This window comes from Pseudoalteromonas arabiensis (genome assembly GCF_001550155.1).
Taxonomy (GTDB): Bacteria; Pseudomonadota; Gammaproteobacteria; order Enterobacterales; family Alteromonadaceae; genus Pseudoalteromonas; species Pseudoalteromonas arabiensis.
Genome location: NZ_LRUF01000019.1, coordinates 345,366 through 397,259 on the forward strand (window position 1 = coordinate 345,366; position 51,894 = coordinate 397,259).

The 51,894-nt window shown below is 41.9% G+C and carries 45 protein-coding genes (1 of these 45 cut by a window edge); 28 read left to right on the top strand and 17 right to left on the bottom strand.

Going from position 1 to position 51,894, the window contains the following annotated elements; all coding sequences use genetic code 11:
- From PAARA_RS09395 to putA, 3 genes are all read right to left on the bottom strand, one after another.
- Positions 1 to 1,247, bottom strand: partial view of a TonB-dependent receptor gene (locus PAARA_RS09395; protein ID WP_062568771.1) — the 5' end (the start) only. Its footprint begins 1,282 nt before the window's first position; the window shows 1,247 of its 2,529 coding nt (coding positions 1-1,247); its start codon is at positions 1,245 to 1,247; the stop codon falls past the left edge of the window.
- Positions 1,248 to 1,336: 89 nt separating this feature from the next.
- Positions 1,337 to 2,548, bottom strand: a complete 1,212-nt coding sequence (locus PAARA_RS09400) for a cyclic di-GMP phosphodiesterase (RefSeq protein WP_062568772.1) — start codon at positions 2,546 to 2,548, stop codon at positions 1,337 to 1,339.
- Positions 2,549 to 2,758: 210 nt separating this feature from the next.
- Positions 2,759 to 6,562 carry a bifunctional proline dehydrogenase/L-glutamate gamma-semialdehyde dehydrogenase PutA gene (putA, locus tag PAARA_RS09405; protein ID WP_062568773.1) on the bottom strand — a complete coding sequence of 1,268 codons (3,804 nt, stop codon included), beginning with the start codon at positions 6,560 to 6,562 and terminating at the stop codon, positions 2,759 to 2,761.
- Positions 6,563 to 6,728: 166 nt separating this feature from the next.
- On the opposite strand from putA, the gene PAARA_RS09410 reads away from it, so the two are divergent.
- A complete protein-coding gene (locus tag PAARA_RS09410; RefSeq protein ID WP_062568774.1) occupies positions 6,729 to 7,211 on the top strand; it encodes a winged helix-turn-helix transcriptional regulator in 483 nt (160 codons plus the stop codon).
- A 104-nt stretch (positions 7,212 to 7,315) separates the two neighbouring features.
- Here PAARA_RS09410 and PAARA_RS09415 read toward each other — a convergent pair whose 3' ends face one another.
- The gene (locus PAARA_RS09415; RefSeq protein ID WP_062568775.1) at positions 7,316 to 7,843 is read right to left on the bottom strand and encodes a TetR/AcrR family transcriptional regulator; all 528 of its coding nucleotides are present in this window, start codon (positions 7,841 to 7,843) and stop codon (positions 7,316 to 7,318) included.
- Positions 7,844 to 7,963: 120 nt separating this feature from the next.
- Between PAARA_RS09415 and PAARA_RS09420 the strand changes: the two genes are divergently transcribed.
- On the top strand, positions 7,964 to 8,164 hold the full coding sequence (locus tag PAARA_RS09420) for a hypothetical protein (protein ID WP_062568776.1): 201 nt from the start codon (positions 7,964 to 7,966) through the stop codon (positions 8,162 to 8,164).
- 89 nt (positions 8,165 to 8,253) lie between these two features.
- Here PAARA_RS09420 and PAARA_RS09425 read toward each other — a convergent pair whose 3' ends face one another.
- On the bottom strand, positions 8,254 to 8,853 hold the full coding sequence (locus PAARA_RS09425) for a TIGR04211 family SH3 domain-containing protein (RefSeq protein WP_062568777.1): 600 nt from the start codon (positions 8,851 to 8,853) through the stop codon (positions 8,254 to 8,256).
- A 213-nt stretch (positions 8,854 to 9,066) separates the two neighbouring features.
- Between PAARA_RS09425 and PAARA_RS09430 the strand changes: the two genes are divergently transcribed.
- The 3 genes from PAARA_RS09430 to PAARA_RS09440 are packed head-to-tail and all read left to right on the top strand — an operon-like array spanning position 9,067 to position 11,701.
- Positions 9,067 to 10,587: a CYTH and CHAD domain-containing protein gene (locus PAARA_RS09430; RefSeq protein ID WP_062568778.1), complete on the top strand. Its 1,521-nt coding sequence runs from the start codon at positions 9,067 to 9,069 to the stop codon at positions 10,585 to 10,587.
- Positions 10,588 to 10,621: 34 nt separating this feature from the next.
- A complete protein-coding gene (locus PAARA_RS09435) occupies positions 10,622 to 11,239 on the top strand; it encodes an START domain-containing protein (protein WP_062568779.1) in 618 nt (205 codons plus the stop codon).
- A gap of 57 nt (positions 11,240 to 11,296) precedes the next feature.
- Complete coding sequence (locus PAARA_RS09440; RefSeq protein ID WP_062568780.1) at positions 11,297 to 11,701, top strand: diacylglycerol kinase; 405 nt, start codon at positions 11,297 to 11,299, stop codon at positions 11,699 to 11,701.
- A gap of 46 nt (positions 11,702 to 11,747) precedes the next feature.
- On the opposite strand, the gene metK is transcribed toward PAARA_RS09440, so the two are convergent.
- Positions 11,748 to 12,899 (bottom strand): methionine adenosyltransferase, encoded by a 1,152-nt coding sequence (gene metK / locus PAARA_RS09445; RefSeq protein WP_062568781.1) that lies wholly within the window; start codon positions 12,897 to 12,899, stop codon positions 11,748 to 11,750.
- Between the two features lie 266 nt (positions 12,900 to 13,165).
- On the opposite strand from metK, the gene tkt reads away from it, so the two are divergent.
- A complete protein-coding gene (gene tkt / locus PAARA_RS09450) occupies positions 13,166 to 15,157 on the top strand; it encodes a transketolase (RefSeq protein ID WP_062568782.1) in 1,992 nt (663 codons plus the stop codon).
- 243 nt (positions 15,158 to 15,400) lie between these two features.
- On the opposite strand, the gene PAARA_RS09455 is transcribed toward tkt, so the two are convergent.
- Both PAARA_RS09455 and PAARA_RS09460 read right to left on the bottom strand, forming a co-directional pair.
- A complete protein-coding gene (locus tag PAARA_RS09455; RefSeq protein WP_062568783.1) occupies positions 15,401 to 15,700 on the bottom strand; it encodes a type II toxin-antitoxin system RelE/ParE family toxin in 300 nt (99 codons plus the stop codon).
- A complete protein-coding gene (locus tag PAARA_RS09460) occupies positions 15,697 to 15,939 on the bottom strand; it encodes a type II toxin-antitoxin system ParD family antitoxin (RefSeq protein WP_062568784.1) in 243 nt (80 codons plus the stop codon). The genes PAARA_RS09455 and PAARA_RS09460 overlap by 4 nt, the downstream gene beginning before the upstream one ends.
- Positions 15,940 to 16,209: 270 nt before the next feature.
- Between PAARA_RS09460 and ppnP the strand changes: the two genes are divergently transcribed.
- From ppnP to PAARA_RS09475, 3 genes are all read left to right on the top strand, one after another.
- Complete coding sequence (ppnP, locus tag PAARA_RS09465; protein WP_062568785.1) at positions 16,210 to 16,521, top strand: pyrimidine/purine nucleoside phosphorylase; 312 nt, start codon at positions 16,210 to 16,212, stop codon at positions 16,519 to 16,521.
- Positions 16,522 to 16,702: 181 nt separating this feature from the next.
- On the top strand, positions 16,703 to 17,059 hold the full coding sequence (gene hpf, locus PAARA_RS09470) for a ribosome hibernation-promoting factor, HPF/YfiA family (protein WP_062568786.1): 357 nt from the start codon (positions 16,703 to 16,705) through the stop codon (positions 17,057 to 17,059).
- A 224-nt stretch (positions 17,060 to 17,283) separates the two neighbouring features.
- Positions 17,284 to 18,471: an NRAMP family divalent metal transporter gene (locus PAARA_RS09475; RefSeq protein WP_420806953.1), complete on the top strand. Its 1,188-nt coding sequence runs from the start codon at positions 17,284 to 17,286 to the stop codon at positions 18,469 to 18,471.
- A 19-nt stretch (positions 18,472 to 18,490) separates the two neighbouring features.
- On the opposite strand, the gene PAARA_RS09480 is transcribed toward PAARA_RS09475, so the two are convergent.
- From PAARA_RS09480 to PAARA_RS09495, 4 genes are all read right to left on the bottom strand, one after another.
- Positions 18,491 to 19,357: a hypothetical protein gene (locus PAARA_RS09480; RefSeq protein ID WP_062568788.1), complete on the bottom strand. Its 867-nt coding sequence runs from the start codon at positions 19,355 to 19,357 to the stop codon at positions 18,491 to 18,493.
- Positions 19,358 to 19,434: 77 nt separating this feature from the next.
- A complete protein-coding gene (locus PAARA_RS09485; protein ID WP_062568789.1) occupies positions 19,435 to 20,622 on the bottom strand; it encodes a vWA domain-containing protein in 1,188 nt (395 codons plus the stop codon).
- A gap of 1 nt (position 20,623) precedes the next feature.
- Positions 20,624 to 21,472, bottom strand: coding sequence for an AAA family ATPase (locus PAARA_RS09490; protein ID WP_062568790.1), 849 nt, complete (start codon positions 21,470 to 21,472; stop codon positions 20,624 to 20,626).
- A 52-nt stretch (positions 21,473 to 21,524) separates the two neighbouring features.
- A complete protein-coding gene (locus PAARA_RS09495; protein ID WP_062568791.1) occupies positions 21,525 to 21,764 on the bottom strand; it encodes a DUF1653 domain-containing protein in 240 nt (79 codons plus the stop codon).
- Between the two features lie 62 nt (positions 21,765 to 21,826).
- Between PAARA_RS09495 and PAARA_RS09500 the strand changes: the two genes are divergently transcribed.
- Genes PAARA_RS09500 through rpoS form a run of 11 tightly spaced genes read left to right on the top strand, consistent with a single transcriptional unit; the run spans position 21,827 to position 29,399 of the window.
- A complete protein-coding gene (locus PAARA_RS09500) occupies positions 21,827 to 22,309 on the top strand; it encodes a DUF2947 domain-containing protein (protein ID WP_062568792.1) in 483 nt (160 codons plus the stop codon).
- Between the two features lie 59 nt (positions 22,310 to 22,368).
- Positions 22,369 to 23,001 (top strand): hypothetical protein, encoded by a 633-nt coding sequence (locus PAARA_RS09505; protein WP_062568793.1) that lies wholly within the window; start codon positions 22,369 to 22,371, stop codon positions 22,999 to 23,001.
- A 22-nt stretch (positions 23,002 to 23,023) separates the two neighbouring features.
- Entirely contained in the window at positions 23,024 to 23,314 is a 291-nt protein-coding gene (ftsB, locus tag PAARA_RS09510; RefSeq protein WP_062568794.1) for a cell division protein FtsB, read from the top strand.
- Positions 23,304 to 24,005 carry a 2-C-methyl-D-erythritol 4-phosphate cytidylyltransferase gene (ispD, locus tag PAARA_RS09515; RefSeq protein WP_062568795.1) on the top strand — a complete coding sequence of 234 codons (702 nt, stop codon included), beginning with the start codon at positions 23,304 to 23,306 and terminating at the stop codon, positions 24,003 to 24,005. The genes ftsB and ispD overlap by 11 nt, the downstream gene beginning before the upstream one ends.
- Positions 24,002 to 24,484 (top strand): 2-C-methyl-D-erythritol 2,4-cyclodiphosphate synthase, encoded by a 483-nt coding sequence (gene ispF, locus PAARA_RS09520; RefSeq protein ID WP_062568796.1) that lies wholly within the window; start codon positions 24,002 to 24,004, stop codon positions 24,482 to 24,484. The genes ispD and ispF overlap by 4 nt, the downstream gene beginning before the upstream one ends.
- On the top strand, positions 24,481 to 25,509 hold the full coding sequence (gene truD, locus PAARA_RS09525; RefSeq protein WP_062568797.1) for a tRNA pseudouridine(13) synthase TruD: 1,029 nt from the start codon (positions 24,481 to 24,483) through the stop codon (positions 25,507 to 25,509). The genes ispF and truD overlap by 4 nt, the downstream gene beginning before the upstream one ends.
- Positions 25,510 to 26,274: a 5'/3'-nucleotidase SurE gene (surE, locus tag PAARA_RS09530; protein ID WP_062568798.1), complete on the top strand. Its 765-nt coding sequence runs from the start codon at positions 25,510 to 25,512 to the stop codon at positions 26,272 to 26,274.
- Positions 26,264 to 26,902 (top strand): protein-L-isoaspartate(D-aspartate) O-methyltransferase, encoded by a 639-nt coding sequence (locus tag PAARA_RS09535; protein ID WP_062568831.1) that lies wholly within the window; start codon positions 26,264 to 26,266, stop codon positions 26,900 to 26,902. The genes surE and PAARA_RS09535 overlap by 11 nt, the downstream gene beginning before the upstream one ends.
- Positions 26,903 to 26,913: 11 nt before the next feature.
- Entirely contained in the window at positions 26,914 to 27,492 is a 579-nt protein-coding gene (locus PAARA_RS09540) for a YqaA family protein (RefSeq protein WP_062568799.1), read from the top strand.
- Between the two features lie 41 nt (positions 27,493 to 27,533).
- On the top strand, positions 27,534 to 28,358 hold the full coding sequence (locus tag PAARA_RS09545) for a peptidoglycan DD-metalloendopeptidase family protein (RefSeq protein WP_062568800.1): 825 nt from the start codon (positions 27,534 to 27,536) through the stop codon (positions 28,356 to 28,358).
- A gap of 57 nt (positions 28,359 to 28,415) precedes the next feature.
- Positions 28,416 to 29,399 carry an RNA polymerase sigma factor RpoS gene (gene rpoS, locus PAARA_RS09550; protein WP_062568801.1) on the top strand — a complete coding sequence of 328 codons (984 nt, stop codon included), beginning with the start codon at positions 28,416 to 28,418 and terminating at the stop codon, positions 29,397 to 29,399.
- A gap of 95 nt (positions 29,400 to 29,494) precedes the next feature.
- Here the strand turns inward: rpoS and mutS are convergent, their stop codons facing one another.
- The gene (mutS, locus tag PAARA_RS09555) at positions 29,495 to 32,065 is read right to left on the bottom strand and encodes a DNA mismatch repair protein MutS (RefSeq protein WP_062568802.1); all 2,571 of its coding nucleotides are present in this window, start codon (positions 32,063 to 32,065) and stop codon (positions 29,495 to 29,497) included.
- A 21-nt stretch (positions 32,066 to 32,086) separates the two neighbouring features.
- Between mutS and PAARA_RS09560 the strand changes: the two genes are divergently transcribed.
- Positions 32,087 to 32,584 carry a CinA family protein gene (locus PAARA_RS09560; protein WP_062568803.1) on the top strand — a complete coding sequence of 166 codons (498 nt, stop codon included), beginning with the start codon at positions 32,087 to 32,089 and terminating at the stop codon, positions 32,582 to 32,584.
- A 58-nt stretch (positions 32,585 to 32,642) separates the two neighbouring features.
- Positions 32,643 to 33,689, top strand: coding sequence for a recombinase RecA (gene recA / locus PAARA_RS09565; protein WP_062568804.1), 1,047 nt, complete (start codon positions 32,643 to 32,645; stop codon positions 33,687 to 33,689).
- Positions 33,690 to 34,296: 607 nt separating this feature from the next.
- On the opposite strand, the gene PAARA_RS09570 is transcribed toward recA, so the two are convergent.
- Together PAARA_RS09570 and PAARA_RS09575 are read right to left on the bottom strand one after the other, a co-directional pair.
- Positions 34,297 to 36,405 carry a TonB-dependent siderophore receptor gene (locus tag PAARA_RS09570; protein ID WP_062568805.1) on the bottom strand — a complete coding sequence of 703 codons (2,109 nt, stop codon included), beginning with the start codon at positions 36,403 to 36,405 and terminating at the stop codon, positions 34,297 to 34,299.
- A gap of 149 nt (positions 36,406 to 36,554) precedes the next feature.
- Positions 36,555 to 37,724: a DcaP family trimeric outer membrane transporter gene (locus tag PAARA_RS09575; RefSeq protein WP_062568806.1), complete on the bottom strand. Its 1,170-nt coding sequence runs from the start codon at positions 37,722 to 37,724 to the stop codon at positions 36,555 to 36,557.
- 304 nt (positions 37,725 to 38,028) lie between these two features.
- Between PAARA_RS09575 and acs the strand changes: the two genes are divergently transcribed.
- Both acs and PAARA_RS09585 read left to right on the top strand, forming a co-directional pair.
- Positions 38,029 to 39,969, top strand: coding sequence for an acetate--CoA ligase (gene acs / locus PAARA_RS09580; protein ID WP_062568807.1), 1,941 nt, complete (start codon positions 38,029 to 38,031; stop codon positions 39,967 to 39,969).
- A gap of 96 nt (positions 39,970 to 40,065) precedes the next feature.
- Positions 40,066 to 40,719, top strand: coding sequence for a response regulator transcription factor (locus tag PAARA_RS09585; RefSeq protein ID WP_062568808.1), 654 nt, complete (start codon positions 40,066 to 40,068; stop codon positions 40,717 to 40,719).
- A gap of 50 nt (positions 40,720 to 40,769) precedes the next feature.
- Here PAARA_RS09585 and purU read toward each other — a convergent pair whose 3' ends face one another.
- Positions 40,770 to 41,600: a formyltetrahydrofolate deformylase gene (gene purU / locus PAARA_RS09590; RefSeq protein WP_062568809.1), complete on the bottom strand. Its 831-nt coding sequence runs from the start codon at positions 41,598 to 41,600 to the stop codon at positions 40,770 to 40,772.
- Positions 41,601 to 41,957: 357 nt separating this feature from the next.
- Here purU and PAARA_RS09595 point away from each other — a divergent pair, with 357 nt between their 5' ends.
- Entirely contained in the window at positions 41,958 to 44,573 is a 2,616-nt protein-coding gene (locus PAARA_RS09595) for a DUF2339 domain-containing protein (protein WP_062568810.1), read from the top strand.
- 12 nt (positions 44,574 to 44,585) lie between these two features.
- Here PAARA_RS09595 and PAARA_RS09600 read toward each other — a convergent pair whose 3' ends face one another.
- Complete coding sequence (locus PAARA_RS09600) at positions 44,586 to 48,026, bottom strand: PAS domain-containing hybrid sensor histidine kinase/response regulator (protein WP_062568811.1); 3,441 nt, start codon at positions 48,024 to 48,026, stop codon at positions 44,586 to 44,588.
- A gap of 384 nt (positions 48,027 to 48,410) precedes the next feature.
- Here PAARA_RS09600 and PAARA_RS09605 point away from each other — a divergent pair, with 384 nt between their 5' ends.
- The 3 genes from PAARA_RS09605 (at position 48,411) to PAARA_RS09615 (ending at position 51,885) form a co-directional block, all read left to right on the top strand.
- On the top strand, positions 48,411 to 48,674 hold the full coding sequence (locus PAARA_RS09605) for a DUF4212 domain-containing protein (RefSeq protein WP_004586074.1): 264 nt from the start codon (positions 48,411 to 48,413) through the stop codon (positions 48,672 to 48,674).
- 10 nt (positions 48,675 to 48,684) lie between these two features.
- On the top strand, positions 48,685 to 50,409 hold the full coding sequence (locus PAARA_RS09610) for a sodium:solute symporter family protein (RefSeq protein ID WP_062568812.1): 1,725 nt from the start codon (positions 48,685 to 48,687) through the stop codon (positions 50,407 to 50,409).
- A gap of 147 nt (positions 50,410 to 50,556) precedes the next feature.
- Positions 50,557 to 51,885: an IS4 family transposase gene (locus PAARA_RS09615; RefSeq protein WP_062567086.1), complete on the top strand. Its 1,329-nt coding sequence runs from the start codon at positions 50,557 to 50,559 to the stop codon at positions 51,883 to 51,885.
- The last annotated feature ends 9 nt before the right edge of the window (positions 51,886 to 51,894 follow it).

Consider the following 51,894-nt stretch of genomic DNA (forward strand, 5'->3'; position numbering starts at 1 on the left):
AGCGGATAGCTTGTTGTCACTAAACCATTGCCGTTTAAGTTTGTTACATCGTTGAGTATTTCGCCTGTATCAACATATTGATATTTAGCTGCAACAGCGCCGTCAGCTGCAAATTGGTCAAGCATGGAGAGTACATCTTGTTGACCAAGTCTATCGTTGGCATTTACTAAAGTGGAGTTATCGAAATTAAGTAGAATGTACATGTCGTTTTCAAAGCTTGAATAACGGCCTGCTGTATTTAACAGCCAACGATCATTTAGTTCCCAATCAAGGTTATAGCCTAAAGTGGTAAACTTAGTATGCTGCCCATCTTTAAGATCGCGTGTTTTGTAGCTACCATCTTCTTGTAGGTAATTTAAAAGACGTTGACCATTTCCGATTAAGGTTCCGTGCTGTGGATCCACACCAGCGATCCCTTCTGGATTTTTTTGATCTTGTAGAGGGATAGGTACAAAGAATGTGGTGTGGTCGTTTAAGTGCTTGGCAGAGAGTGTAAGTTGACCTTTATTAAACTCACGGACAAGGTTTAATCTCAGTTGTCCGCCGTGATCAGCCGTAAATTCTGTATCCCTTACGCCATCAGAGCGACGATAAAAACCACCGACCGACATTTTCCAGTTTTCACTAATAGGTGTGCCATAGAAAAACTCACTGCGGTATAGGCCATAATCCGCCGTAGTCAGACGAATGGTTGCTTCTTCGACACTATCAGGTTTTCGTGTAATAAAGTTAACCAAGGCCGCAGGCCCATTGGTTGTTAATAGGCCTGATGTACCACCACGCACAGCTTCCATGTGTTCAATCGTGATGTCTTGGCGTTGATAAAAGTCGACCCACACACCGTCATAAACAACCGGTAAGCCGTCTTCTTCAACACCTATATAACGAAAGCCTTCACCGCCACGTAAGCCCCTTGGAGCCACATTGTTGTTGGTTTCACCGCCAGAATCTTCGACCCAAAACCCAGGCACAGTTTCAAGTAAATCGGCGGTGCCTAGCGGGGCCTCTCTAGCAAGTTGCTCGGCATCTAGCGTAGTAATTGATACGGATGATTCAAGCTTGGTTTGGCCGCGGCCACCACTACCTGTTACGACAATTCGCTCAAGATCGAGAAGTTTTTTCTTTTCTGATGCAGGCTTAGTTTCTTGTTCAGTATTTTGAGCTGCTTGTAGGTTTAAGCTCAAGCAGGCACTTCCGATTGCCAATGCTAGTAAGTGCTTTCTATAGCGAGGTGTGTGTGTTTTCATTTTATTCCCTTCATTGTTGTTTTTTATAAAGCAACGAATGGCTGCTTTAAATCTATTAACGAATGAAGGGATATTTTTGGGAATAACTTCTAAGGTAAAATTGAGTGTTTAAAAAACTTAATTAAATCAATGTTAAAATCAGTTGGTTTTATGGCCGCTTCAAGATTTTCATGGCAGCGACTGTTAGCAAGGTCTATGTCATGTATTTCTGTATAGTGAGAATGTTTTGCATTGTAGAACACTTTAACTTGCGGCTTTAAAGGACTTGTTGGGTTGCTACGTGTCACCACTGCTAATTTTTGGCTTTCTAATTTAACTAAAGTACCGACAGGGTGAATACCAATACATTGAATAAATTTAGTGACCAAATCACCATCAAAACTATCAGGGCAGCCATCTTTGAGTATTTTGAATGCTTTAATCGGCTCCATACCTGCTTTGTAGACGCGTTCGGCGGTGAGGGCATCATATACATCGACAATTGAAGCCATGCGTACATATTGGCTTAATTCATCGGCATGCTTGCCAAAAGGGTAGCCGCTGCCGTCTAAACGTTCATGATGAAAAGCTGCAATTTCAACCGCTATTCCGCTTAGCCCAGACTCCTCGAGAATCTCTTTACTAAAACGGGCATGATTTTGGATCACTTGATATTCTTCATCTGTCAATTTCCCAGGCTTATTGAGAATGTGATCTGGAATATTTATCTTACCAATATCATGCAGCAGGGCACCTGTTGCTATCTCTTGAATGATGTCTCTATCAATACCTAGGTGTTTAGCAAAAATACTAATTAAAATAGACACATTGATTGAATGCTCTAGGAGGTAGGCGTCTTTTTCACGCATACGCGTAATACAGGCAAGGGCATCTTGATTACGAAACACTGAGTCTATAAAGCCACTTGCTAGCTCTTGAAATGGTGCAACATCAATTTTATTGCCGGCTCGAATATCATCGAAGGCTTTGCTCTGCAATGACTTGGCTTCAGTGTATAAGCTGTTGGCTTTTGTCATTTCTGCACTAACGCTGTGTGTTGTGTGCCATGGGTTATGTTGCTCAACTTTTTCAGCCGCAGCAGGAGGGGGGGCTTTTTTCTGCACCACTTTGTTTTCTTTGTTTAAAGTGAGTGTTTTGTCGGGATCAATTTCAACTTCTAGAATACCAGCTTTAATTAGTTTATCTATACTTCCTTGCGTTTTTACCCAACCTTGGTTTTTGATGCGGATCTTACCTGTTTGTTTTGTTACGCTTTGCACAAACATGCCGAGTTTAAGTTGATTAATAGGAAGTGTTTTCAAGGACATTACTTCAAGTTGAATACATTACTATAAAACTAGCAGATATTTCGTATCTGAGTAAATAATAATAAAGGTGAGTTTTTAGGTAATAAGTATGTTTTTTGAATTGAAAACAGAAAAGTTTCAATTGTTTAACCTGATTATACGAAAAAAGCCTCTACAAAAATTGCAGAGGCTTATAAAACTTAACTAAGAAGATATTCTTAAAGCTTACTCGTCATCTTCAACAAGCGTCATAAGTGATGTATTACCACCAGATGCTGTTGTATCGATACTGATAGTTTTCTCAGTGAGTAAACGTTTGATCAGCGTGTCATAATATTCAGAGCTAATTACCGGCAGTATTGCACCTTTACGTTGTGCTAGCTGCTGGCTGAAGTAGCCTAAACGTGATGAACGAGCAGCTACAACCGCACCAGCAAGGTGAGGGTGCGCTAAGATAGCTTGCAACTGGTTAGGCTTGGCAACTTGGAAAACACCTTCAGCAATACCTGTTGAGATAAACTTATCTCTAAACGCAACAGCTTCCTCATAGAACAACTCAGAGGCAACAGTAATTACTGTATTACCCGCGGCAAGTGCTGTGATAATAGAGATTGCCCAGAAGTTAAATGATGTGCTCTTATCAGCATAACAAACCACACAACCACGCGGTTCAAGGTGAAGCGTATTAGATTCACCTGTAGGTCCAGGTAATACAGTGTGTTTACGCATGTGCTTTTCAAGGCGGTTAAGCTGCGCACGTGCGTCTGCAAGTGTTAATGCTAAGTCATCAGCAAGCTCGTCGATAATTTCAACTGTTGCAACTTTGGCTAATAACTGACGAACAGCAGAAACACGGTCATTTAATGGTGTAGCACGCCAGATTTTTTCATCGCGTAGTGAGTTCTCCATTAACTTAGCAACTTGCTCAGCCGCACCTGAATAGTGGTGAGTGTCTAGCTCATCAGGTGATAGGTTCGTCATTTGTACGTTGTCTGGTGACGCTTTCTCTTTCACTAAACGCTGTAAATAGTTAGGACCACCTGCTTTAGGGCCAGTACCTGAAAGGCCACGACCACCGAAAGGTTGCACACCTACGATTGCACCGATCATGTTACGGTTGATGTATACGTTACCTGCACGAGACATCTTTGCTAAGTACTCACAACGCTCTTCAATGCGTGAGTGAACACCCATTGTCAGGCCGTAGCCTGTACCATTGATTTGATCGATAACGCTATCAAGCTCAGTGCCTTTGAAGCGAATGATGTGAACACATGGACCAAATACTTCACGTTTAAGTACAGATAAGTCTTTGATTTCGTATAAACGAGGAGCAAAGAAATAAGCGCCATTCTCGTTGTTATCAGGAATAGCACACTCGTAATGAAGTGTTGCGTTACCTTTCAAGTACTCAACGTGCTCATTTAAGTTTTTCAGTGCTTTTTCATCGATAACAGGACCGATATCGGTTGAAAGTAGCGAAGGGTCACCAACATGAAGCTCTTTTAACGCACCTTTTAGCATTTCAATAATACCGTCAGCAACGTCTTCTTGAATAAACAATACACGTAGCGCAGAACAACGTTGGCCAGCACTTTGGAAACCTGAACTGATCACATCATCAACCACTTGCTCAGGAAGTGCTGTTGAGTCAACGATCATACAGTTTTGACCACCTGTTTCTGCAATTAACGGTACTTGGATATCGTTACGTGCAGCCAGTGTTTGTGAGATTAATGTGCCTGTTTCAGTTGAACCGGTAAACATAACCGCTTGAATACGCTCGTCAGGTACAATTGTTTTACCTACTTCGCTACCACGGGCAATAACAGGTTGCACTACATGCTCAGGTAAGCCGACAGAAAGCATCAGTTCAATCGTACGAAGAGCGATTAAACTTGTTTGCTCAGCTGGTTTTGCAATAACCGTGTTACCAGTCACGATAGCAGCCGCAACTTGACCTAAGAAGATAGCCAGTGGAAAGTTCCATGGGCTGATACATAAGATTACACCACGGGCTTCAAAGCGCTCGTCTTGTGATAATTCTTCTGCACGTGCAGCGTAGTAACGACAGAAGTCAACGGCTTCGCGTACTTCATCAATACCATCTTGTGCGACTTTACCCGCTTCTTTAATACAAATAGCAACTAGCTCATCGTGGTGACGCTCTAAAATGTCAGCAACACGACGAAGTAGGTTTGCACGTTCTTTTACAGGGGTTTGTGACCACGACTCAAATGCTTTTTCGGCATTTTCTAGAAGTGATGTCATGTCTTCTGATGTTTGAAGCTTAACATGACCAATGACTTCTTTGTGGTTTGCCGGATTTTTCACTGGCAATGAACCTTCAGGTACATCGCTTAATTCAATGCGGTGTTCTTCAAACCATGCATCTAAGTTCTCTTTGAATGGAGTAATAACATTAATATCCGTTAAATCCATCCCTTTTGAGTTTGCACGCTCGTCACCGTACAAATCAATTGGCATATTAATTTGTGTATTGAACTTGTTGCGTAAACCTTGCAAAGTTTCAACTGGATCTGGCAGTAGTGACTCAACCGGCTTAGAGGTATCAACAATGGCGTTAACGAATGATGAGTTAGCACCGTTTTCTAATAAACGACGCACTAAGTAAGCAAGTAAGTCTTCGTGTTGGCCTACCGGTGCGTAAACACGACACTGAATTTTTTCTTGTTCAACAATTTGGTCAAACAACGATTCGCCCATGCCATGCAGACGCTGGAATTCAAATCCATCGTGGTCGCCTTTAGCAACTTCTAAAATCGTTGCTGCAGTGTAAGCATTGTGTGTTGCAAATTGCGGGTAAAGTACATCGCGAGCTTCTAGTAGTTTGATAGCACAGGCTTTGTAAGATACGTCTGTTGTTGCTTTACGTGTGAACACAGGGAAGTGGTCTAAACCATCTTGTTGAGTGGTTTTGATTTCGGTATCCCAATAAGCACCTTTTACGAGGCGAACCATTAGCTTACGGCCTACGCGACGCGCAAGGTCAGCAACCCATTCAACTACAAAAATAGCGCGCTTTTGGTATGCTTGCACAGCTAAGCCAAAGCCATTCCAGTTACCTAGTTCATCATCGCTGAATACGGCTTCGATAATATCTAATGAAATATCTAAACGGTCGGCTTCTTCAGCATCAACAGTGAAGCCGATGTCGTAGCTTTTCGCAGCAAGTGCAAGTTCCTTTAGCTTAGGTACGATTTCTGCCATCACACGCTCACGATGAGTGAACTCATAACGTGGGTGTATGGCAGAAATTTTCACAGAGATACCTGGACTTTTGATAGGACCACGGCCGTTTGCTGCTTTACCAATTGCGTGGATAGCAGTCATGTAGCTTTGGAAATAACGCTCAGCATCTTTCATCGTGCGAGCGCCTTCACCTAGCATATCGTACGAATATACGTAGCCTTTTTGTTCTTTATCAGCAGCTCGTTCAATCGCTTCGTCAATGGTACGACCCATTACGAACTGCTTACCCATGATTTTCATCGCGAAGTTCACAGATTTACGAATAACGGGTTCACCTAGGCGGCCAATGGTTTTCTTAAGTACACCAAATTGCTGTTCTTTCGATTTGTCGCTGTAGTTAACCATTTTACCGGTGACTAGTAGGCCCCAAGATGATGCGTTCACAAATAAAGAATCGCTGCTACCTAAATGCGAGCTCCAATCACCTTTTGCCAGTTTGTCACGAATAAGTGAGTCTTGAGTTGCTTTGTCTGGTACACGTAAAAGTGCCTCAGCTAAACACATTAGAACCACACCTTCTTCTGTCGAAAGTGAGAATTCGTTTAACAGTGCGTCAACACCGCTTTGACCATCTTGATCGCGACGGATATTTAAAACCATTTGACGGGCACGTTCCCATGCACGGCTTCGTGCTTTTACGCCTACTTCAGCCAGCGGTAAGATGTGATCAATAACCGCATTTTCGTCAATACGGTAGAAATCACGGATTTTTTGTCTTATTGGACACTCAGTTGTCAAATCGCCATTAAATAGCATATGTAACCCTCTGGTATGTGGAGTCTAGAAACGCCAAAAAAGCATTTCTTACCATTGATATAATTCGTGCATTCTAATTAAATTCCAGCAGAATATGCTGGTTAAATTTTTCAATTTACGATAATTTACAGGGCATACCTTGAACTTAGCCGCATAAAATTCTGTTATGACCAGCCCGAATAGATTACGCATGTTAGATCGCATTGATTTAGCAATTTTAGACGCTCTGCAAAAAAATGGCAGAATCTCAAACGTAAACCTCGCAAAACAGGTTAATTTGAGCCCCAGCCCGTGCCTTGACCGTGTTAAACGGTTAGAGCAAGAAGGCTATATTGAAGGCTATTACGCTAAGCTTAACGAAGCTAAGCTTAATCAGAGCTTATTAGCGCATGTGCAGGTGTCTTTGGTTACTTCTAACACCTCTGTTTTTAAAGTTTTCAGAGAGTATATTTTAAATATTCCTCAGGTCGTTGAATGTGACATGGTTGCAGGAGGCTATGACTATCTATTGAAAGTGCGTGTTTCTGATATGGACGAATATCGCCAAGTCTTAGGGGATTTAGTCGATATACCAGGGGTTGGCACACACCATACTTATATGGTGATTGAAAAAATCAAACAGGACACAGGGCTTCGATTCGATATTTAATATAAGGAAACCTACGTGGTTTCCTTTTTTGTATTTTAAAAAGTGACTTCAGTGTAAAAATAAACAGCGAATGCTGGAGTCTCATAAGTCTTTCCATTACCAGCCTAATTGATATTAATTTTAGCGAGTTTTATTTTCAAAGTCGCAAGCATTGAATCGACAGAACTATCAGCGTGATTGAGTCCATCCATCAGCGTCATAAAGTAAAGGTCAATAATGATATCTGCATCTGTAGGGGTTGCGTCATTATCATTTATCAAGCGTTTCTTAAAAGCATTTAGTTGTGGTTCAAGTTCATTTTGTTGCCACATAATTTCTTTGAATAACTCTCGGCTAAACTCTTTTTTTGCCAAGTAAAAAGCATAGAGAAAGCGAGCATAATGGTACATTCTATCTGTGGCTGTTGTACTGGTATCTAAGCTCTCTGCGGTGCTTAGAATGTCTGTCAGTTCATTTTCAAAGCTGTACTTGAGTATCGCAACCTTAGTCGCAAAGTGACTAAATATGGTGCCATTGGCAACATTGGCTGCCTTTGCAATATCTCGCGTACTCGTTTGATGATAACCCCGCTCTGAAAACAACTGCCATGAGGCTGTTAGTATCTGCTGTTTTGTTTGCTCTTTCTTAGTCACTGCACACTCCAATTTTTATGCTATTTAACCAGAAATTTAAAAAATCTCAATCAAGACTATTGTAAATAGAGCGCGCTCAAGTTTAAAATGAGCGTGCTCAATTAATAAAAGGTTAGCACCATGGACATATTAAAACGCTTTATTGGCTATGTATTATTTTTACCCGGTATTTTCTTTTATAGCTTTATTTTAGGCCCCTTACTTATTGCCGTACTAGTACCAGGGGGGCTGATGTTATTGCTACTGATTTTAGGTTATAAAGGGGGCTTTTTAGTGCTTAAACGAGAAGTGCTTAATACACTTAAGCAAAAATCCCCTTAAAGCAATGTTGGTAGTAAAAGTGGTTAAGTCTAAAAAAGGAAACCCTGCTAAGCAGGGTTTCTTGTTAATCTAAAATGGGAAGTTTAGAACTAAGCCCAGCCGTCATAGCGTTTACGGCGAGACAACATAATCGTTAAAATAATACCCAACAATAAGCCGATAAATGCAATTGCGCCGCCATATGTAAGTAATTGGCGCTTTTCTTTAGCACTGGCTGCTTGTTTAGCATTGCGTTCAGACTCGATAGTATTTTTAAGTTTATCGATTTGTGCTGTCAGGGCTTGGTTTTGTTCGTTAAGAGAGCGGTTTTGCTCTTGTAGCTGTGGCAATTCTATTTCTGCTTGACGTAACTGCTCTTGCATTAATGTCATGTCGTTATTCAGCGCTTGAAACTGTTGATGAATACCAGCGTTTTCAGTGATGAACTTTGCTTCTACCCAACCTTCGCGCTCTTTATCATCACGAATTTTAAAGTAGCCATTATCTTCACCTGATAATAATTCTACTTGTGTACCTGCATCCACAGAGCCCAAAATACGGTAGTTTTTGCTCGGACCTGAATGCATAAAAGTGTACAGGTTATCGACTATGTAGGCGGTGTTTTCGTTGTTGCTGCTTGGCGCTTCTTCTGCGTAGCTAATAAAAGAGGTGGCCGCAAGGAGCAACCCAAAAATACACTGTTTTAACATCAATCTACCTTGTTAATGTGATCTTGCCGAGAAGTGGCTAAATTTATAATTTCTTTATGTATAGAGATAGTAGGGATTTCAACTATTAATAGCAAGGCTGATATTGTAATCCGTGCATGGGCTTAATCGTAAAAATCAGGAAAAAATTTGCATTAAGTAGCTGCTTTGTTTATTTTGACCACTTATTTATTTTAAATGTACTCCGCAAAGCGAATGGATACTGAGATAGAACTGAAGTTTTTGGTGTCAGATGCCGTTGTTCCACTGATCCCCGCATTAATTACCCAATTTGCAAAAACCGTTACCAACAAACCGTCACGCAGCTTACAAAATGCCTATTACGACACGCCGAGTCGTGAGTTACGTGCACTGGATATAGGCTTGCGTACACGCTGCAGCGATACAGACTGTGAGCAAACTATTAAGTTAGCCGGTGAAGTAGTAGGGGGGTTGCATCAACGCCCTGAATATAATTTGCCTCTTGAAGGGAATCGTCCTGATTTATTGGCCTTTGATGCGTCAATCTGGCCTCACGCAATGCAAGTTAATGCGATAGCCGATAACCTTTACCCTATTTTCAGCACTAACTTTATTCGTCGCACGTGGTTAATTGAAACCGATAGCGGCGCTAAAATCGAAGTGGTGTTAGATAAAGGGGAAATAGCGGCCTCTGGTCAGGTTGAGCTTATTTCTGAGTTGGAAATTGAGTTATTAGAAGGTAGCCGCCAAGAGTTATTTGCTTTAGCAGATAAACTGGTCAGTGAAAGTCATGTGCGCTTAGGACTTTATTCAAAGGCTGCGCGTGGTTACCGCCTTGCCGATAACACGCCTTTGAAAGCGAGCAAATCGATTGGTTTTGTACCGCTTAACAGTGGTGCGACACAAGAGCAGGCATTAGTGGCAAGCATTAACTATGCTATTCGTTTTGTACAAAAACATGAAGCGTGTTATTTCATTAAGCCAAGCTTAAAAACCTTAAAGCGAGTTACGGATGGAATTCGACTTATCCGTCATGCATTTTGGTTATTTGATGATATCGTCAGTAAAGATGATACGGATTCATTGCGAGTTGAACTAAAATGGCTTTTAAGTGAGCTTGCTTGGGTTGAAAATGCTATACAGCTAAAAACCTATACCTCGAAGCGACATGCCTATTACAAAAAGATTAATAGCGCCCCTGAGCTGACTCAAGTCATCAACGATTTAAAAGAATTACAGCCAAGTATTGAAGATGTACAAGAGCTGTTTCACAGCAAGCGATACAACCGTTTGTTGTTGCAACTTACAACATGGTTAATTGAAAAACAGTGGCGTAAATCATGGGGCCAAGCGGAGTTTCAAGCCGCAGAAAAACCGGTTGCTGAAATCGCTAAGCGTTTATTTGCCAAAGATTGGCACGATATGCACGAGCTTATTCCTGAGCAGCAAGTGTTTACGGACAAAGACTATTTATCACTTAGAACCCGTCTTGAAAATTCACTATTAAGTGGTAACTGCTTGGGTGCGCTATTTAATACTGATGACAGAAATGAGTTTCGAATTCCATGGTTAGATATCTCTCATGGTATTTATGAGCTTAGTACACTTGAGTATTTAAAACAGCTATGTGCAGGTCAAGATGATGAAGAGCTTGCTAAAATTCAGGCTTGGTTAGATCAGAAATCTGATTTTTTGGTCAGTGCAATGGAGCAAAGCCGTCACGCGTCTTTCAATACTGATCCATATTGGTTGTAAGCCTGTGCCTGTTTGCCTATGGATAGGGTTAGCGGTGTTGAGTATATCGGCATTTGCTAACTCAAGCGAATGGCAAACTTACAAACAGCAAGATGGCATAAACGTCACTTACAAAACGCATCAAAACGGTATTATAGAAATAAACGCCTCGGTGCTGGTAAAAAATGCGAAAGCCGATGACTTTATGGCGCTATTGAGCGATACCGACAATGCACCTAATTGGCTCGAAAATGTGAAAAGTGTCACCTTAATGGAGCGTTTAAGCCCTTCTGAAACGCTTGTACACACACACTTTAATTCCCCTTGGCCTGTTTCAGATCGCGATTTAGTTAGCTACTCGTGTTACCACCGCCTGAGTGAGCACAAAACAGAGCTTAAAATTATTAGTCAGCCCTATGCAAAACCGGCAGTAAATGGCGTCGTGCGTATTAAAGATTTAACCGCTTTTTGGCGCTTAACACACCAGCAAAATGACTTACTGGTTAGCCATCAAGCTTATGCAGACCCCGCGGGTTCTATTCCACATTGGTTGAGTAACAAGGTATCATTAAAAAGTGTGTTTAAGACCTTACAGTCACTACGTAAGGAACTCCACTATAATCGGTTTACGCGCCTAAACACATCAAGCGTGCCTGGGAAGTGTGCTTCTTAAAGGCAGATTATTAATACATAAATACCTTTTATTAGTCTATTTAGTCGTAGGAAGAAAATGAAAGAGCCAAAAATTCCCTTGGTAAACAAACCAAATGGTATTGGGGTAGGGCGTGTTTTAAAAGCCACCAAATGCTCAATCAAAGGCTTTAAAGCTGCTTTTAAAGAAGAATCTGCATTTCGCACTGAAACCTATTTAGGTCTGATATTATTTCCGTTATCAGTGTTGCTTGCCCAATCATTAAGCCATTGGCTGATGTTATTTATTCCTTATTTATTATTGTTGATAGTTGAGCTACTCAACTCAGCAATAGAGGCGCTGACTGATAGAGTCGGTATTGAGTACCATGTATTGTCGGGACGAGCTAAAGATATGGCCTCAGCGGCAGTGACGTTGGCATTAATTATTTTGCTACTGGTTTGGGCAGTGGCAATTTATGAAAAGATAATGATGCAGTTTTAAACAAAAAAGCGCCAAATGAAGGCGCTTTTTCATCTTATATAACCTATTACAGGCCAGCAGCTGCGCGAAGTGCGTCTGCTTTGTCTGTGCGCTCCCAAGGGAACTCTTCACGACCGAAGTGACCGTAAGCCGCTGTCGGTTGATAAATAGGACGCTCAAGGTCAAGCATTTGGATTAAGCCATATGGGCGAAGGTCAAAGTGCTCACGTACTAATTCGATTAGACGCGCTTCTTCTAATTTACCTGTACCAAATGTCTCGATGCTGATAGATGTTGGCTCTGCAACACCGATAGCGTAAGAAACTTGTAGCTCACACTTGTCAGCAAGGCCAGCAGCAACCACGTTTTTAGCAACGTAACGTGCAGCGTATGCAGCTGAACGGTCAACTTTTGATGGATCTTTACCAGAGAAAGCACCACCACCGTGACGAGCCATACCACCATAAGTATCAACGATGATTTTACGACCTGTCAGACCACAGTCACCCATTGGGCCACCGATTACGAAACGGCCAGTTGGGTTGATGAAAAACTTAGTCGCGCTTGAGATAAGCTCAGCTGGAAGAACTGGCTTAATAATCGTTTCCATTACCGCTTCAACTAAGTCGTTTTGTGAGATTGAATCACAGTGTTGAGTTGAAAGAACAACGGCATCAATACCAACAGGCTTGCCATTTTCGTATGCAAACGTCACTTGAGATTTTGCATCTGGGCGTAACCAGTTAAGTTCACCGCTTTTACGAACCTCAGCTTGACGCTGAACTAAACGGTGTGAATACGTGATAGGTGCAGGCATTAACACGTCAGTTTCGTTACATGCATAACCAAACATTAAACCTTGGTCACCAGCGCCTTGCTCTTCAGGGCGAGCACGGTCAACACCTTGGTTGATATCTGGAGATTGTTTACCGATTGTGTTTAGGATTGCACACGAGTCAGCATCGAATCCCATGTCTGAGTGTGTGTAACCGATTTCACGTACTGTTTTACGTGTGATTTCTTCGATATCAACCCAAGCGCTAGTCGTGATTTCACCACCCACCATCACCATACCGGTTTTAACGTAAGTCTCACATGCAACACGGGCATGAGAATCTTGCTCTAAAATAGCATCTAGAACCGCGTCAGAGATTTGGTCCGCGATTTTATCCGGATGACCTTCAGAAACTGATTCAGAAGTAAATAAATGTTTTGCCATTGTATTTCTGCTCACAAATATTGCGCTTCACATACGTCGGTAATAGCGCTAAAAAATTAAGGGGCGTATTTTATCTAAAACAAATATGTTTGCATAGTAATTTTACGCCTAGACGTCTATTTAAAATTACTAATAACATTTCGTTCTTAATAAACAGTAATAATAGGTGCATTTAATACGGATTTTTAATTGCACTGTACCCTTACATTAAGTAAGAATGGTGCCTTACACACAACCAGCGCAAATACATAAAGGTAGGAGAATTCATGCCATCACGCAAAGAACTTGCAAATGCTATTCGCGTCTTATCAATGGACGCAGTACAACAGGCCAAATCTGGTCACCCTGGCGCCCCTATGGGCATGGCAGATATCGCAGAAGTACTATGGCGCGATTATCTAAAGCACAACCCAACGAATCCAGAGTGGGCAGACCGCGATCGATTTATTCTTTCAAATGGTCACGGTTCAATGCTGATCTATTCTCTTCTACATTTAAGTGGTTATGATCTGCCGTTAGAAGAAATTAAAAATTTCCGTCAAATGCACTCAAAAACACCAGGCCACCCAGAATATGGGTATGCACCAGGTATTGAGACCACTACGGGCCCATTAGGTCAAGGGATCACAAATGCGGTTGGTATGGCGATTGCCGAAAAAGCACTTGCTGCACAGTTTAACCGTGAAGGTCACGATATTGTTGACCACTTCACCTATGCGTTCATGGGCGACGGCTGTTTAATGGAAGGTATTTCACACGAAGCCTGTTCATTAGCGGGTACATTAGGTCTAGGTAAACTAGTTGCGTTTTGGGATGACAACGGCATCTCAATTGATGGTGAAGTGGAAGGTTGGTTCAGCGATGACACGCCAGCGCGCTTCAAAGCATACGGTTGGCACGTAGTAAGCGATGTAGATGGGCACGATCCTGATGCAATTCGCGCCGCTATCGAAGAAGCACGTAGCATCACCGATAAACCATCACTTATTTGTTGTAAAACAGTGATTGGCTACGGTTCACCGAATAAATCAGGTAGCCATGACTGTCACGGTGCGCCACTCGGTGAAGATGAAATCACAGCATCTCGTGAGTTCCTAGGTTGGACTGGCGAAGCATTTGAAATCCCAGCTGATATTTACAGCGAATGGGATGGCAAAGAAAAAGGTAAGCAACTAGAAGCAAGCTGGGACGAAAAATTTGCTGCTTACGCAAGTGCACACCCTGAACTTGCTGCTGAGTTTAAACGCCGTACAAAAGGTGAATTACCAGCTGATTGGGCTGAAAAGTCACAAGCTTACATCGAAGAGCTGCAAGCAAACCCAGCAAATCCAGCAACACGTAAAGCATCACAAAATGCATTAAACGCATTTGGTCCGTTATTACCAGAATTCATGGGTGGCTCTGCTGATCTTGCGGGTTCTAACTTAACACTTTGGGATGGCTCAAAAGGCTTAGAAGCAAACGATGCAAGTGGTAACTACATTTTCTACGGTGTACGTGAATTTGGTATGTCGGCAATTATGAACGGTATTGCACTGCATAAAGGCTTTATTCCTTATGGTGCTACATTCTTAATGTTTATGGAATACGCTCGTAACGCAGTACGTATGGCGGCATTGATGAAGCAGCCAAGCATCTTCGTTTATACGCACGATTCAATCGGTCTAGGTGAAGATGGTCCGACGCACCAACCGGTAGAGCAAATTGCTAGCATGCGTTTAACGCCAAACCTTGTTAACTGGCGTCCATGTGACCAAGTTGAGTCTGCGATTGCATGGCAACAAGCGATTGAGCGTAAAGACGGCCCAACATCACTGATTTTCACTCGTCAAGGCCTTGAGCAACAAACGCGTACTGCACAGCAACTAAGCGACGTGAAAAAAGGGGGTTACGTACTGAGCTGTGACGGTGAGCCAGAGCTTATCCTTATCGCCACAGGTTCTGAAGTACAGCTTGCACAAGATGCAGCAACAGAGCTACGTTCACAAGGTAAAAAAGTACGCGTTGTCTCTATGCCTTCAACTGATTTATTTGATGAGCAAGACGCTGCATATAAAGAAAGCGTACTACCAGCAAGCGTAACACGCCGCGTAGCAATCGAAGCGGGCATCGCAGACTACTGGTATAAATATGTAGGCCTAAATGGCGCAGTAGTCGGTATGACCACCTTTGGTGAGTCAGCACCTGCAGGCGAGCTATTCAAGCACTTTGGTTTCACTGTTGAAAACGTCGTAAACAAAGCAAACGCTTTGTTCTAAGCTTTAGCTGCTAAAATTTAAAAGCCCGCGCTGTATCACCACAGCGCGGGCTTTTTTTATGGCGGTTTGGTGAGCGAAGTGAAATCCAAACAGACTCGAAGCTGTCAGTTTTAGCTGCAAGCCTTAAGTTTTAAGCTTTAAGTTAAAAATTACCTCACCTTAGGCGTGAAATTTATTTCGCGCGAAAACTTATGCTTTTTGGTTGAATACCAGAAGTTAGATTTGAGCCTGTTAAATGAGGCGTTATACGCCAAAAATTGGATTCACATCCATACTTTTGTGGAGAATACGGATAACCTCTATATTTTGACTGCCGATTTGACGATAAAAGATTACGTGGCTTCCTTGTGGAAATTTTCTGTAGCCATCGCGAATTTCGTCACAGGTTTTACCAATGTCAGGGTTTTCGGCTAACAGCCAGAATGAGTCATCAAACTGTTTTAGATAAATATTTCGCTGTTCACGACCCCAGCGCAAAGAGGTAAATAAAGCTATATCTCTTAAATCAGATTTCGCCTTGTTAGTTAATTGAAAGGGTCTCATTTTCTCTCTTCGTTATCTAACTCATTGATAAACGAATCAAGATCATAATCCGAAACTCCACTCTCTTCACCTTCAACAAGTAGTTGGCGTAAAGTGTTCATTTTAGTTTCTTGGGTTTCAAGTAAACGTAAAGCGGAGCGAATGACTTCACTTGCCGAGCCATAGCGACCGCTCTGAATTTGATTAGCAATAAAACTGTCAAAATGGTCACCCAAAGTAATGCTAGTGTTCTTAGCCATAATATAGCCCTTAATACCAATATATACCTAATTATGGTATCAGTTAGGCTTGAATTCAAGGTGCGCATAAAGTATTCAGCCATATTTTTTTGAACGCAAATTAAAGTGAGAGATATTCGTGCTAAAGCACGACCTACCATGCTTGCAAGATCGGCTTATAGCTAACTACGGCTAAACGGACTTGATTATTTCTCACTCAGCTCCCCTTGAATACTAAACTAACAACTGGCAATGTCTATACGTTAATAATAAAACATAACAGGAGTGAGTATGACTCAGTTTGACAGTGTAAGTGTTGTAAAAAAAGCCAATGTGTATTTTGATGGTAAAGTGTCAAGCCGTGTTGTGCTTTTTGCCGATGGCAGTACTAAAACACTGGGCTTTATGCAACCAGGTGAGTTTGAGTTTGGCACAAATCAAAAAGAGCACATGGAGCTGCTAGCGGGTGAGTGGCAAGTATTACTGCCTGACGAAACACAGTGGCAAACGATGAAGGCGGGAGATTCATTCAATGTAGATGCGAACGTTACCTTCTGTGTCAAGGTAACTGATTTCGCTGATTACTGTTGCTCGTACACTTAATGAGCAGTTGTTAACCTTTGTGAAAGCCCGTGTGATGCGGGCTTTTGCATATTTTATCTGCAAAGCATGATCTAAATCATTTGTGGTTACAATCAATTACTAATTATCTGTAATTTTCGCTTGTGTTAATTCAATTCGCCCCCAATACTAACTGTGAGGTAACAAGAAAAAAGGATACCCTATGAAGATTAATATTTCTGGTCATCATGTTGACGTTACTGAGGCTGTTAGAGCTCACATCAACGAGAAATTCTCGAAAATTGCTAGCCATTTTCCATCATTAATATCACTCGATATTATTCTTTCAAAAGAACATCACAAGTATCAAGCTGAGATCAGTACCACTTATGAAGGTACGCGTTTATCAGTTAAAGGAGAAGATGACGTGATGTATCCGGCTATCGCAAGCGCGGCTAAAAAACTCGATGCATCACTTAAACATCGAAAAGGGCAAATGAAAGCCAAATTACATGAAAAACCGGTCAGTACCACGCCGGAAATCGCCCACGAAATCATTCAAGAAATGGATCTGAGCTAATTACAATGTGCTAGCCTGAAGTGGCTAGCCTATACTAAAATTGAAAAGCCATCCGCTTCATAGCGGTTGGCTTTTTTGGTTTTTACTTTCTACCTTATCCAACTTCCAATCTCATCTAAAACGCTGTAAGTTGCTTGTAACTAAGAATAAAACACACAAAACCTATGCAATCAGCAGTATCAAATTGGCAATCTAAATTAAATGCTTTAGGGCCGGGTATTTTAATGGCTACAGCGGCAATTGGTGGCTCGCATTTAGTGGCGTCAACACAAGCAGGATCGTTATTCGGTTGGCAGCTATTTTGGCTAATCATTGTAGTAAATATATTAAAGTACCCATTTTTTCGATTTGGTATGGAATACACCTTAGCCACTAAACAAAGTTTAGTTGAGGGTTATAAGCAAAAAGGACCAGGCTACTTTTATAGTTTTATTGCGCTGAATATTGTTGCGGCTGTGGTGAATACCGCAGGAGTATTACTATTAACGGCCAGCTTGTTGCACTATGCGTTACCCATAAGTATCTCGGTTACACTGTTGTGCTGGCTGATTTTGGCTGTGTGTTTGCTTATTTTGTTATTGGGGCACTTTAAGGCGCTCGATAATGTTTCAAAGCTTATTATGGGGCTACTTACTGTAACAACCGTCGCTGCGTTGATTGTAGCTATTAACAATGGTGCTATAAACCATGCAGTAGTGGCACCTGCTGACTATGTGGGCCCATCGCCGTATGAACTTGCCATGCTAGGCTTTATGGTGGCACTTATGGGCTGGATGCCAGCACCTATCGAAATTTCAGCGATTAGCTCGTTATGGCTAAAAGAAAAGCAACATCAACAAGCGGTGACAAAACAACAAGGCTTGTTTGATTTTAATTTGGGTTACTGGCTTACCGCAGCACTTGCGCTCGTGTTTTTTTCATTAGGTGTTTTGGTGCAATATGGTCACGTACAGGCCGTTCAATTAGGTGGCGTGGCGTTTGCCAAACAGTTGATTGATATGTATGCACTCACCATGGGGGAGTGGGCAAGGCCGCTGGTTTCAGGTATCGCTTTTTTATGTATGTTTGGTACCACGCTGACGGTACTTGACGGCTACGCCAGAACATTAAATGAGTCGCATAAATTGCTACCCGTTAAACAGTCAAAACATAGCTTGAATATGTGGCTATTATTACAAGCATTTGCAGGCATGGCAGTGATTTTATTTTTTAAATCAGCCCTTGGGCCAATGCTTACCTTTGCAATGACCCTCGCTTTTGTCACGACCCCTGTATTTGCATGGCTGAACTTTAGCTTAGTGCGTTCAGAAGCCAGTATTCATCATTCAACCTTACTTCGCATATTGAGCTGGTTAGGCTTAGCTTATTTGGTGGGCTTTGCGGTGGTGTTTTTGGTTTGGAAAATTACGTAAGCTTTGTTTCATGTTATTACTATGGTGCTTGTATATCTCCAATAGCTTGATTTATTTTAGATAGGTAATCATCAATAAGTTTAAGCTTTTCTCTGAGGATGTTTGATAAAATAGGGTTTAAGTTGCTTTTTTCTAGGTGATTTAAATTAAGAAGCTTATTTACATCATTTAGCATCAGATGAGTTTTATCCAAATATACTTTTTTATCTTTGATTTCTAGCTTTTCTGCTTCTAATTTTTTATTTTTATCTATGATTGCCCTATTTTCTTCATTGACTTCATTTAAATCGTTAATGGAATTATTAATTTCATTTTTCAGCTTGAATATTTCATCGTTTGCTAATGACGCTTCACTTTCACTTTGAGTCAACTTGCTTTTTAAGTTGCTGATGCTTTTTTGTAACTCTCCTATATCATTTAATAGTTCGGATTTTTCATCGTTTAGTTTGACTATGTCTGCTCGTAATTTATTTTCTTTACTTTTAACTTCTTCATTGATATTGACTAATTCATAATTTTTAGATTTTAAACTGGCAATTTCCTCTAAAGCTCTAGAGTGTTCTTCGGAACTAATCATCTCTTTCCAGTTATGCTTATGTAACCATTTATTGTACTCATTTTCAGCCAACCTTCTAAACAATTCTACTAGGTTGTTTAGCCAAGGAATAAAAATTATTATTGCAATTGAAATTGTCAAGGGAGCCATGAATTCCCAATCATATGGTATTGCATTAAGCTTTATACTTGGTTTAAGTGGCTCATTGATAAACCAATAAATAAGCTTCCAATTCCAAGTACACGATACCCAAAAAACGGTAAATATAAATGGGCTTGCTAAACGCTCTCTAAATAAGTCTATAATTCCATTATCAGCTTGATGAGGCATATCTTTATTATTCCTAGCTTTAAAAATGTTTAAGCGATTTAAATCACATCTGCAATTTTTGCTTGCAGCTTACGGCCTTAACTTAATTCCCTAATTGCATTACTAATTCCATCGAGCGTGAGTGGATACATACGGTTGTCCATTAACTGCTTTATAAAATCAATTGATTGATAATAATGCCAGTGTTCAACAGGTTGTGGATTAAGCCAAGCGACTTTATCAAAATGGTTGGTGATACGGTTTAGCCAAGCACTGCCTGGCTCTTCATTCCAATGCTCGACACTGCCCCCAGGGTAGGCGATTTCATAGGGGCCCATAGTAGCATCGCCAACAAAAATGACCTTGTAATCGCTGGTGAACTTGTTAATCAAGGTCTTGGTATCAATCACGTTTGTGTGACGACGTTCGTTGTCTTGCCAAACATGCTCATACAAACAGTTATGAAAATAGTAAAATTCAAGGTGTTTAAACTCGCTGTGGGCGGCGCTAAATAACTCTTCGCAAGTATGGATGTAGTCATCCATTGAACCGCCGATATCAAACAGCATCAACACTTTTACCGCATTGTGGCGCTCTGGTGCCATTTTTACATCGAGCATGCCGCCTTGCTTTGCGGTAGCGCGGATGGTTTCGGTTAAATCCAGTGTATCGCTAGCGCCAGTGCGGGCAAATTTACGCAGTTTTTTAAGGGCAAGCTTAATGGTGCGTGAGCCGATTTCACGGTCACTGTCGAGGTTGCGGTAGCTGCGTTTATCCCATACTTTTACAGCACGGCGATGTCGGTTACCGTCTTGACCAATGCGCACACCTTCAGGGTTATAACCATAGGCGCCAAACGGCGATGTGCCGCCTGTGCCAACCCACTTATTGCCGCCTGCATGGCGCTTTTGCTGTTCTTCAAGGCGCTGCTTGAGGGTTTCCATGAGTTTATCAAGGCCACCCATAGCGTGTAATTGCGCTTTTTCTTCGTCGCTTAGATGCTTTTCGAACTCTTTGCGTAGCCAATCATCAGGCAAGGCATGTTGCTGTTTTAAGCTTTCGAGCAGATCAAGGTCAGCAATCCCACTAAAGTAATCAGCAAAGGCTTTATCAAAGCGGTCAAAATGGGTTTCATCTTTCACCATGATGGTACGCGCTAAGTAATAAAATGCATCAACATCGGCAAAAATAACTCCTTGCTTGAGCGCATTGATCAAATCAAGTAGCTCTCGCAAACTAACCGGTAAGCGGTACTCGCGTAGCTTAAAGAAAAACGCAATTAACATCTTAACGGCGGCTCATAAAGGCAAGTTTTTCAATCAGGCTGATGTCTTGCTCGTTCTTTAATAACGCTCCAAACATGGGCATTAGGCCACCTTTTTGGCTCTTGTCGTGCAGTGTTTTAGCGTCAATATCTTCAGCCATCAGCAATTTTAACCAATCAAGTAATTCACTTGTTGATGGTTTTTTCTTAATGCCGTTAACATCGCGCAGGTTAAAGAATACTTCGAGTGCTTGGCGTACTAAATCTTGTTTAACGTGAGGGTGATGCACATCGATAATTTGTGCCATTTCTTCACTACTTGGAAAATCAATGTAGTGGAAAAAACAACGACGTAAAAAAGCATCTGGCAGCTCTTTTTCGTTATTTGACGTGATGATCACAATCGGACGTTGCTTAGCAATAACACGCTCGCCGGTTTCATAAACATGAAACTCCATTTTATCGAGCTCTAATAACAAGTCGTTGGGAAATTCGATATCGGCTTTGTCTATTTCATCAATTAATAGCACTGGGCGTTTATTATGTTGCTCACCATAGGTAAAGGCTTGCCATAGTTTCCCTTTAACAATGTAATTGCCGATATCGTGAACTCGTTCATCGCCTAACTGACTGTCGCGTAGACGTGATACCGCATCATACTCATAAAGGCCTTGCTGAGCCTTAGTGGTTGATTTTATATGCCATTGAATGAGCGTGGTGTCTAAGCTTTTTGCAAGCTCCTCGGCCAGCATGGTTTTACCAGTGCCTGGCTCGCCTTTTATCAACAGCGGTTTTTCGAGCAATATGGCCGCGTTAACGGCTTGTTTTAATGCAGAACTTGCAATGTAGTTATCGGTTGAATTAAAAAGCACGATGTCACCTTATCTGGTCTGAGCAGTGATTAATAACGCTATGATGCCATAGTTATTCTGTGTCTGAAAGGTATGCAAAACGCGGCACTGTTTTGCCATCGATTTCAACGGTTTCTAAAAACATGCTAAGTGGGCGTGCCCACATGCCAAACTCACCATACAGTGCTTGGTAAATAACAAGTTGCTCTTGGGTTTCACTGTGGGTGGCAACATACTCAACTTTGTATTTTGGGCCTTTGTAGTGTTGATATATACCTGATTTGAGAGGATGAAGTTTTATTGCTGTAGTCATGTTTTGATCTCTTGTATAATTACGTTTTGCACTTTATTAATGCTAAATAAATCGCCAACACTATGAATTATATTTCGTTAGATGAATACAAGAAAGCGTGGGTTTTTCGCCATAAAGATATGCCTATCAGCGCAGATGATGCGCAGCAAATTAAGCCAATGACAAGTGAACGTGCTGCTGTGCTTTGGAGCACCATGGTCAGCCGCGAGCATGATCACCCTGATTTTTTTGATAAAACAGATTGGTGTGGCAAAGAAGAGAGCTTTATCGAGACACTTAATTGGGAAAATGCATGGGAAGCCGGCGAAGAGCAACTCCCCGAGGCTATTTTGGCGCACCTTGATTGGGAAGCCAACACGACAGTGTATTTTTGCATGGCACGCGACAATATCATCGAAACTAGTTTTGCTGTCTTTAAACGTTGTTGGCAAAACTTTATGTTTTTAGCTGATGGCAGTTTGTTAATGGGCAAAAAACGCGATGCTGTTGTGCAGTTTTTAGAGTCAGGTAATGCCAAACTGGGTAAAAAAGGCGCAGTAAAGTAGCGCTCAATTAACGCTCTATGCTATAAAACAGTCAAGCAATTGTTTTATAAGAGCGCGCATTGTCAACTTCAAACTCTCAGAGCAAATCGTTACAACAAGCCGAAATTTGGCAAACTGATGCCGAGCGGGCTTTGTATGCTCAGTTGTGTAATGCTTTTTATGCGCGTGAAATTCCACGTTTAGTTGAAGAGCCAGATGCGGCAAGATTAAGACGACTATTAGCCAGTTTACCTTTTTATATTGAACGGCTTGCTATACGAATTGTGAGTGGGGATGCGCCTCTACAACTTGATTCACAAAATGGTAGTTGGCTCGAGAAGCAAAAAACGCAGCCTCCTGTGCATAGTAAAAATGAGTCAGCGCGTTTTTTTAGTCAATACGCTAAGCGCGGGTTAATTGTTCCCGTGTTAATTAATGACGGTCAATGTACCACAGTACGCATAGACAGCTTAGATCAAGTAAGCGACAATAAGGTACATTGCAATGAGCTTGGCTGGTTTAATCATTCGGGTGAGTCATTGGAAGGAAGGCACGCTCAATTATTAAAGCCTTCTAAAGCGGTAATGATAGCGGCGTGCTGTGGTCACCAATGGCAGTTTAATAAACGAGTAACACCTAAGCGTTTATCTTTAAGAGAAATGCTATTAGCAAGCAATATAAATTGGCGCAACCTAAAGCGCCCAAAGACTTAATTTAACCGCGAAGGAGTGTTCAATGCGGGTTTTTCAATTCGCCTTGTTATGTTTGGCGCTATTTATTCAGTACCGTTTATGGTTTGGTCATAATGGTGTACAGGATTACACTCGCCTTAAGCAAGCGGTTACGTCTCATCAAGATACCAATGCCAAGCTTTTGAAGCGAAATAAAGTGCTTAAAGCTGATATAAAAGATTTAAAGCTCGGCCAAGAGGGAATTGAAGAACGTGCAAGGAACGAGTTAGGAATGATTAAACCAGGTGAAACATTTATTCGAGTGTTACCTAGACAACAACATAATGAAAGATAAGCAAATAATTACCGCTATCGTCCCTGCCGCAGGGGTTGGTAGCCGCATGCAACACTCCACGCCTAAGCAATATATTGAACTTGCTGGCAAAACGATTTTAGAACATACCCTTAGCAAGCTTGCTGAACTTAACCTCCTTCGCACCATTAAAGTCGCAATCAGCGATGGTGACGGCTATTTTGCGGATTTACCGCACATTGATAACCGTATAGAGCGAGTAACGGGGGGGAAAGAGCGCGCTGACTCAGTCTTAAATGCCTTATTATCACTTGCTGATAATCCTCCTGATTGGGTTTTGGTGCATGATGCTGCAAGGCCGCTGGTATGTTTAACTGATATCGAGCGCTTGATCGCTGACTGTGTTGCTGTGAATGAAGGCGGTATTTTAGCCTCAAAAGTGAAAGACACCATAAAGCGTGGTGAGACGCATTGTAAGCAAACAGTGCCGCGTGATGATTTATGGCAGGCACTTACCCCCCAGTTTTTCCCTTATCAAGCGCTGACAGATGCTCTTACAAATGCGCTTAAAAATGGTGTAACCATCACGGATGAAGCATCTGCAATGGAGTGGGCTAAGCAGCCCGTTAAATTGGTGCCAGGCCGTAGCGACAATATTAAGATCACCACACCAGAAGACTTAGATTTAGCTGAGTTCCTACTAAATAAACAACAAAATGAGAGTACCCCATGATTCGAATTGGCCATGGCTTTGATGTTCATAAATTTGGCGGCGAAGGCCCGCTGGTTATTTGTGGTGAAAAAATTGATTACCCACAAGGGTTCTTAGCACACTCAGACGGTGATGTGGCTATTCACGCATTATGTGATGCGATATTAGGTTCTTTGGCTATGGGTGACATTGGTAAGCACTTTCCTGATACAGCCAGTGAATACGAAAACATCGACAGTCGTATTTTATTACGCCATGTGGTTGGGCTTGCTAAACAGCAAGGGTACGTACTTGGCAATGCTGATGTCACGATTGTTGCACAAGCGCCAAAAATGCTGCCACATATACAAGCAATGCGTGAAAACTTAGCAGCAGATTTAGAAGCTGACATTTCACAGGTTAATGTGAAAGCGACAACCACCGAAAAGTTAGGTTTTGAAGGACGTAAAGAGGGCATCTCAAGCCACGCTGTCGTTATTATGAGTAAACACAATTCATGAGCGAATTAAACTACCTATATGGTAAACCTCTTTCTAAGGCTGACTTTAAAACGTTTGCTGAAGATTTTATGGTTGATGAAGACTTGGGTATTGAGTTTACAGGTTCTGGCGAGCATGTCTGCTTACAGGTGGTGAAAAAAGGCGAAAATACACAGTTTGTTGCTAAACGCATTGCCGAAAAAGCAGGTGTATCACCGCGCGATGTAAGCTACGCGGGTCTAAAAGATCGCCACGGTGTTTGTACCCAGTGGTTTAGTGTGCCAGTACCAATTAAAAAGCATATTGAATTTAGTGAATTAAATAACGAGCAGTTCTTTGTGATATCGCAGCAGCGCCATAACCGTAAGCTCAGAACCGGCTGCCACAAAGGCAATCGCTTTACCATTACGTTACGTAATGTGACTAAGCCTTTGGATATTTTGTGTCGTATCAATGCAGTGCGAGCAGGCGTCCCCAATTATTTTGGTGAGCAGCGCTTTGGTCATGGCGGTCATAACCTTGAGATGGCTAAACGGATGTTTGCGGGAGAGCGCATTCGCGATAAAAAACTGCGTGGTTTAGTGATTTCAGCAGCGCGCTCTTATGTGTTTAATGAAATAGTGAGCATGCGGGTTGCTGAGCATGGCCTTGCTAAAACAATGCACCGCGAAGTGTTTATGCTTAGCGGTAGTAATGCTTTTTTTGAAGACAATATAAGTGACGACAATATTGCACGCTTAGCGTCTGGTGATATTGTGATGTCGGCGCCTATGGTAGGCAAAGGTGAAAAAGGCCTGACCGAGACTGAAAAAAAATGGCTTACACCTTATCAGTCGTGGATTGATGGGCTTGCTGAATTAGGTCTAAAGAATGAGCGTAGAATGTTACGCTTAATACCCGATTCATTAGCAGTAGAAACCATAGACGAAACTACTTTAAAGTTAAGCTTTGGTTTACCAAAAGGCTGTTTTGCTACCGCCTTGCTGCGTGAGCTGGTGGACTATCAAGACGCAAGCCCTAGAGAGCAAAAACAAAAGGATGCGTAAATGAAAATCTTATTAAGTAATGATGATGGGGTCAATGCTAAAGGGATTGCAGTTTTGCACCAAGCTTTGATTCAAATCGCAGAGGTAACGTTAGTTGCGCCTGATCGCAATTGCAGTGGCGCAAGTAATTCACTCACATTAATGAACCCATTACGAGCGACTACATTAGATAATGGGTTTATTTCGATTAATGGCACACCGACAGACTGTGTTCATTTAGGTGTAAACGAGCTCACTGACGAACTGCCTGACTTAGTTGTAGCAGGTATTAATCATGGTGCTAATTTAGGTGATGATACGCTTTATTCTGGTACGGTAGCAGCAGCAACTGAAGGACGTCATTTAGGATTGCCAGCCATTGCTGTTTCGTTATGTTCTAAAGAAGGCAACCATTTTGAAACTGCAGCGGCCGTTGCCGTGAGCATTATTAAAGAGCTGGCTTCTCATCCATTACCAAAAGATCAAATAATTAATCTAAACGTTCCCGATATTCCTCTAACAGAATTAAAAGGCGTGAAGGTGACGCGTTTGGGTTCTCGCCATAAAGCTGAAACCATGACTAAACAGCAAGACCCTTGGGGTCGTGATATATATTGGTATGGTACGTTAGGCGCTGAAAGCGATGCAGGTGAAGGCACTGACTTTTATGCCATCAACAATGGTTATGCATCGGTGACACCATTAAGTGTTGATATGACAGCGAAAGAAAGCTTGCAAGCGGTTGATAGCTGGTTGGCAAATATGGAGATTAATGGTGCTGACTAATTATAATCGCAGTGCGTTAGCGTTGGCTGAATTATTAAAGCGAGAAGGGGTAGAGGACTCTATCGTACTTGAAGCAATAGCAACAACACCCAGACACTTATTTGTTGATGATGTATTGCAGCACAAAGCGTATCAGAATACCGCATTACCAATTGGCCAAGGGCAGACTATCTCACAACCGTATATTGTTGCACGGATGACTGAGCTTTTACGTTTGGCTGGTGTTAAAGACAAAGTGCTTGAAATAGGCACAGGCTCTGGTTATCAAACAGCGATCCTTGCCAAAACATTTAGCAAAGTTTGTTCTGTTGAGCGAATTAAAGCACTGCAATGGCAAGCAAAACGGCGTTTACATAAACTCGATTTATATAATGTAACAATGAAACATGGTGACGGCTGGCAGGGTTGGCAGTCTCAAGCTCCATTTTCAGGCATCATTGTGACAGCTGCGGCTGCAACAATGCCAAAAGGGTTATTAGCACAGTTAGCTGATGGCGGAGTCATGATCGCCCCTGTGGGCGAGCAAGACCAACAATTAATGATGGTTGTCAGAAATGGCGATACATTTAGTGAACATGTAGTTGCACCAGTACGATTTGTACCTTTGGTACCTGGTGATATTGAATAGGACGTCATACTTTGAAGTTATTTACTAAGTTATATGATATGGCACTTGTGTGGGCAAAGCACCGCCATGCAGAGCGCTATTTAGCAGGGATGAGCTTTGCCGAATCTGTTTTCTTTCCGGTGCCACCCGATGTCATGCTGGCGCCAATGTCGCTTGCACAACCAAGCAAAGCATGGCGTTTTGCAAGCTTTACTACCATTGCATCTGTCATTGGTGGTGTTTTAGGTTATCTGTTAGGTTATTGGCTATTTGAGCCAGTTGTAGAGCCTTTTATTGCTCAAATGGGCTGGCAAGCAAAGTTTGACTTAGCACTTAGTTGGTTTGAAACCTATGGTGTTTGGGTTGTATTTATCGCTGGATTTTCGCCTATCCCCTATAAGGTGTTTACGATAGGGGCAGGGTTAATGCAGATGGCCTTTTTGCCCTTTTTAATTGCCTCAGCCATTGGTCGTGGTGCACGATTCTTCTTGGTTTCCGCTTTAATGAAGTGGGGTGGGGTTAAAATGGAGCAAAAATTACGTCAATATGTTGAAGCACTTGGCTGGGGTTTAGTTATTTTAGTTGTGGTTGCATACTTTTTATTACGATAGCACTTAAAACCTTCAGTTAGCATTTCAAGGAGCATTTTACAGTGAGAAAGCATTTTATAGTCTATGTTGCTTTGTTTCTTAGTATTTTGCTCTTTGGTTGCTCCTCTCGTAATGCACCTGCGCCGGTCAGTAGTTTAGATAATCAAATCAATCCCACCACACGTAAAGTTAATATCACAGGCTCAAGTTATCGAGTACAAAAAGGCGATACGCTCTACTCAATTGCGTTTAGCGCTCAGAAAGATTTCCGTTCTTTGGCAAAAATAAACCGTATTCCAGCACCTTATACAATTTACCCTGGGCAACGCATTTTGCTCAAAAAAGCAGCGGCAAAACCAAAAAAGACGAAAAAATATACGAAATGGAGTAAAAAGTCTACTGTTTCGAAACAAAAAAATAACAAAAAATTAAAAAAAGAGCTTGATCAGCCAAAACAACGAGAGTATGTTCAAAAACAAGCCAACAAAAAAGTTAGTGTAAGAAGTAGTAAATCTAGTACGAAAGTAATATGGAGCTGGCCCGCTCAAGGTAAGGTCACTCGCCGTTTTTCTACTAAAGAAAATGGCTACAAAGGTTTACAAATCGCTAATAAAAAAGGGGCATCTGTTTTAGCTGCTGCACACGGAACGGTGGTTTATGCTGGCAACGCATTAAGGGGATACGGTAATTTAATTATTTTGAAACATAATGATGATTACCTAAGTGCCTACGCGCACAACTCCAAGTTGCTCGTAAAGGAAAAACAGGAAGTAAAGGCGGGTCAGAAAATAGCAGAAATTGGCAGTTCCGACTCCTCAGTAACGGCTTTGAGATTTGAAATTCGTTATCGAGGAAAAGCAGTCAACCCTGCTAAATATCTACCTTAGCCACGGGTATTGATAAAGTGATTTAGCTCAATCACATATTTGCTCGGGAGGACGCTTATGGGTCACACAGCAAAACTTGAGAAAACAACAGAAACGATTGACGATAAATTTGACGATACAGTAGTCGAAGAAGAATCTTCTGATTTACTAGAGGAAGTGGATAACGAAGAAGATATTTTTGCAAAGGATGAAGTAGCCAAGAATTTAGATGCAACGCAACTATATCTCGGTGAAATAGGTTTCTCTCCTCTGCTCAGTGCAGAAGAAGAAGTATACTTTGCGCGTAAAGCGTTGAAAGGCTGTGAAGCCTCTCGTAAACGAATGATCGAAAGTAATTTACGCTTAGTGGTAAAAATTGCTCGTCGCTATAACAATCGTGGCCTTGCATTACTTGACCTTATTGAAGAAGGTAATCTTGGTCTTATTCGAGCTGTTGAAAAATTTGACCCAGAACGTGGTTTCCGTTTTTCAACTTACGCAACGTGGTGGATTCGTCAAACTATTGAACGTGCCATCATGAATCAAACCCGTACTATTCGCTTACCCATTCATGTTGTTAAAGAGCTGAACGTTTATTTAAGAACCGCACGAGAATTAACGCAAAAGCTAGACCATGAACCAACAGCAGAAGAAATTGCAGAGTGTTTAGATAAACCTGTTGAAGACGTAACAAAAATGCTGCGTCTAAACGAAAAAATCACCTCAGTTGATACACCAATTGGTGGTGAGAATGATAAAGCCTTACTCGATATTATTGCTGACGAAAAAGGCTCTGGCCCTGAGGGCGAAGTACAAAATAATGATATCAACAAGCATATAGTCGATTGGCTTGGTGAATTAAACCCAAAACAACGCGAAGTATTAGCACGCCGCTTTGGTTTACTTGGCTACGAGCCATCAACGCTTGAAGATGTTGGTCGTGAAATTGGCTTAACACGTGAGCGTGTAAGACAAATTCAAGTGGAAGCATTACGTCGCTTAAAAGATATTTTGCAACACGAAGGTTTAAGCACTGATAGCCTGTTCGACCAATTCACTTAATTTGACAACAATGCATACCTGATCAAGGGTATAGAACCTACGGGTTCAGAACACACAATAAAGCTGACATTACGTCAGCTTTTTTATTGTGGTAATTAAAGTAAATCTTTTAACTGATATAATAGCTGATGTGCTTGCCTTGGCGTGAGGCTGTCTGGATCAAGCTGTTTTAAGGTTAATTCAAGCTCTGATGGCTCATTATCAAAAGCCAGTGCTTGCTGTTGCTGCACAGGAGCTGTGACTGGCTGGTGATTTTCGAGCATTTTTAGTTTCTGTTTTGCTTGTTGAATTACTGCTTTTGGCACACCGGCAAGTGCTGCAACTTGCAAGCCAAAGCTCTTACTTGCAGCTCCTTCAAGTACTGTGTGCATAAAGGCAATGGTGTCGTTGTGCTCAATGGCATCTAAATGCACATTAACCAGTCCTTGTTGCTGTTCAGCAAGTTCTGTTAATTCAAAGTAATGAGTTGCAAATAGGGTTTTAGCTGCAATCTTTGAGGCTAAATAGTCTGCAGTAGCATAAGCGAGTGACAAGCCATCATAGGTTGACGTACCACGACCAATTTCATCCATTAGCACCAACGATTGTGCGGTAGCATTATTCAAAATTGTGGCTGTTTCTGTCATCTCAACCATGAAGGTTGAGCGCCCAGATGCCAGATCATCACTTGCGCCAATGCGTGTGAATATACGGTCAATGTTACCGATTTCGGCGCTATCTGCCGGTACGTAAGAGCCTATATGTGCCATTAGGACGATAAGCGCGGTTTGGCGCATATAAGTTGATTTACCACCCATATTTGGACCCGTAATAATTAGCATTTTACGGTCATTATTGAGCTCTACTGGGTTGGCAATAAACGGGTCTTTCATGACCTGTTCAACAACAGGGTGGCGGCCTTGCTTAATGCTGATATTGTCGTTATCGCAAAGTGTTGGTTTAGCGTAATTAAGTGCTTGTGCTCGTTCTGCTAGGTTATTTAATACATCTAAATCGGCTAACACAGCTGCCATGGTTTGTAGCTGCTCGATATGCGGAGCAATAAATTCAAATAACTGCTCGTAAAGTTGCTTTTCAAGGGCTAATGCTTTTGATTGGCTACCCAGTACTTTATCTTCGTGCTCTTTTAGCTCAGGAATGATGTAGCGTTCATTATTTTTAAGCGTTTGGCGACGAATATAATCCGCAGGCACTAAATGTGAATTGGCACGGCTAACTTCAATAAAAAAACCATGTACTTTGTTATAGCCAATTTTTAGTGTACTAATACCAGTGCGTTCACGTTCACGCTCTTCAAGTTTTTCAAGAATATCAGTCGCACCTTGGCTCAGCGCACGCCATTCATCAAGTTCACTATTATAACCAGGGGCAATAACGCCACCATCACGAATAAGTACAGGCGGAGTTTCTATAACAGCACGTTCCAGTAAATCTTGCAGTTCAGGCAATTGTTGCGAGTTTGCGATGATCTGACTAATACGTGGATTGTTGGCATCCATTAGCAGTTCGTGCAGTGGTGCCAAAGCCTGCAAAGCGCTACGCAAGCGCGTTAAATCACGGGGTCTTGCGGTGCAAAGTGCTAAGCGAGCAATAACACGTTCAATATCACCAATTTGCTTTAATGATTCTTGTAGCTCACCGCATAGTTGCGCATCAATAATCGCACTTATTGCATTGAGACGAGAGTTAAGCTCAGTTTTGCTGCGCACTGGAGTGTGAATACGGCGTTTTAGTAAGCGAGAACCCATGGCTGTTGCTGTTCTATCAAGTACTTGCGCGAGGGTGTTTTCGTAGCCGCCAGAAAGATTCACCGTGAGCTCTAAATTTTTACGAGTTGCAGCGTCGAGGATCACTGCATGTTCATTTTGTTCAAGAGTGATGGCACGAATATGTGGCAGGGCAATGCGCTGAGTATCCTTAACATATTGCATTAAACACCCAGCAGCAATGAGTGCGTTATGAGCTTTATCGACTCCAAATCCCACTAAATCTTTAGTGCCAAATTGGTCGCACAGTAAGTGCTGGGCAGTATCTAAATCAAATTCCCATTCTGGACGGCGACGCGCGCCTTTTATATGCTCAATTAGGTGCACATTTGCAAATGTTTCACTATAAAGCAGCTCAGCAGGTGCTAAACGTTGTAATGTTGAGCTAAATGCTTCATCAGTATTGACTTCAAGAATATTAAAGCGCCCTGAATTGATATCAAGATACGCTATTCCGTAAACACCCTTGTTGCTTTGCCACACACTCGTTAATAAGTTGTCTTGACGTTCTTGCAGTAAGGCTTCATCAGAAATTGTGCCAGGCGTAACAATGCGCACGACTTTGCGCTCTACAGGGCCTTTACTCGTCGCAGGGTCGCCTATTTGTTCACAAATAGCAACGGATTCGCCCATTTGCACTAAGCGGGCTAGGTAGTTTTCTACAGCGTGATAAGGGACACCGGCCATTGGGATTGGATCACCACCGGCTTTGCCGCGGTGAGTTTGAGAAATATCAAGTAATTGTGCGGCACGTTTGGCATCATCAAAAAACAGTTCATAAAAGTCACCCATTCGATAAAACAGCAAAATATCTCGATGCTCTGCTTTTATTTTAAGATACTGCTGCATCATAGGGGTTTGTTGTTTTATAGTGTGCGGTGCATAAAGATCAAACGACATGTACTTACCCAAAGGCTGAATATGGAATTACATCAAGAGATTAAAACACTTGCTGCGAAATTAGGAGCTATTTTAACGGATAAACGCTTATGGATCACTACCGCTGAATCATGCACGGGCGGGGGCGTGAGTTATGCGCTTACTGATACGCCAGGAAGTTCTAATTATATTGACCGTGCTTTTGTCACCTACAGCAATCAGGCAAAGCATGAACTACTTGGTGTTAACGAGCAAACATTAAACACCTACGGTGCCGTAAGTGAACAAACTGTCCTTGAAATGGCACCGGGTGCTGCAAAAGCAGCAAAAGCTGATATTGCGGTTGCGGTTTCTGGTATTGCAGGCCCTGGAGGTGCGACACTGGATAAGCCCGTGGGGTTAGTCTGGTTTTGTATTCATTTTGCAGGGAAAAACTATTCGAGCAAGCAGGTTTTTTCTGGGAATAGAGCAAATGTTAGAGAGCAAGCTATTGTTTATTCTATAGAAAAAGTAATTGAATTGATAAAATCAGAAAATTAGCTTGATACTGTGATTTCATACAGTATACTGTCTGCATTAGCCGGATTTGGAGAACAGAATGAACGATAACAAACAAAAAGCGTTGGACGCTGCTTTATCACAAATTGAACGTCAATTTGGTAAAGGTTCAATTATGAAATTGGGTGATAATAAAGCCCTTGATATTGAAGCTATCTCGACAGGTTCACTTGGTATTGATATCGCGTTAGGTATAGGTGGTTTACCGACAGGCCGTATCGTTGAAATATATGGTCCTGAATCATCAGGTAAAACAACGCTTACTTTACAAGTTATCGCTCAAGCTCAAAAGCAAGGTAAAACATGTGCGTTCGTTGACGCTGAGCATGCACTTGACCCTGTGTATGCACAAAAACTAGGTGTAAACATTGATGAGTTACTTGTTTCCCAACCAGATACGGGCGAGCAAGCATTAGAAATTTGTGACATGTTAGTACGTTCAAGCGCTGTAGATGTAGTGATTGTTGACTCGGTTGCTGCACTGACACCAAAAGCTGAAATTGAAGGCGACATGGGTGACTCACATATGGGCCTACAAGCTCGTTTAATGTCGCAAGCACTTCGTAAGTTAACGGGTAACATTAAACGCTCAAATACACTGTGTATTTTCATTAACCAAATCCGTATGAAAATTGGTGTTATGTTTGGTAACCCAGAAACAACTACGGGTGGTAATGCGCTTAAGTTTTACGCTTCTGTACGTTTAGATATTCGTCGCATCGGCTCAGTGAAAGAAGGTGACGAAGTCGTTGGTAATGAAACCCGCGTGAAAATCGTTAAGAATAAAGTTGCGCCGCCATTTAAACAGGCTGAATTCATCATTATGTACGGTGAAGGTATCTCTAAACATGGCGAGCTAATTGATTTAGGTGTTAAGCATAAACTTGTTGAAAAGTCAGGTGCTTGGTACAGCTATAATGGTAATAAAGTCGGCCAAGGTAAAGCTAACTCAATTAAATTCTTAAAAGATAACCCTGAGATCGCAGATGAAATCGAAGGCAAACTACGCGAGATGCTATTACTGCAAGCCACTGTACAACCAGAAGATGGTGAAGATGCAGGCTTAATCACAGAAGATGAGCTATAAATCGTTTTAAAGAGTATCGTTAAGCGTGATTTGACCCGCACTTAACAAAAGAAAGCCGCTACCGCTATGTAGCGGTTTTTTTATGGCTGAAATAGTCTGTGCCCGCGTGTTGTTTATTTGAATGCTCGCGGGGTAAACCTCCTGCTACAAGGTGGCGTAATTGCGGTTTTATATCGCGCTTAAGATTTAGTTGTTTTTGGGCTGTTGCGGGGTAAACCCGTTGCTACAAGGTGGCGTAGGCGCGGTTTTATATCGCGCTTTAGTTTAGGTTGTTTTTTTGGGTTATCGCGGGGTAAAACCGCTGCTATAAGATGGCGTAGTCGCGATTTTATATCACGTTTCGGGTTACGTGTTTATTTGATTGGTCGCGGGGTAAACCCGTTGCTATAAGATGGCGTAGTCGCGGTTTTATATCGCGCTTTAACTTGAGTTGTTTTTGGGTTGTTGCGGGGTAAACCCGTTGCTACAAGGTGGCGTAGGCGCGGTTTTATATCGCGTTTTAGGTTAAGTTGTTTTTTGGGCTGTCGCGGGGTAAATCCGCAGCTACGGGGCGTAGCTGCGATTTTATAGCACGTTTAATAGGATTATTAAAAACGCTAAAGCAAGATTATAGCTGCCAGTTTAATGACATAGCATAACCGCGTGGTGCACCGTAGTAACCTTGCTCCCAGAACAAGCTGTGAAGGTATTTCTCATTGGTTACGTTGTTGATATTAAAGTTAACACTCACATTATCATTAATGTCATAGGTTGCCATCAGGTTTAGTAAGCCATAGGCATCTTGTTTTGTGACCGGTACCACACCTGAAGGCTGTGTCGGTTGCACACGTTGCGTGTCATCCTGCCACTGGTAATTTAAACCAAAGGTTAGGCCATCTATTTGAGGTACTTTCTGGGTTAAAGCAAGTTTAACTTGATTCTCTGGTGTGTAATCTTTTACTAACTCATCACCATCGATATTTAAGTTACTATAGCTAAAGCTAGCACTAAGTGTGTCGTTGAGTCGGCCACTCATTTCTATTTCAAAACCGTCACTATTGATGCCATCTGCACCATAGTAGCGTGTGTCATCTGGTTGAGAACCAGCAATAGCGATAGCTAGGCCTTCTTGCTTAGCATCGAAATACGCAAAGGTCACGAATAAGTTGTCATCGAGTAATTGTGCTTTCAAGCCGATTTCGCTGCTTTTACCTGTGATTGGATCTAGGTAATCTCCGTTAATATCACGCTCTGTTTGTGGTACAAAAGTTTCTGTGTAGCTTGCATATGTAGAGAAACGTTCGTTAATGTCATACACTACACCGTAATAAGGTACAGTTTGATCACTGTCTTTATCTTTCGCTTTTCCATATGACTCGCCCTCAGTTTCCCAGTTTACATGGCTAACACCCGCTAAGAAACTCAATGAGTCTGTGGCACGAATTCGTGTAGAAATATAAGCAGAACGCTGACGACTTGTAATATCAGCACCTGTTAAACCATCATCAAATGTCGGTGTGGGTGCTGTGCCATCCCAACCGCCAAGTTCAGGCATGCGAGGGAAGCCATTTTCATTATCATAAAGAGACATATCATCGTTATCCATATCCGCTTGGTTTACACCAAACGATAGGTCGTGCTCCATGCCAAATAAGTCGAACTTACCAGTTGCATAGATATCTAAAATATCGTGCTTATCTTTATGATCATATTCGCTTGCGTAACCTATTAAGCCTAAACCTGTTTCTCTATCAGGTGTTTTATAGACATAAAAAAGCTCTGAATCTTGCTCATTTTCTAAGTGCGCATAGCTTGCTTTTAAAAACCAAGTATTCGTAATTGCTTGTTCAATTGATAAGAACAGCTGCTCTGTTGTGTTGTTCCAGTAAGACCAGTCAGATGCTGTACTGGTTGATTCATCAAAGTTAGTTGCTGAGCCATCGCTATAATAAAGAGGGAGTGCACCCCATAATGGGCTATCTGCATCTTTTTTCTGGTTAACGTAGTTAGCCGTTACTACCGTGCTATCCGTTAACTGGCCTTCGTAAGCAAGGTAGTAAATTGTTTTATCTTGCTCATAGCGGTCAAGGTAAGACTCTGCTTTATGTTTGGTAAATACAGCACGCACAGCGTGATTTTCATTTAGTGCAGTTGATGCATCAAGCTCTAAGCGTTTGCTATCCCAAGAGCCGTACGATACAGATGCATTGACTTGTGTTTGATAAGTTGGGCGTTTTAAAACCATATTAACAGTTGCAGATGGGTTACCTGCACCTGTCATTAAACCATTGGCGCCACGGACAATTTCAACGCTATCGAAAATTGAGGTATCTAAAGTTCCCTGGATAGAGCCGTTGTCTTGTGGCATACCCATGCCGTTAACCTGAAAGTTTGTTATCTCAAAACCACGTGCTTTAAAGTAGGTACGATCAGTTTCAATTTGCTCAACAGTGACACCTGGTGTACTTTCAAGGACTGAGTTCAGATCATCAAGTGAAAAGTCATTCATTAATGCACGAGATACAACAGAGATAGACTGGGGTGTTTCTTTTATTGTTAGCCCAAGTTTTGTTGCAGATTGCGCTTCTTCAGTGATGTAGTTTTTATGGTGCTGACCATAAACAGCTATTTTTTCAATAGGTTGTTCTTTTTCTTGTGCAGCGAAAGCGTGGCCACTTAATAGTGCTGAAGTCACTAAGCTTAATTGTGAAAGGCGCAAAAATTTAGTTGATGACATGCAAATTCCCAAATAGTTCAATTCAGATTGTAAATTAGTGCGTAATGTAATCTAAATGAAAATGGTTTGCAATTAGGTTTGTCGGTGTTGGCTTAAAATAAACAAAAAAAGCGGCCGAAGCCGCTTCAGGAAGTAAAACTGATTAGGGATTAAAAAACGTATTTTGCAGAGAACTGCAAGCGATCCATATCGCCATCTGTGCCACTTTCTAGTTCACGCTCAGCATGTTTATACTCAACACCAAACGTAAGCTTTTTAACAGGTGAGTATAAGATATTTGCACTATAGCTTTGACTGGTTTCTGTAGGATCGCCAGAGATCGCAAATAAGTCACTATTATTGTCAGCAGAGAAGAATGAATAAAGGAATGTTGAACGCCATTGGCTATTCCAATGTTGCTGATAGGCAATAAAGCCTGATGTTGAATCAATGGCATCAAGATCATCACCATCAAGCACGGCACCATGAGCAACATTTAAACCCACGTAGCGACCTAAGCCTGAACCCTGTGTCAGCATAAATTTAAGGTTGTTTTGACCAAAGTTTACTTTACCAGACGCGCTAATACCAAATGAAGACTCATCGGCATCAATACCATTCTTTTTATAGGTTAATTGGCGTGCAAGACCTGTCACAACTAACTCACCCCAATCCGCTTTGTGAGTATAACGGGCTGTAAAATCAGGCATTGCGGCATCATCGGTTGCAACGCGAGCACCACCTTGTGTGGTAATGGTACTTTCAGGGTTTTCGATTGAAAAAGACCAACTACCCGTTGTGTACCTTGCCTGAGCTTGGCGAGCAAACACAGTGCCTTCTGCTGGACCAACAAAATCAAGGGTTTCTGGAAGAGCACCTACGTTTTGGAAGTTCGACCATGCTTGACCGAATAACCAACCGTCATACGTGACATAAGCTTGTCGAATACGTGGTGCATATGAATTAGTAACGCGCTCATTACCACCAGGTGCTGATGCTAGAAAGTCGATCTCAATCTTTGTATTTATGGTTTTTCCGTTATCTAATTTGGTTGCGGTACCAAAATTGAAACGTGATTGACGGGCGTGCATATCAAAGACAGCATCATTGTCTGCGTCAGGTCCAACAGGAGTCGTACTTGGCACGTAAAAATCGCGACCAACGCTTGAACCGTCTGGTATACCTGATGAGTAATCACTCCACATTGCATCGAGTTTTACATAACCGCCATAGGTGATATCAGTATTACCTATGGTGGCTGCGTGTGCTGTGCCTGTCAGCGCACAAAGTACTGCTGATGCAGTTAATGTCTTCAAGGCTGTTACTTTTCTTGTTGTCATAATGTGTATTCCTGTCAAAGCTACTTGTATGTTGTTGTATCACTGTTGTTTAAGAAGTGATTTCTCTCAATTATCTATTGGTCTATTAGACTAAGGTGGTACTAATACTAATGAGCAACAAAGTTTGTTTAAATTAAGGTAGTTAGTCAGATGTATTAGTACATTGGACTTGATTATAGAAGGTGATTACGAAGTTTTTTGTTTATTGGTGAGATATACAACTAAGGTCTAATATTTTAAGTCGCTTTGCTGAGTGATCCTTGAAGTAAGCCTTTGGCAAGTAATTAACATGGAGACGACAACAATGTCACAAAGTATCTATCCAGTTCCAGCGCATATCAAGAATGCAGCACTCGTTGATAACGATAAATATAATACACTGTATAAGCAATCTATTGATGACCCAGAAGGATTCTGGCGAGAGCACGGTAAACGTCTTGATTGGTCGACCCCTTATAATAAAGTAAAGAACACGTCATTCGATAAAGGTCACATTAATATTCGTTGGTATGAAGACGGACAATTGAATGCCTCTTATAACTGTATCGATCGTCACCTTGCTAAAAATGCAAACAAAACGGCCCTGATTTGGGAAGGTGATAACCCTGAACAAAGCGAAAACATTAGCTATCAAAAGCTGCATGATGAAGTCGCAAAACTCGCCAATGGTCTTAAAAAATTAGGTGTTTCTAAAGGCGATCGCGTCGCTATTTATATGCCAATGACTCCACAAGCTATCTATGCAATGCAAGCATGTGCACGTATTGGTGCCATTCACTCTGTTGTATTTGGTGGTTTTTCTCCATCAGCGATTGCTGATCGAATTAACGACTCCGGCGCTAAGGTTGTAATTACTTCTGATGAAGGTCGTCGTGCAGGGAATTGCGTGCCACTTAAGGCAAACGTTGATGAAGCGGTATCACAAGATTCGGTAACCAGTGTGGAACATGTCATCGTGCATCAGTTAACGGGTGGCGATGTTGAGTGGAATAGCCATGATGTTTGGTGGCATGACCTAGTAGCAGATTTACCGGCAGAATGTGAACCTGAGCCAATGAATGCAGAAGATCCGCTTTTCATTCTTTATACTTCCGGTTCAACGGGTCAACCTAAAGGGGTTGTTCATACCACAGGTGGTTACCTTGTGTATGCATCAATGACCCACGAGTACGTATTTGACTTAAAAGAAGATGATATCTTTTGGTGTAGTGCCGATGTGGGCTGGATCACAGGTCATAGCTACATTGCATATGGTCCATTAGTTAATGGTTGCACTCAGGTTGTTTTTGAAGGTGTGCCTACTTACCCAACAGCAGGTCGTATGGGTGAAGTCATTGATAAACATAATGTTACTATCCTATACACTGCACCAACGGCTATCCGTGCTTTGATGGCGAAAGGCGATGAGCCAACGGCCACATCAAAACGTACTAGTTTACGTATTATGGGCTCTGTAGGTGAGCCAATTAATCCTGAAGCATGGGCGTGGTACTACGAGCATATCGGTAATGAAAATTGCCCAATCGTAGATACGTGGTGGCAGACCGAAACTGGCGGCATCATGATCACACCACTACCAGGTGCAACAGATATGAAGCCAGGTTCGGCAACACGTCCATTCTTTGGGATTGCGCCTGCATTGTATGATGCCGAAGGTAATACGCTTGAAGGGGCAGTTGATGGCAACTTAGTTATTTTAGATAGCTGGCCTTCACAAGCGCGAACAGTTTATGGCGATCATGAACGTTTTGAGCAAACCTATTTCTCAGCATACCCAGGTGTGTATTTTACAGGTGATGGTTGTCGTCGTGACGAAGATGGTTACTACTGGATCACTGGTCGTGTAGATGACGTGCTTAACGTATCAGGCCACCGTCTAGGTACAGCTGAAATCGAAAGTGCATTAGTTGCTCACGAAGCAGTTGCCGAAGCGGCTGTTGTTGGCTATCCACATGACATCAAAGGTCAGGGCATTTACGTGTATATTACACCAAATGAAGGCGTGACTGTCAGTGATGAGTTAACGGCAGAGGTACGTAACTGGGTTCGTAAAGAGCTAAGCCCAATTGCATCACCAGATATGATCCAATGGTCGCCAGGCCTACCGAAAACACGTTCTGGTAAAATCATGCGTCGAATTCTACGTAAAATCGCGGCAAATGAGCACCAACAGTTAGGTGATACTTCAACACTGGCCGATCCGAGTGTGGTTGATGAGTTAATCGAGAACAGATTAAATCGTTAAAAATGCGTTAAAAACTTGATTAGAAGTTGATTCTAAACGTAGTATATCGGCTGTCACTTAGAAATAGGTGTCAGCCGAATTTATTAGGAGTGAACCATGAGTCAGTTTTTAATAGCGGACGATCATCCGTTATTTCGTGAAGCGCTGAAAGGGGCATTGAGTGCGAAGTTCGCTGATTTAGAAGTGTTTGAATCGGAAAACTTTGATACCACATTGCAAGTGCTTAGCGAACAAGAAGATCTTGATATTCTACTGCTAGACCTTCACATGCCAGGTAATGGCGATTTATACGGCCTTATTCGTATTCGCGAAGACTATCCAAGCTTACCCATAGCAGTGGTGTCAGGTAGTGAAGACATCAATATTGTTTCTAAAGTGATGGGATATGGTGCGATGGGGTTTATACCTAAATCATCGTCATCAGATGATATTGCCATAGCCATTAACCATATTCTTGAAGGGGATGTATGGTTACCCATTGAGCTTAAAGATAAAGTCGCTGCGGTTGATGGCGAAGACAAAGAAATAGCCGCTCAGGTAGCCTCATTAACACCACAACAATATAAAGTGTTGCAGTACTTACACGAAGGCTTATTGAATAAACAAATCGCTTATGAATTACATATTTCTGAGGCCACGGTAAAAGCGCATATTACCGCTATTTTCAGAAAACTTGGTGTATATAACCGCACTCAAGCGGTCCTTATTGCCTCAAAACTTCAACTTGATCCTATTGAGTCGAACTCGTAATTAGATAATAAAAATAATAAAGAGGCGATTAGCCTCTTCATTAAAATGACTTAAGCAAATACCACGGTGCGATTACCGTTAATAAACAGTTTATGCTCAGAGGCTAACTGTAAGGCTTTGCAAAAAACTGTTTTTTCTACATCTTTCCCCATTTTTGCCATCATTTCTGCGGTATCAGCATGACTAACATGGGTTATATCTTGCAAAATAATTGGCCCTTCATCGAGCTCATTATTAACAAAGTGAGCTGTTGCACCAATGATTTTTACGCCACGTTCAAAAGCCTGATGATAGGGTTTTGCACCGATAAATGCTGGTAAAAATGAGTGGTGGATATTGATTATTTTACCTTCAAAGCGAGCGACAAACTCAGGGCTTAAAATTCGCATATACTTAGCAAGGCCAATAATATCAGGTTGGTAGCTGGCAATTAGGTCACCCACTTGCTGATCGTGCTCTGCACGGCTCAACCCTTCATGAGAAACAACATGAAATGGCACATCAAAGCCGGCTGCCAAAGGGGCTAAGTCTGGATAGTTAGCGATAACGGCTAATACTTCAATATTCAGGGCTTTTTCAAATTGTTTGAGTAAAACCCCCCCCAAACAATGTGCTTCTTTAGTGGCAAGCAACACAACTTTGGTTTTCTCGCTGCTATGCAGTGCAAGCTCAGCACCATCTGGAAGTAAGGTTGCAAGGCTAGGTAAAAAGTTATCTGACACCGTGCCACTTAACTCAGTACGCATAAAAAAGCGCTTAGCGTCTTTGTCAACAAACTCATTATTACGTGTGATATTTAAATTATGCTCATGACAAAGGCCTGTGATTTTGGCAATTAAGCCAACATCATCATCGCATTGCGTGGTTAAAATCGTGTTCATAGTCCTCATTCTAATCCCGTTTTGGTGGCCTTTATTATTTGCTAATTTTTAAGTGCTGCATAGCGCAATTTCAACTATCTAATAATTAATTTCAGAATAGCCTAGTCCAATTCACTGCATTACAAAGGGTACTTGTTATTGGTGGTTTGAATGAAAGTGAGGTTTTTGTGAGTAGGATTTAAGTTTTCATTATAGATCAGGATGACGTAGCAGATTCTGACTTTAACATGACATTAAAGCGAACACTCATCGATCAACCTTAACAGATTTGGTTCCGTACCTTCGTTGCTTTACTTACGCTAAGTGTTTATTGTAGAGATAATTAGGGCGTTTGCTTTATAGACACAAGGATGATGTATGGATGAGGGTATTGCGTTAATAGTGTTACTGGTTGCTGTAATTCTATTTGGGTCAGTGGCAGGTATTGTTGCCCTGTTTCAGCTTTCAAATTTAAGAAAAGAAGTGATAGCATTAAGGAAGACGATTTCGTCAAAGGCGTATCAGCCGCATCTTGCTGATGAAGCTAAAGTATCAGCTCATGTTGAATCGCAATTAAGAGAGCATGTACAGCCTTCACCCACTAACACAGAGCCTGACTCAACCACTCTTGAACAACTTAAAGTTGATTCTCATTCTGTTAAACCTAGCGTTTCAAAACAGCCTAAGCCAGATTATTTCTCGCCAATTATTGCTCAATTTAAAGCCAATTGGTTAACGTGGGTAGGAGCAATAGCGCTGGCGTTTGGTGGGATTTTCCTTGCCCGTTATTCACTCGAAGCTGGTTTATTATCAGAGTCAATGCGGGTTATTTTAGGGGCCGTGTTTGGTGTAAGTTTAATTACGGTCGCCGAGGTGTTACACCGAAAAGGGATTGTTTTTGAAGGATTTAGTAACTACATACCTGCGGCACTTGCTAGTGGCGGCTTTATAAGCTGTTTTGCTTTAACTTTACTTGCTTATTCACATTACGAATTATTACAGCCTTTATCTGCGTTTGGTATTTTGACCTTTGTATCTCTGGCTGCCAGTTGGATGGCATTAAGGTTTGGCCCACTGCTCGCAGTTATCGGCATAATTGGCGCCTATAGTGTGCCGATATGGGTAAGCACAGGAAGCAATGACTTTATTGCCTTACTGACCTATGTTGGTTTTGTTACTGTATCAGCCTCTTTAGTGGCTCATTATGTGAAACGCCATTGGTTATGGTATTTGCTATGGGCTGGCCACTTGGGTTGGTTTTGGTTGGTGGCTGTCACTGCATCAAGCCATTTTTTATGGTTTATTAATCTGTATGCAGCTTTGAGTATTCTACTATTGATTGCGATACCGCGTTTAGGGTTAAAGCTCAGGCAGGTAGAGCATCGCCCTTATCGCTTTACAAAAATGCTAAGGCAACTGCCAGATACTCCTTTACTACTGGCAATTATTTCCCCTGTTCTTTTATTAATGAGCACTACCAATGCACTGCTTGTATGGCAGCTTAGTACTTTATTATTTGTTGTTTTATTACTGTTTTTGATTTTAAAAAATAGTGTATGGGATAACTGGCTACTGCTCGCTTTGGCATGTGTTGTAATATTATTGCTTGCACAAAACAACACAGTTGATTTTTCAGAACAGCTTTTTGTTTTTAGGCAAAACTACGGAGTAGGGCTGTTTTTTAGTGCGTTGTTTTTAAGTTATGGGTGGTACTTTACAGGCAAGTATCCAAAACGTTTAGGGTTTACATTAATCGCTTCACTATCAACCTTTGTGATTGTAGCGAGTTTATATTTAATTACCCCTGACCATGCTTTAATGAGCGCTTATCCGCTATGGTGTGTTGTGTTGTTAGCGGTCAGTGCGCTGCAATTTAAACTCTCAGCAAATAACAACCATCCTTTGCAGGTATTCTGCTACTGGCTTGGTGCTAATGCTAATATTAGTTTAGCACTAACTATGCTACTTGAAGGAAGTAGTTTAACTCTCGCATTAACGGTGCAAGTGCTATTGATTAGTTTTTATGTGAACAAGCACAGCATCACAATGCCAAGTTGGCCACTAAAAGCGTTAGTGGCAGGTTTACTCGCACGCTTGAGTGTAGCCCCTTGGCTAGTGGATTATAATGATACAAACCTGTTTGGTGTTCACTGGAGTCTCATTGTTTACCCTGTCAGCGCATGTTTGTTTTACTGGGCCGCAAGGTTTTGGCATCAACAACCTCTTCGAGTGTGGTTAGAAGGCGCCACTTTACATTGTATAGCTTTGTTTATAACGACTGAAACAAGTTATCAATTGGTGGGACGTTACCCTGATTTTGATAATTTATCGGTGTATGAACACATTCTACTTGCCTGTAACTGGGGCGTGTTAGGCTGTGTGTATTTATTGCGTTCAAGGTTTACTCAACACTTGGTAAGGCTTTATCAGGCTGGGGCGATTGTACTTTTAACACTGGCTGGTTTATTTGCATTAAAACTACTCACTGCGTTGAATCCTTTCTTCGAGCCTATAAATATCGGTCAGTGGCCAATTATTAACTGGTTATTACTGCTCTGGTTGGTGCCTGCATTAATAACCTTATGGGTTGCAAAGTTAATAAAGCCTATTAAGACTAAATTGGTTAAGCCATTAATTTGCCTCGCAGGTGCTTTTCTTGCACTTTATATTAATGCTGAAATACGCCACAGCTGGCAAGGTGAGCTTATTAATTTAGCGCAGTCGACCTCAGACGCCGAACTGTACACATATTCGTTAATATGGTTATTGATAGGTGCATTAGTGGTGATTGCGGGGCACTTGCGCTCTATCGTTGATCTGCAAAAGCTTGGACTAGGGTTACTGGCCTTAGTGGTGTTGAAGGTATTCTTGATTGATATGGCAAATCTAACAGGGCTGCTAAGGGCTGTGTCATTTATTGGCTTAGGTATTTCATTGGTTGCACTAAGTTGGCTGTTTCAAAAATTTAAGGCAAAGCCACATGCTTTGCCTTAAAGAGAGAGTAGGTTATGCACTGTGATTAAGCAGTGCTTTTAACTTCGCTGGTTTTACAGGCTTGCTGAGATAGTGGATGTTCTCAGCTTTTGCTTGTTGTTTAAGCGCTTCATCACGTACAGCGGTAATTAAAATTGCCGGAACAGGGCTTTGCCAAATTTCACGTAATGTTTTGATTAACGTAATGCCGTCACAGTCGTGACCAAGCTGATAATCCATCAGGATTACATCTGGGGCACGATGATCTTTAGCATATGCCATAATCGCATTTACGTTATCGAATAACTGATAATTAGCTTGCCATTTTTGTAGAAGGCTTGCCATTGCATTAAGGTTTTCAGGGTCATCATCTACTGCGACAATATTCATGGCAGAGCGGTTTTCCATGCCTTTTTTCGGCGTTTGTTTTTGTTGTATAAACTGTCTCTCTCCATAAGGGACTTCAATACTAAAGCGGCTTCCTTTACCTAGGTTTGAGCTTACATCTAAGCGTAAAGACAATAAGTCTGCCATTCTTTTTACCACGCCTAAGCCAAGACCGACCCCTTTATTGTCACCTGCTTCAATACGATAAAAGTCGTTGAAAATTTTTGCTTGTTCCAACTGTGATATGCCAGGACCTGTATCCCATACTTCAATACGAAGATGGTGTTTTCGTTTACGACACGCAATTAATACTCTTCCTTTATCAGTGTATTTTACTGCATTGGAAACAAGGTTTTGAATAATTCGGCGCAGATAAGTGATGTCGCTATGTACAATGATCCCTGCAGAGCGCACTGTGAGTTTCAAGCCTTTTTCACTCGACATAATTGCGTATTCATTTTTAAGGGGGGCAAGAATATCGTCAATACTAAAATGGCGTGGAGTTGGCGTCATCGCACCTTGTTCTAGCTTAGCTATTTCAAGTAATGCAGACATCAGGTGGACTGTTGAATCTAAACTTGCACCGAGTTTTTCAAAATTGTTTAAGTTATTACTCGAGAGGGTTTTGTCATCAATGGCTGCTAAATAAAGTCGAGCAGCATTAAGCGGTTGTAAGATATCGTGACTGGCCAGTGCCAAAAAGCGAGTTTTACTGTCATTAGCTTGCTCAGCTTCTTTTTTAGCCAAAGTGAGTGCTTGCTCAGTTTGTACTCGACTGTCAATTTGTGCTTGCAGATCTTTGTTAATCGTTCGTATTTCTTGCGTTCGTGCTTCGATACGGTTTTCAAGATCCATATTGACTTCCTCAAGAGCGTTTTGGGTTTCAATATGCGCTGTTATATCTGAAAAACTGGTCACAAACCCACCATCAGGCAGTGGGTTGCCTATCATCTCAAAGACTTGGCCATTACGACGGTGACGAATAAAGTGGTGTGGGCTGCCATTTTTAAGGTGTTGCACGCGTTTTTCTACATGCCGTTCTATCTCCCCTGGGCCGCACTCTCCGCGTTCTGCGTTGTAACGGATCACCTCTTCAATCGCTTGGCCTACTTCTAAAAAGCCCTCAGGGTAGTGGAACATTTCTGCGTAGCGTTTATTCCAAGCAACCAAGTTGAGTTCTTTATCAACAACTGAAATACCATGACTGAGATTTTCAAGCGAGGTGAACAACAGGTTTTGATTAAATTGCAGTGCTTGCGTTGTTTCGTCAAAGAAATTGACGACCTCTTCAAACGCCATGCGTTTCCCTGAGGCTACGGTATGAATAAGCGCTTGGGCAGACGATGCGCCTAGTACGCCTGTTAAAGCGCGCTCACAATAGGCAATAAACTCAGGCTCTGGGTGAGCATTGTTGTCATCAAGTTTATTGCTTAATGCAAAGTGTGCAAGTACCTGTTGACTGCGCTGAATACCCAAGAAGGTTTGTAATAGTACTTTAAAGTCGTATACCGTGGCTTTAACGTTCTTATTTAAGCGTCTTGCAAATACCGCTTGCTCTTTCGGGTTTACAAATGCAGCGGCTTGAATCTTATCTATTAAGCGCTCATCAGCACCCAGTGAAAAGCTAATATAACAGCCGATATTCGCAAATAATGCGATTAGCGTACCTCGTGTTATAAGTGTTTGCTGTAACTCGGCATCTAGGCTGTTACCCGCATCTAAAATAGGCAGCATTAAAAATAGAATCCAGCAAATAACACCTGCAAGCAAACCAGCATACACACCATAAGCATGGCCTTTACGCCAGTATAGGCCACCGACGATAGCAGGCAGTAATTGTGAAACCAGTGAAAAGGCAACCAAGCCCATGCTTGCCAGCGCTTTACCATGGCCAAACCATTGCTGGTAGAAATAAGATAAGATCAAAATGCCAGCAATAGTGAAGCGTCTCACAAGTAAAATCTGTGATTTATAACTACTTGTTATGAGGTTACGTTTAAACTTACGACGCAACATTAAAGGTAAAACCACATCGTTTGAGATCATGGTACTTAAGGTCAGTGTAGCGACCACAATCATCGCTGTTGCAGCAGATAAACCGCCAATAAAAACAAAGGTGGTTAAAAACGCGTTTTCATGTATTAAAGGCAGTGCTAACACAAAGCTATCGGGTGAAAAGCCACTACCAATACCAGGATGAATAGCCGCTGTCGCAATCGGAAAAATCATTGCCGCCGTTAACAGTAAATAAAGTGGAAATGCCCAACGTGCGGTATAAAGGTGACGTTTGTCTTGGTTATCAACAACGGTCACATGAAATTGCCTTGGCAAACAGATTATAGCGGCTGCGGCCATTAAAGACTGGCCAATAAAATTGAAGCTCAGAAAATCAAAGTTATGCCAATGCTGCCAAATAGAGCCTGTTAATTGCTCAGTTTGCACCGTACTCAAATTAAATAATGTGTATAAAGCAAGTCCCGCAACGGCAACCAAAGCTAGTAATTTCACCATAGACTCGAATGCAACAGCGAGCATCAGCCCTGAGCGATATTCGGTTACATCCACTTTTCGTGTGCCAAAAAAGATAGCAAACATTGCCATGATTAAGGTCGCCGACAGTGCCAGCATAGAACCCGAAATACGGCTATCATTTTGCAATAATAAAAAGCTACTACTAAGTGCTTTGAGTTGTAAGGCGATATAAGGGATAGTCGCAAGTAAGGCTATGATAGTAACCATAATTGCAGTAGTTTGACGTTTGCCATAGCGGGCTGAAATAAAGTCGGCAATAGTGGTGATATTTTGTTTTTTACTGACTAAAACGAGTTTACGTAAAAAGCCCTGACCGAAGAAAAACAGCAGCGCAGGACCGATTAAAATAGGCAGGTAGTTCCAACTACTGGTAGCAGCTGTGCCCACCGAACCATAGTAAGTCCAAGACGTACAGTAAATCCCTAAAGAGAATGAGTATACAAAGGGGTGATGGCTAATACGTTTTGCTAATGGAGTGGTTTTATCCCCCCAGTTAGCTAGCCAGAACAACACGCCAATGTAGGCGAGTGCAACAAAAATAAGCGCAGCTGTCATGTCTAAATTCAGTAATTATTGTAATAACTCTACCTTATCAGAATTATCAATAATTTCGATGTGTTGATTTTTTTTATATACAAAGTTTTATATTTAACTTATTGAAAAACATTGTCTTTAATGTTTTTTTGTATTTTTATTAGACTAATGTCGCAGATCATTCGTTTTTGCTATTTTCAGTATTTCGCAGATTTATAATTACAGGTTAACTCTTTGTTAAATATTGCTTTTTACTGACTGTTTACAAATGCGATTTTACAGTTTACGTAAACGTAAACTGGTTGTTACGACTATGGTATCAATTCCATATTGCTGAACCCTTGCTAACTTAGTTTATGACAACTAATACCACTCATTACATTGGTAATGTATAAGGGGATAAAAATGGCTTTTAAAGATGAAGAACAAGCAAAAGCTTATTGGGCGGAAAATATTTCACTGCTATTTAAACTGTTAGCAGTGTGGTTTGTCGTCTCATTTGGTTTTGGCATTTTATTGGTAGATGTACTGAACGAAGTACGTTTTTTTGGGTTTAAACTCGGCTTCTGGTTCTCCCAGCAAGGCGCAATTTACACCTTTGTTGCTTTGATTTTTGTTTACGTTTTCAAAATGAATACGTTAGATAAAAAATACGGCGTAGACGAATAGGAGCTAAGCAATGGATGTTCAAACACTCACGTTTATTATTGTCGGTTTAAGCTTCGCGCTTTACATCGGCATCGCAATCTGGGCCCGTGCAGGGTCAACAAATGAATTCTATGTTGCTGGTGGCGGTGTTCCACCACTGGCCAATGGTATGGCAACGGCCGCTGACTGGATGAGTGCAGCATCGTTTATCTCAATGGCGGGTATCATCTCGTTTGCGGGTTATGATGGTGGTGTATATCTAATGGGTTGGACAGGCGGTTACGTACTTCTTGCTTTATGTCTTGCGCCTTACCTTCGTAAGTTTGGCAAGTTTACGGTGCCCGATTTCATTGGTGATCGCTATTACTCACAAGCAGCACGTATTGTGGCAATATTATGCGCCATCTTTATTTGTTTTACATACATTGCAGGTCAAATGCGTGGTGTAGGTGTTGTATTCTCTCGCTTTTTAGAAGTTGATATTGAGACCGGTGTTTACATTGGCATGGTGATTGTTTTTTTCTACGCTGTATTAGGCGGGATGAAAGGCATTACATATACGCAAGTAGCGCAGTATTGTGTACTGGTATTTGCTTACCTTGTTCCAGCAATCTTCATTTCAATGATGATGACGGGTCACTTCTTCCCACAAACAGGGTTTGGTGCAACGTTAAGTGATGGCTCAGGACAGTTTGTACTTGATAAACTTGATGGGCTCAGTACTGAACTCGGCTTTGCGCAATATACCGAAGGCTCGAAGAGCATGATTGATGTATTCGCAATCACAGGTGCGTTAATGGTTGGTACTGCGGGTCTGCCTCACGTAATCGTTCGTTTCTTCACTGTTCCTCGTGTTAAAGACACACGTATCTCAGCGGCATGGACGCTTGTTTTCATTGCTATTGTTTATACAACTGCACCTGCTGTTGCATCGTTTGCCCGTGTAAACATGATCGATACAATTAATGGTAAAGATGGAAGCGGTACAGAGTATGCTGAAGCGCCAGCATGGGTTAAGAACTGGGAAAGAACAGGCCTTATTACCTTTAATGATAAAAACGGTGACGGCAAAATGTTCTACTCAGCAGGTAAGATTGATGATCCAAACAGCGCTAATGAAGTGAATGTTGACCGCGACATCATGGTACTTGCAAACCCTGAAATTGCAGACTTACCAGCATGGGTGATTGCATTAGTTGCAGCGGGTGGTATCGCAGCAGCGCTATCAACAACTGCAGGCTTACTATTGGTAATATCGACCTCGGTATCCCATGATTTATTGAAACGTACCTTAAAACCAGATATTAGTGACAAACAAGAGCTACTTGCAGCGCGATTAGCGGCAATGATAGCGATTGTGATTTCAGCTTACTTTGGTATTAACCCGCCAGGGTTTGTGGCCTCGGTTGTTGCCTTTGCATTCGGCTTAGCAGCGGCGAGCTTCTTCCCAGCTATCATAATGGGTATCTTCTCTAAGAAGATGAATAAAGAAGGTGCAATCGCGGGTATGGTGACAGGGATTACTTTCACTGCGGCTTATATTATCTACTTCAAGTTCGTAAGCCCTGAGCTAAATGCGCCTGCACACTGGTTATTTGGTATCTCTCCTGAGGGGATCGGTCTAGTTGGTATGATTGTTAACTTTGTAGTGGCAGGTATCGTACTTAAACTAACGGCTGAAACGCCAGTTGAAATCCAAGAAATGGTTGAAAGTATTCGTAACCCGAAAGGTTCGAGCGCAGCGCACGCGCACTAAAAAAGCCATTTATGAGAACACACTCTTGAAGGTTAAAAGCCCGACTTAAGTCGTAATGCCGATCAGTTAAGAATATTTTCATGATCGGTTGACCGATCTTTTAAAGGCTTCAAAATCCGATATCAGAAACTGATATCGGATTTTTTTATGTCTTTACTCACAAACCTCGATGAAACATTTAGTCATGCGGAAGACTTGAAGGCTGTCGATAAGCTTATGTCTTTTGTCGACCCTGAACTTCTTCAGCAAGCCTATACACTATCGGGCGTAGCAACTATCAGACGTCGCCGGTTACCTCTGGATTCGGTCGTATTTACTATCGTGGGTATGAGTCTTTTTCGTAATGACCCTGTCTGGGACATCGCAAATAAACTTGATATCTCATTACCAGGTAAAAATCGATTTGTTGCCCCCAGTGCGGTAGTTCAAGCTCGGCAACGACTAGGTGATGAAGCTGTCGGTCACGTCTTTAAGCTGATGGCACAACGGGCCTTTGGTGATTTTGCCTTTGAACAGTGGTGTGGTTTAAATGTGTTAGCAGTTGATGGCGTGATGTTTCGTGCTCAGGATACCGGTGAGAACCTTACTGCATTCGGTTGTGACCGTAATGCTAAAGGCGATAATCCGTATCCACAGGTACGCATGTGTAGTCTGATGGAAACCTCCAGCCACCTTCTACTGGCCAGTGAGTTTGACAGTCGGGATGTGGGGGAGATGTCTCTTGCGCAGCGGCTTATTCCTTCGGTTCCCAATAACTCTCTGACTCTTTTCGACAGAGGATATTATTCGCTGGGGTTATTGTACTTATGGATGACTAAAGGCGTTAATACGCACTGGATGCTCCCTGCCCGTAAAGATCTACAGTACACAGTAAAACACCGACTAAGCGAACATGATGCTGTTATCACTCTCAAGACTTCGCCTCAGGCTCGGAAAAAATTTGATGGTCTACCAGAAACCATCGACGCGAGGCTAACCAGTTACAAAGTAGACGGGAAAAGCTACCATGTGCTCAGTTCAATGGTCGATGTATTGCAGTTTCCCTACGAAGAAGTTGTTGATGTGTACGTTCAACGCTGGGAAATAGAGCTAGGGTTCAGGGAAATGAAACAGACGCTAAATCAGGCCAAGCTAACACTTCGTAGCAAGAAACCTGAGATGGTACGACAGGAGCTCTGGGGACTACTACTGGCCTACAACCTGATTCGGATGATTATGCTGGATGCCGTTAAAGATATGCCTGAGCTATCCCCATCGCGGCTTAGCTTCGGCCTCTGCATGAGACACATCATCGTGTTCTTCCTAACCACTTTACCGGAAACAGTAACCAAGTTGCCCGTTCACTATGAATACCTGATGGAATCGTTAAGGATGATGAAATTACCTGACAAACGGCCTGATAGGTATTACCCAAGAGTTGTGAGGAAAAGACCGACTAAATACCCCACAAAGAAAAAAGCCAGTCAGCTTAACTGACTGGCATTA

Coding starts and splice junctions, on each gene's coding strand:
- putA (WP_062568773.1), bottom strand. CDS start 6,562: ATGCTATTTAATGGCGATTTGACAACTGAGTGTCCAATAAGACAAAAA.
- PAARA_RS09410 (WP_062568774.1), top strand. CDS start 6,729: ATGACCAGCCCGAATAGATTACGCATGTTAGATCGCATTGATTTAGCA.
- PAARA_RS09420 (WP_062568776.1), top strand. CDS start 7,964: ATGGACATATTAAAACGCTTTATTGGCTATGTATTATTTTTACCCGGT.
- PAARA_RS09425 (WP_062568777.1), bottom strand. CDS start 8,853: ATGTTAAAACAGTGTATTTTTGGGTTGCTCCTTGCGGCCACCTCTTTT.
- PAARA_RS09430 (WP_062568778.1), top strand. CDS start 9,067: ATGGATACTGAGATAGAACTGAAGTTTTTGGTGTCAGATGCCGTTGTT.
- PAARA_RS09440 (WP_062568780.1), top strand. CDS start 11,297: ATGAAAGAGCCAAAAATTCCCTTGGTAAACAAACCAAATGGTATTGGG.
- metK (WP_062568781.1), bottom strand. CDS start 12,899: ATGGCAAAACATTTATTTACTTCTGAATCAGTTTCTGAAGGTCATCCG.
- tkt (WP_062568782.1), top strand. CDS start 13,166: ATGCCATCACGCAAAGAACTTGCAAATGCTATTCGCGTCTTATCAATG.
- PAARA_RS09455 (WP_062568783.1), bottom strand. CDS start 15,700: ATGAGACCCTTTCAATTAACTAACAAGGCGAAATCTGATTTAAGAGAT.
- PAARA_RS09460 (WP_062568784.1), bottom strand. CDS start 15,939: ATGGCTAAGAACACTAGCATTACTTTGGGTGACCATTTTGACAGTTTT.
- ppnP (WP_062568785.1), top strand. CDS start 16,210: ATGACTCAGTTTGACAGTGTAAGTGTTGTAAAAAAAGCCAATGTGTAT.
- hpf (WP_062568786.1), top strand. CDS start 16,703: ATGAAGATTAATATTTCTGGTCATCATGTTGACGTTACTGAGGCTGTT.
- PAARA_RS09475 (WP_420806953.1), top strand. CDS start 17,284: ATGGCTACAGCGGCAATTGGTGGCTCGCATTTAGTGGCGTCAACACAA.
- PAARA_RS09480 (WP_062568788.1), bottom strand. CDS start 19,357: ATGCCTCATCAAGCTGATAATGGAATTATAGACTTATTTAGAGAGCGT.
- PAARA_RS09485 (WP_062568789.1), bottom strand. CDS start 20,622: ATGTTAATTGCGTTTTTCTTTAAGCTACGCGAGTACCGCTTACCGGTT.
- PAARA_RS09495 (WP_062568791.1), bottom strand. CDS start 21,764: ATGACTACAGCAATAAAACTTCATCCTCTCAAATCAGGTATATATCAA.
- PAARA_RS09500 (WP_062568792.1), top strand. CDS start 21,827: ATGAATTATATTTCGTTAGATGAATACAAGAAAGCGTGGGTTTTTCGC.
- ftsB (WP_062568794.1), top strand. CDS start 23,024: ATGCGGGTTTTTCAATTCGCCTTGTTATGTTTGGCGCTATTTATTCAG.
- ispD (WP_062568795.1), top strand. CDS start 23,304: ATGAAAGATAAGCAAATAATTACCGCTATCGTCCCTGCCGCAGGGGTT.
- ispF (WP_062568796.1), top strand. CDS start 24,002: ATGATTCGAATTGGCCATGGCTTTGATGTTCATAAATTTGGCGGCGAA.
- truD (WP_062568797.1), top strand. CDS start 24,481: ATGAGCGAATTAAACTACCTATATGGTAAACCTCTTTCTAAGGCTGAC.
- surE (WP_062568798.1), top strand. CDS start 25,510: ATGAAAATCTTATTAAGTAATGATGATGGGGTCAATGCTAAAGGGATT.
- rpoS (WP_062568801.1), top strand. CDS start 28,416: ATGGGTCACACAGCAAAACTTGAGAAAACAACAGAAACGATTGACGAT.
- mutS (WP_062568802.1), bottom strand. CDS start 32,065: ATGTCGTTTGATCTTTATGCACCGCACACTATAAAACAACAAACCCCT.
- PAARA_RS09560 (WP_062568803.1), top strand. CDS start 32,087: ATGGAATTACATCAAGAGATTAAAACACTTGCTGCGAAATTAGGAGCT.
- recA (WP_062568804.1), top strand. CDS start 32,643: ATGAACGATAACAAACAAAAAGCGTTGGACGCTGCTTTATCACAAATT.
- PAARA_RS09570 (WP_062568805.1), bottom strand. CDS start 36,405: ATGTCATCAACTAAATTTTTGCGCCTTTCACAATTAAGCTTAGTGACT.
- PAARA_RS09575 (WP_062568806.1), bottom strand. CDS start 37,724: ATGACAACAAGAAAAGTAACAGCCTTGAAGACATTAACTGCATCAGCA.
- acs (WP_062568807.1), top strand. CDS start 38,029: ATGTCACAAAGTATCTATCCAGTTCCAGCGCATATCAAGAATGCAGCA.
- PAARA_RS09585 (WP_062568808.1), top strand. CDS start 40,066: ATGAGTCAGTTTTTAATAGCGGACGATCATCCGTTATTTCGTGAAGCG.
- purU (WP_062568809.1), bottom strand. CDS start 41,600: ATGAACACGATTTTAACCACGCAATGCGATGATGATGTTGGCTTAATT.
- PAARA_RS09595 (WP_062568810.1), top strand. CDS start 41,958: ATGGATGAGGGTATTGCGTTAATAGTGTTACTGGTTGCTGTAATTCTA.
- PAARA_RS09600 (WP_062568811.1), bottom strand. CDS start 48,026: ATGACAGCTGCGCTTATTTTTGTTGCACTCGCCTACATTGGCGTGTTG.
- PAARA_RS09605 (WP_004586074.1), top strand. CDS start 48,411: ATGGCTTTTAAAGATGAAGAACAAGCAAAAGCTTATTGGGCGGAAAAT.
- PAARA_RS09610 (WP_062568812.1), top strand. CDS start 48,685: ATGGATGTTCAAACACTCACGTTTATTATTGTCGGTTTAAGCTTCGCG.
- PAARA_RS09615 (WP_062567086.1), top strand. CDS start 50,557: ATGTCTTTACTCACAAACCTCGATGAAACATTTAGTCATGCGGAAGAC.